General features: G+C 30.6%; 51 protein-coding genes and 1 pseudogene (1 of these 52 only partly in view). 46 read left to right on the top strand and 6 right to left on the bottom strand.

Annotation, left to right across the window (positions count from 1 at the left end):
* Both BN2746_RS00560 and BN2746_RS00565 read left to right on the top strand, forming a co-directional pair.
* Window positions 1-1703: the 3' portion of a DUF1430 domain-containing protein gene (locus BN2746_RS00560; RefSeq protein ID WP_055077922.1), read on the top strand. Its footprint begins 244 nt before the window's first position; the window shows 1703 of its 1947 coding nt (coding positions 245-1947); its start codon lies off the left edge, out of view; it ends in the stop codon at window positions 1701-1703.
* Entirely contained in the window at window positions 1700-2305 is a 606-nt protein-coding gene (locus tag BN2746_RS00565) for an ABC transporter ATP-binding protein (RefSeq protein ID WP_055077923.1), read from the top strand. Before BN2746_RS00560 ends, BN2746_RS00565 begins: the two co-directional genes overlap by 4 nt.
* Before the next feature lie 122 nt (window positions 2306-2427).
* Here BN2746_RS00565 and BN2746_RS00570 read toward each other — a convergent pair whose 3' ends face one another.
* Window positions 2428-3048 carry a TetR/AcrR family transcriptional regulator gene (locus tag BN2746_RS00570; protein WP_055077924.1) on the bottom strand — a complete coding sequence of 207 codons (621 nt, stop codon included), beginning with the start codon at window positions 3046-3048 and terminating at the stop codon, window positions 2428-2430.
* Window positions 3049-3339: 291 nt separating this feature from the next.
* On the opposite strand from BN2746_RS00570, the gene BN2746_RS00575 reads away from it, so the two are divergent.
* From BN2746_RS00575 to BN2746_RS09280, 19 genes and pseudogenes are all read left to right on the top strand, one after another.
* Window positions 3340-4308: an ABC transporter permease gene (locus BN2746_RS00575; protein ID WP_055077925.1), complete on the top strand. Its 969-nt coding sequence runs from the start codon at window positions 3340-3342 to the stop codon at window positions 4306-4308.
* A 1-nt stretch (window position 4309) separates the two neighbouring features.
* Complete coding sequence (locus tag BN2746_RS00580) at window positions 4310-5152, top strand: ABC transporter permease (RefSeq protein ID WP_231718296.1); 843 nt, start codon at window positions 4310-4312, stop codon at window positions 5150-5152.
* Entirely contained in the window at window positions 5152-6135 is a 984-nt protein-coding gene (locus tag BN2746_RS00585; RefSeq protein WP_055077927.1) for an ABC transporter ATP-binding protein, read from the top strand. Before BN2746_RS00580 ends, BN2746_RS00585 begins: the two co-directional genes overlap by 1 nt.
* Window positions 6125-7087 carry an oligopeptide/dipeptide ABC transporter ATP-binding protein gene (locus tag BN2746_RS00590; RefSeq protein WP_055077928.1) on the top strand — a complete coding sequence of 321 codons (963 nt, stop codon included), beginning with the start codon at window positions 6125-6127 and terminating at the stop codon, window positions 7085-7087. The genes BN2746_RS00585 and BN2746_RS00590 overlap by 11 nt, the downstream gene beginning before the upstream one ends.
* Window positions 7088-7100: 13 nt before the next feature.
* On the top strand, window positions 7101-8690 hold the full coding sequence (locus BN2746_RS00595) for an ABC transporter substrate-binding protein (RefSeq protein ID WP_055077929.1): 1590 nt from the start codon (window positions 7101-7103) through the stop codon (window positions 8688-8690).
* A complete protein-coding gene (locus tag BN2746_RS00600) occupies window positions 8690-10063 on the top strand; it encodes a M14 family zinc carboxypeptidase (RefSeq protein WP_055077930.1) in 1374 nt (457 codons plus the stop codon). The genes BN2746_RS00595 and BN2746_RS00600 overlap by 1 nt, the downstream gene beginning before the upstream one ends.
* A gap of 216 nt (window positions 10064-10279) precedes the next feature.
* The gene (locus BN2746_RS00605) at window positions 10280-10798 is read left to right on the top strand and encodes a hypothetical protein (protein WP_055077931.1); all 519 of its coding nucleotides are present in this window, start codon (window positions 10280-10282) and stop codon (window positions 10796-10798) included.
* A gap of 231 nt (window positions 10799-11029) precedes the next feature.
* Complete coding sequence (gene trmB, locus BN2746_RS00610; protein ID WP_055077932.1) at window positions 11030-11665, top strand: tRNA (guanosine(46)-N7)-methyltransferase TrmB; 636 nt, start codon at window positions 11030-11032, stop codon at window positions 11663-11665.
* A 152-nt stretch (window positions 11666-11817) separates the two neighbouring features.
* Window positions 11818-12864, top strand: coding sequence for a 1-aminocyclopropane-1-carboxylate deaminase/D-cysteine desulfhydrase (locus BN2746_RS00615; RefSeq protein WP_055077933.1), 1047 nt, complete (start codon window positions 11818-11820; stop codon window positions 12862-12864).
* Between the two features lie 123 nt (window positions 12865-12987).
* Window positions 12988-13407 carry a DUF4829 domain-containing protein gene (locus BN2746_RS00620; protein WP_055077934.1) on the top strand — a complete coding sequence of 140 codons (420 nt, stop codon included), beginning with the start codon at window positions 12988-12990 and terminating at the stop codon, window positions 13405-13407.
* Between the two features lie 108 nt (window positions 13408-13515).
* Entirely contained in the window at window positions 13516-16164 is a 2649-nt protein-coding gene (locus BN2746_RS00625) for a cell wall-binding repeat-containing protein (protein WP_055077935.1), read from the top strand.
* A gap of 119 nt (window positions 16165-16283) precedes the next feature.
* Window positions 16284-16907: a nitroreductase family protein gene (locus BN2746_RS00630; RefSeq protein ID WP_055077936.1), complete on the top strand. Its 624-nt coding sequence runs from the start codon at window positions 16284-16286 to the stop codon at window positions 16905-16907.
* A 166-nt stretch (window positions 16908-17073) separates the two neighbouring features.
* The gene (locus tag BN2746_RS00635; RefSeq protein WP_055077937.1) at window positions 17074-19839 is read left to right on the top strand and encodes a sigma factor-like helix-turn-helix DNA-binding protein; all 2766 of its coding nucleotides are present in this window, start codon (window positions 17074-17076) and stop codon (window positions 19837-19839) included.
* Window positions 19829-21184, top strand: coding sequence for a DEAD/DEAH box helicase family protein (locus BN2746_RS00640; RefSeq protein ID WP_055077938.1), 1356 nt, complete (start codon window positions 19829-19831; stop codon window positions 21182-21184). Before BN2746_RS00635 ends, BN2746_RS00640 begins: the two co-directional genes overlap by 11 nt.
* Window positions 21181-21369 (top strand): hypothetical protein, encoded by a 189-nt coding sequence (locus BN2746_RS00645; RefSeq protein WP_055077939.1) that lies wholly within the window; start codon window positions 21181-21183, stop codon window positions 21367-21369. The genes BN2746_RS00640 and BN2746_RS00645 overlap by 4 nt, the downstream gene beginning before the upstream one ends.
* Window positions 21359-23362, top strand: coding sequence for an AAA family ATPase (locus tag BN2746_RS00650; protein ID WP_055077940.1), 2004 nt, complete (start codon window positions 21359-21361; stop codon window positions 23360-23362). Before BN2746_RS00645 ends, BN2746_RS00650 begins: the two co-directional genes overlap by 11 nt.
* Window positions 23362-23811, top strand: a complete 450-nt coding sequence (locus BN2746_RS00655; RefSeq protein WP_055077941.1) for a hypothetical protein — start codon at window positions 23362-23364, stop codon at window positions 23809-23811. Before BN2746_RS00650 ends, BN2746_RS00655 begins: the two co-directional genes overlap by 1 nt.
* 75 nt (window positions 23812-23886) lie before the next feature.
* Complete coding sequence (locus BN2746_RS00660) at window positions 23887-24123, top strand: hypothetical protein (protein WP_055077942.1); 237 nt, start codon at window positions 23887-23889, stop codon at window positions 24121-24123.
* Window positions 24092-24476, top strand: a pseudogene (locus tag BN2746_RS09280) (transposase); the annotation flags it as partial. The gene BN2746_RS00660 and the pseudogene BN2746_RS09280, both read left to right, overlap by 32 nt.
* A gap of 260 nt (window positions 24477-24736) precedes the next feature.
* On the opposite strand, the gene BN2746_RS00665 reads toward BN2746_RS09280, so the two are convergent.
* From BN2746_RS00665 to ybaK, 3 genes are read right to left on the bottom strand one after another with little or no spacing between them, the layout of a single operon-like run.
* The gene (locus BN2746_RS00665; protein ID WP_055077943.1) at window positions 24737-26056 is read right to left on the bottom strand and encodes a glutathionylspermidine synthase family protein; all 1320 of its coding nucleotides are present in this window, start codon (window positions 26054-26056) and stop codon (window positions 24737-24739) included.
* Window positions 26057-27355: a glutamate-cysteine ligase family protein gene (locus BN2746_RS00670; RefSeq protein ID WP_055077944.1), complete on the bottom strand. Its 1299-nt coding sequence runs from the start codon at window positions 27353-27355 to the stop codon at window positions 26057-26059. It lies immediately after the preceding gene.
* 7 nt (window positions 27356-27362) lie between these two features.
* Window positions 27363-27857 carry a Cys-tRNA(Pro) deacylase gene (gene ybaK, locus BN2746_RS00675; RefSeq protein ID WP_231718298.1) on the bottom strand — a complete coding sequence of 165 codons (495 nt, stop codon included), beginning with the start codon at window positions 27855-27857 and terminating at the stop codon, window positions 27363-27365.
* Between the two features lie 94 nt (window positions 27858-27951).
* Here ybaK and BN2746_RS00680 point away from each other — a divergent pair, with 94 nt between their 5' ends.
* On the top strand, window positions 27952-28704 hold the full coding sequence (locus BN2746_RS00680; RefSeq protein WP_055077945.1) for an MBL fold metallo-hydrolase: 753 nt from the start codon (window positions 27952-27954) through the stop codon (window positions 28702-28704).
* A gap of 31 nt (window positions 28705-28735) precedes the next feature.
* Here the strand turns inward: BN2746_RS00680 and BN2746_RS00685 are convergent, their stop codons facing one another.
* The gene (locus BN2746_RS00685) at window positions 28736-28981 is read right to left on the bottom strand and encodes a hypothetical protein (RefSeq protein WP_055077946.1); all 246 of its coding nucleotides are present in this window, start codon (window positions 28979-28981) and stop codon (window positions 28736-28738) included.
* Window positions 28982-29065: 84 nt separating this feature from the next.
* Window positions 29066-29452 carry a YkvA family protein gene (locus BN2746_RS08755; RefSeq protein ID WP_077064895.1) on the bottom strand — a complete coding sequence of 129 codons (387 nt, stop codon included), beginning with the start codon at window positions 29450-29452 and terminating at the stop codon, window positions 29066-29068.
* Between the two features lie 100 nt (window positions 29453-29552).
* Here BN2746_RS08755 and BN2746_RS00695 point away from each other — a divergent pair, with 100 nt between their 5' ends.
* The 24 genes from BN2746_RS00695 (at window position 29553) to BN2746_RS00810 (ending at window position 57636) form a co-directional block, all read left to right on the top strand.
* The gene (locus BN2746_RS00695; protein ID WP_055077947.1) at window positions 29553-30728 is read left to right on the top strand and encodes a M20 metallopeptidase family protein; all 1176 of its coding nucleotides are present in this window, start codon (window positions 29553-29555) and stop codon (window positions 30726-30728) included.
* Entirely contained in the window at window positions 30725-31540 is an 816-nt protein-coding gene (locus tag BN2746_RS00700) for a CPBP family intramembrane glutamic endopeptidase (protein ID WP_055077948.1), read from the top strand. Before BN2746_RS00695 ends, BN2746_RS00700 begins: the two co-directional genes overlap by 4 nt.
* A 172-nt stretch (window positions 31541-31712) precedes the next feature.
* Window positions 31713-34442: a cation-translocating P-type ATPase gene (locus BN2746_RS00705; protein ID WP_055077949.1), complete on the top strand. Its 2730-nt coding sequence runs from the start codon at window positions 31713-31715 to the stop codon at window positions 34440-34442.
* 163 nt (window positions 34443-34605) lie between these two features.
* A complete protein-coding gene (gene yedE / locus BN2746_RS00710; RefSeq protein ID WP_055077950.1) occupies window positions 34606-35670 on the top strand; it encodes a YedE family putative selenium transporter in 1065 nt (354 codons plus the stop codon).
* The gene (locus BN2746_RS00715) at window positions 35670-35876 is read left to right on the top strand and encodes a sulfurtransferase TusA family protein (protein WP_055077951.1); all 207 of its coding nucleotides are present in this window, start codon (window positions 35670-35672) and stop codon (window positions 35874-35876) included. Before yedE ends, BN2746_RS00715 begins: the two co-directional genes overlap by 1 nt.
* Window positions 35876-36103, top strand: a complete 228-nt coding sequence (locus tag BN2746_RS00720) for a DUF3343 domain-containing protein (protein ID WP_055077952.1) — start codon at window positions 35876-35878, stop codon at window positions 36101-36103. Before BN2746_RS00715 ends, BN2746_RS00720 begins: the two co-directional genes overlap by 1 nt.
* 86 nt (window positions 36104-36189) lie before the next feature.
* The gene (locus BN2746_RS00725; protein WP_055077953.1) at window positions 36190-36447 is read left to right on the top strand and encodes a GlsB/YeaQ/YmgE family stress response membrane protein; all 258 of its coding nucleotides are present in this window, start codon (window positions 36190-36192) and stop codon (window positions 36445-36447) included.
* Between the two features lie 217 nt (window positions 36448-36664).
* Window positions 36665-41602 carry a cell wall-binding repeat-containing protein gene (locus BN2746_RS00730; protein WP_055077954.1) on the top strand — a complete coding sequence of 1646 codons (4938 nt, stop codon included), beginning with the start codon at window positions 36665-36667 and terminating at the stop codon, window positions 41600-41602.
* A 345-nt stretch (window positions 41603-41947) separates the two neighbouring features.
* Window positions 41948-43213 carry a serine hydroxymethyltransferase gene (locus tag BN2746_RS00735; protein WP_055077955.1) on the top strand — a complete coding sequence of 422 codons (1266 nt, stop codon included), beginning with the start codon at window positions 41948-41950 and terminating at the stop codon, window positions 43211-43213.
* Between the two features lie 17 nt (window positions 43214-43230).
* Window positions 43231-43989 (top strand): alpha/beta hydrolase, encoded by a 759-nt coding sequence (locus tag BN2746_RS00740; protein ID WP_055077956.1) that lies wholly within the window; start codon window positions 43231-43233, stop codon window positions 43987-43989.
* A 1-nt stretch (window position 43990) separates the two neighbouring features.
* A complete protein-coding gene (locus BN2746_RS00745) occupies window positions 43991-45439 on the top strand; it encodes an alanine/glycine:cation symporter family protein (protein WP_055077957.1) in 1449 nt (482 codons plus the stop codon).
* Between the two features lie 22 nt (window positions 45440-45461).
* Window positions 45462-46826, top strand: a complete 1365-nt coding sequence (locus tag BN2746_RS00750; RefSeq protein ID WP_055077958.1) for a histidine kinase — start codon at window positions 45462-45464, stop codon at window positions 46824-46826.
* Between the two features lie 2 nt (window positions 46827-46828).
* Complete coding sequence (locus tag BN2746_RS00755) at window positions 46829-47512, top strand: response regulator transcription factor (RefSeq protein WP_055077959.1); 684 nt, start codon at window positions 46829-46831, stop codon at window positions 47510-47512.
* Between the two features lie 356 nt (window positions 47513-47868).
* The gene (locus BN2746_RS00760; RefSeq protein WP_055077960.1) at window positions 47869-49212 is read left to right on the top strand and encodes an acyclic terpene utilization AtuA family protein; all 1344 of its coding nucleotides are present in this window, start codon (window positions 47869-47871) and stop codon (window positions 49210-49212) included.
* Window positions 49213-49512, top strand: a complete 300-nt coding sequence (locus tag BN2746_RS00765) for an AtuA-related protein (protein ID WP_055077961.1) — start codon at window positions 49213-49215, stop codon at window positions 49510-49512. It abuts the gene before it with no gap.
* Between the two features lie 103 nt (window positions 49513-49615).
* Complete coding sequence (locus tag BN2746_RS00770; RefSeq protein ID WP_055077962.1) at window positions 49616-50401, top strand: ABC transporter ATP-binding protein; 786 nt, start codon at window positions 49616-49618, stop codon at window positions 50399-50401.
* Window positions 50402-50444: 43 nt separating this feature from the next.
* Entirely contained in the window at window positions 50445-51575 is a 1131-nt protein-coding gene (locus BN2746_RS00775; RefSeq protein WP_055077963.1) for an ABC transporter substrate-binding protein, read from the top strand.
* A gap of 54 nt (window positions 51576-51629) precedes the next feature.
* Window positions 51630-52394: an ABC transporter permease gene (locus tag BN2746_RS00780; protein ID WP_055077964.1), complete on the top strand. Its 765-nt coding sequence runs from the start codon at window positions 51630-51632 to the stop codon at window positions 52392-52394.
* A gap of 162 nt (window positions 52395-52556) precedes the next feature.
* Window positions 52557-53360, top strand: coding sequence for an ABC transporter ATP-binding protein (locus BN2746_RS00785; protein WP_055077965.1), 804 nt, complete (start codon window positions 52557-52559; stop codon window positions 53358-53360).
* Complete coding sequence (locus BN2746_RS00790; protein ID WP_055077966.1) at window positions 53347-54474, top strand: ABC transporter substrate-binding protein; 1128 nt, start codon at window positions 53347-53349, stop codon at window positions 54472-54474. Before BN2746_RS00785 ends, BN2746_RS00790 begins: the two co-directional genes overlap by 14 nt.
* On the top strand, window positions 54467-55264 hold the full coding sequence (locus BN2746_RS00795) for an ABC transporter permease (RefSeq protein WP_077064914.1): 798 nt from the start codon (window positions 54467-54469) through the stop codon (window positions 55262-55264). The genes BN2746_RS00790 and BN2746_RS00795 overlap by 8 nt, the downstream gene beginning before the upstream one ends.
* A 95-nt stretch (window positions 55265-55359) precedes the next feature.
* Window positions 55360-56220 (top strand): transporter substrate-binding domain-containing protein, encoded by an 861-nt coding sequence (locus BN2746_RS00800; RefSeq protein WP_055077968.1) that lies wholly within the window; start codon window positions 55360-55362, stop codon window positions 56218-56220.
* Between the two features lie 4 nt (window positions 56221-56224).
* Entirely contained in the window at window positions 56225-56890 is a 666-nt protein-coding gene (locus tag BN2746_RS00805; protein WP_055077969.1) for an amino acid ABC transporter permease, read from the top strand.
* 8 nt (window positions 56891-56898) lie between these two features.
* Window positions 56899-57636: an amino acid ABC transporter ATP-binding protein gene (locus BN2746_RS00810; protein WP_055077970.1), complete on the top strand. Its 738-nt coding sequence runs from the start codon at window positions 56899-56901 to the stop codon at window positions 57634-57636.
* Window positions 57637-57671: the final 35 nt, after the last annotated feature.

Raw genomic sequence — 57671 nt, forward strand, 5'->3', positions numbered from 1 at the left:
ACATTTATGGCGATTCTGATGTGATTCGAAAATCGATTAAAGATGTGGCAAATGTTGAAGAGAAGGAGTACACATCATTAATTTCAGGAATTACAGATGTTAAATACCATGATTTGAAAGAGCTTGAACCAGAGTCCGTTAACTACGAGAACTTTATATGTTATATAGGAGATGATGATGCAGTTAACTCTACATATAAGGACTTAGAAGCAAAGTATAACTTAACTAGCCCACAATACTGGAATGCAACAGAAAAAGATATGATGATAATCGTATGGGTAATGATTAGTTTACTTATGATAATAATGAACTTGGTGGAGGTAATTAGAAGAAAGAAAGAGATAGCCGTAAGAGTTTTGTTTGGCGAAAGTGTAAGTTCAATTGTGTTTAAAACAGCAATTAGTAATTTAGTTTCTTCTATAGTGTTATTTATATTGGCAAAGCTATTGATGTTAAACTTTATATCGGGAGCATATGAAAATAAATTAATAATTTTAATTTACCTGGTAGGAGTAGTGCTTTCAACACTTCCATATTTTATTTTCTATTCTATGGATGTTAAAAAATTACTTTCAAATGCCACTGACTCAAAGGGTTCAATGTACTTATTGTATGCACTTAAACTAATTGCAGGAGCTCTAACTATCATAACGCTTATTACAAATATCAGTAGTATCAATGGCAATTTATTTGCTGACGGAAGTTTACTTAAATCATATTACAATGCAAACTACCTTAGAGTACAAACTGAAGGCTTTGACTACGAAAAGGAACAAAAATTTTGGGATGAGGTTTATGAAAAAGAGTATTCCGTAATGAATCCTTCCATATGTATAAATATTTCAAATGGCAAGAATGACGTTGTTTTTGTGAATAATACTGGAAAGGATATGCTACAGGGCTTTCAAGAGAGTGTGGAGAAAGAGTCTTTGGACGAAAATGACTTGATTATTTTTATCCCAAAGGGCAAGTCATTTGAAGAAAATAAAATGTTAGCATATGACAGATTGGATTTTTGTTTTAAATATCCAAAAGAAGATTTCAAAGACTGGAAAATTAAATACGTGGAGTACTCCGACTCTAAATATTTTTCCTATCTTGATAACAACTCAATAGACGGAGTCGAAAGGACAAAAAATCCTATACTAATTTATCAATTAAATAATGATTTGAAAATTGATGGTGAAAACCTTCAAGGCTACAAAGGAGAAGCTATATTATTTAATACGTCCAAAGAAAACTTGAAAGAGATTTGTAAAAAATACGAAGATATATTAGGTAATTACAATCAGGTAATAACAAATGTTGAAGATCAATATAATTACAATCATACTTTTTTAGTTAAACTGCTTGCGTTTTTAAGCTCACTTTGTGTGGTTATTATATTTTTAGACATTGCAATTATTTTGGCAGTAAGTCAATTGGAGTTTAGGCGAAATGCAATGAAAATTTCACTTATGAAAATTTTGGGATATGGAATATTTAATCGCCATAAGTCATTCCTTAGACTTATTATGATAGAAAATCTTGTGATATTTACAGGTTTTTTAATACTTTCCTTAATATCAAAACGAATTGATACAAGAATTACTATTTTAGTAAGTGCTTTAGTAATTCTGATTGAGTTCATAATAATTATCCTTAATGTAATAAGGATAGAAAGAACAAATGTACAAAAGGCACTTAAGGGAGGATGTCTATGATAAAAATAAATGAAATTTGTAAGAAGTATGATGAAAAAGTATTGTTTCAAAACTATAGCTTAGAAATTCCTGATGGAAGTTTTGTCATAATCAGAGGCGATAGCGGAAGTGGTAAAAGCACTTTACTAAATATGATTGGCGGCATAGAATATCCAGATAGCGGTTCGATTATTGTAAATGGATTTGATGTATCAAAAAAGAAAAAGCAAAAATACTTCTCGGAAGTTGTAGGATTTTTATTTCAAAACTTTGCCCTTTTAGAAAACAAGACCGTGTTAGAAAATTTAAATTTGATAAAGAAAACAGGAAGAACGGACATATCAATAGATGAAGCTTTAAAAAAAGTGGGCTTAGAAAAAGAGAAAAATAAAAAGGTTTATAAACTATCAGGAGGGGAGCAACAAAGAGTTGCGTTAGCTCGTCTTATGATAAAGAAGTGTTCTGTTTTATTGGCAGACGAACCAACAGGATCCCTGGATAAAAAGAACAGTGAAATTGTAATGAAGATTCTTCACGATTTAAATAGACAGGGGAAGACTGTGATAGTTGTAACCCATGACGACGATATAATTGAAAGGGAAGATATGGTTATATATTTATAAGTGAGATTTCTTTTCTTGTAGAATGATTAAGAACTCACTAACAAGCAAATAAAAGAGGTGTCGAAATTATTGGCACCTCTTTTTTTAATATAAATTCTTTATAACCCTTTTTTATTCACTGATTATTCACCAAAAACTTCTTCGTAATACTCTTTAGTGAAAATGCCCTTAAATACGATTTTTTCGAAATAAAGTTTTTTTAGTTTCACAAATTCATTTGAATCAAGAATTTTTTTCTTTCGTACATAGATAATGAAGTTATACATATAAGTCACATAAATGAATTTATACATATCTTTTTCTAAGCCCTTTGAAATTTTTCCCTCATCATAAAGAAGATCAAGTTCATCAAGAACTTTGTTGTTCAATTCATCTGCATAACCATCAAAATAAAATTTACTCAATATATAAGTTGGAACGGTTAGCCAAGTTTTGTTAAAGGCTATTTCCAAAGGAGTCAAAATTTTATTTAAATCTATATATGGATTGTTTGTAAATAGACTCTTGTTGTGCTTATATTCTTCATCGAGAATTTTTTTTTCAATTTCACACATATAATATAGATACATATCATCTTTGCTGTCAAAATATTTATAGAAAGACCCTACAGATATGTCACATTTCTTTGATAAATCTCTAATTGTTACGTCATCAAAATCCCTATCCACAAACATTTGCAGAACGTTATCTCTAATCATTTCTTTTTTTGAGTTATCTAAATTAATATAAGTTTTTTTTACCATCAAATACCTCATCTATTTTTGTATTTATCAATCATGAAAACAAACATAAATTCAATCAAATGATATAGCAATAAAAGATAATTGTCAAAGGTATTACATAAATTATTAGCTGATTAAGTTGAGTGTAAAATTTTAAAATTTTTTATCTTAGTTTTTAAAATAAATAAATTTTGTTAAAAGTTTTTTAGTTAAAAAGTCTTGACACTATAACGGGATAAAGTTATAATAATCTCAAGGTGAACGTGTTCACTTTGATGGTCGACTATAAAGTACATGAATAAGGAGGAATAAATGTCTAAGTACATGATTAAAAGAGTATTGTCAGCGCTCTTAACTGTGTTAGTAGTTTTTAGTTTGAACTTTGTAATTATTAACGCAGCTCCTGGAAGCCCAATAAAGACTATGATGGGTAAGGAAGTTGACAATATTGAGTTACAAAAAGCGTTGGAAAAGAAATATGGTTTCGATCAACCGCTTCACAAGCAATATTTAAAGTATTTAGAAAACGTTTCTAAAGGGGATCTTGGAATTTCTGTTATCTATAACAGACCAGTTAAAGATATGATTTTAGAAAAATTGGGTCCAACGATATTATTGGTTCTGTCATCTGCGATAATATCTTTAATTTTAGGAACGGCAATGGGAATAGCAGCTGCAAGGCGGGAAGGTTCTTTACTTGATGTCATATTTTCATCGGTAAATTACATACTTAATTCTATGCCATCTTTCTGGTTGGGGCTGATGTTGGTAATAATTTTTTCAACTAAACTCGACTTGTTGCCAACTTTTGGAATGACGGATCCAAGGGCTGACTATACTGGAATAAATTATTTTCTGGACGTGTTAAAACATTTAGTGTTGCCAGTTTTGACTATGGTTTTAATACAAATTCCGTTGTATTTCAGGATAGCTAAGTCATCTGTGCTACAAGTTGTTAACGAAGATTACATTCAAACTTTTAGAGCTTGTGGTATGAGTGAGGAAAAGATTTTCAACAAGTATATTTTTAAAAATGCAATTCTTCCTACAATTACAATTTTTGGAATTTCTATTGCATATTTAGTAACAGGAGTTGCTTTGGTAGAAATAATATTTGCTTGGCCAGGAACAGGAAGGCTTGTGCTAAATGCAATTAATCAAAGGGATTATCCTACACTAATGGGAATTTATTTGGTTATGAGTATATCAATTGCAGTTGTAATGATGATAGTTGACATTATTTATGCATTTGTAGATCCAAGAATAAGGTATGGTGATTAAAATGAAAACTGATTTTATGAAATTAATAAAAAGGGACAATCAACTCAAGGCTGGATTGATTGGACTTTTAATAATTCTTATAATAATTATTTTTTCACCATTGATTGCAAATTTTGACCCATATGAATTTGGAGATTTTCCATTGGCAAAAATATCTGAAGAAGGTCATATTCTTGGGACTAATCACTTGGGACAAGATGTATTTTCTATGATAGTTTATGGAACAAAAACTTCTGTAAAAGTTGCGGTTGTTTCAGCACTTATCTCAGGTGTCATAGGAATAATAATCGGTGGAATCGCAGGTTATTTTGGAGGAGTTGTAGACAGGGTTTTGTCAGAGGTCATAAATATATTTATGATGCTTCCAACATTTTTCTTAATACTTATGATTATTGCCCTTTTTGGAAGTTCTATAACAAATGTAATGATTGTTATTGGTCTTACTACATGGCCAAGTAATGCTAAGCTCATGAGAGCTCAAGCAATGAGTTTAAGAGAGAGAACTTTTGTAAAGTCAGCAATCTCCATGGGTGAAACAAAAAAACAAATTCTATTTAAATACATCATTCCTAATGGTATATATCCAGTTATTTCAAATACAACTGTGGGTATGGCAAACGCGATACTTACTGAAGCTGGACTTTCTTTCTTAGGTCTTGGAGACCCAAATACAATTAGCTGGGGGCAAATGATTTTTGAAGGAAAGCAATATATTACTAATGCATGGTGGATTTCAACTTTTGCAGGTATTGCAATTGTACTAACTGTAACTTGTTTTTATTTGCTTGGCGACGGATTGAATAGAGTTTTAAATCCTAAGAATTTAAGCAGAGGAGGAAAATAATGCAAGAAAATGAAACGATACTAAGAGTTGAAAACTTAAATATTTCCTATGTTAACAAAAACTCCTCTGTAAAAGCTGCTAAGAATGTAAATTTTTCATTAAGTGAATCTGATTCCTTAGGAATTGTAGGAGAATCTGGTTCAGGAAAATCAACTGTTGCAATGGGAATTATTAGGCTGTTGGATCCTGAGGAAACTAAAGTTACTGGAAAAGTTTATTTTTCTAATAAAGAATTATTATCCCTATCCGATCAGGAATTTAACAAGCTTAGGTGGAAAGAGATTGCTGTTGTTTTTCAAAAATCCATGAACTCTTTGAGCCCAGTGCATAGAATTTTTGAACAGGTTTATGACATTTATAGAGTTCATGAACCTAAAGCTACGAAGGAACAGGTTAAAGAAATTTTTGTAGAACTTTTGAAAAAAGTTAATCTCTCTGAAAGAGTTGTTAATTTATATCCCCACGAACTATCTGGAGGAATGCTTCAAAGAGTTTCTATAGCCATAGCACTTCTTTTTAACCCTAAGTTACTGATTTTGGATGAAGCTACAACGGCTTTAGATGTTGTTACACAGGGTCAAATTTTAGATGAAATTTTAAAACTTGAAAAGACGATGAATATGACAAGAATCATGATAACTCATGATATTTCTGTCGTAGCTCAAACTTGTAATAAAGTAGCGATATTTTATGCAGGGGAACTTATGGAATTTGGGTTTACTAAAGATGTTTTAAAGAATCCATATCATCCATATACTATAGGATTAATTGAGAGTTTTCCATCTATGAATGGAGAGACAGAAGAAATTAAATCAATACCAGGTTTTATGCCTGATCTTTCAAAAGAAAACACTGGTTGTATATTCAAAGATCGTTGTCCATATGCTTTAGATATATGTGGTAAAGAAAAACCAAAAGAAGTGGAAGTAGACAATCGAAGAGTATATTGTCACAATATTCAGGAGATTAGAAATGGAAAATAATATTATTGTAGAAAATGTAAAAAAATTTTATCCTGCTAATAAAAAACTCTTTAACAAATCTTATATTCAGGCTGTAGATGATGTTAGTTTTTCGATAAAAAGAGGAGAAATTTTAGGGCTTATAGGAGAAAGTGGATGCGGAAAGTCCACTTTGGGAAGAGTACTTGCAAGATTAGAAAAGCCTACTGAAGGAAAGATTTTCATAGGTGATGAATCAGTTGAAGAGATTTTAAAGAAAGATGAGAAATCATTTAGAAGGTATGTCCAAATGATATTTCAAAATCCATATGACTCATTCACACCTCGAGATAAAATAGGAAATATTCTTATGAGGCCTTTAAAAATTCATAACATAGGAGGTAGTGAACAAGAAAGATACGATACTTGCGTAAAGGCTTTAGAACAAGGGGGACTTAGACCTGCTAAGGAAATAATGGAAAGATATCCTCATCAACTTTCAGGTGGTCAGCTTCAGAGAATATCTATAATAAGAGCTACTCTATTAAAACCTAAATTTATCATTGCAGATGAGCCTGTAAGTATGCTCGACATTTCCGTTAGAGCTGACATTATCAATGCATTGTTAGATTTAGCAAAGCAGGGAACTTCTATTTTGTTTATAAGTCACGATATTGCACTTACAAGATTTATTGCAGATAAGATAATGGTTATGTATTTAGGAAAAACTGTGGAATATGGATATGCAAAAGATGTAATTCAAGAGCCAGCTCATCCTTATACTAAAGTGCTTATTTCAAATTGCGCTTCAATAGATCCAACAGAGCAGATGAATAGAATTGATATTAAAGGAGAACCACCAACACCAGTTGATTTAAAACCGGGTTGCTATTTTGCAAACAGATGTAGTTTTGCTACAGAGGAGTGTTGTAAAGATTATCCTAAAAAGGTAAATCTTGGAAACGAACATTATGCTTATTGCATAAAATTATAATAAGGAGGAACATATGAAAAAGAAATTAATGGCATTAATGCTTGTGGCCGCCATAATGATGGTTGGATGTAAGCAAGGTGGTAAGAATGTTGACAGTACTGGTTCAACAAATGTAGGAGAAGCTAAAACAGGTGGACAACTTATAGTAAGACATATTGGAGATCCTATGAGTTGGGACCCAGATAAGTTACCGGATGATAACGGATATCCAATTTTCCAAAATATTTTCAATAGACTTGTAAAATTGGATGCATCTAAAAAGATTGTACCTGATCTTGCAGCGTCTTGGGATGTTTCAGAGGATGCAAAGGAAATAACTTTCCACTTAAGAGAAAATGCTAAGTGGCATGATGGAGAAAAAGTTACCGCTGAAGATGTTAAGTATACTTTCGAAAAGATTAAATCAGATCAAGCATACTTAATGAACACAAAATTCCAAAATATAGAATCTTTTGATGTTGTTGATGACAACACCATAACATTCAAATTGAAAGAACCAGATATTTCACTAATTGCAGAATTAGGTTGGTATTCAACTTTTATATTACCTAAGCATGTGTTAGACAATGGTAAGCCTTGGGAAGAAAATGAAGCAATTACATCAAAACCTATTGGTAGTGGTCCTTTCAAATTAGAAAAATTTGTTCAAGGTGAATCTATAACCCTTGTTAAAAATGAAGACTATTGGGAAGGTGCTCCAAAGTTAGACAAAGTAGTTTATAGTATAATTCCTGATGACGCTACAGCCGTTCAAGCCTTGGTAAACGGTGAACTTGACTTCTTGGAAAATGTTCCATCTGCAAGTGCTGAACAATTACTTCAAGATGAAAACATAAGAATGGAACTTAATAGATACCCTTCACCTATGAGATTAATATTTAATATGGAAAATGAAAAAGTTAAAGATGTAGCCGTTAGAAAAGCAATATCATATGCCATAGACAAAGAAGAAATTTCAAAGAAAGTATTCCATGGTTTTCAAAAACCAGAATATTCAATGTACCCAAGTCTAATTGAAGAATTTGCAAATACTAAAGATGTAAGTCCAAAGTTTAGCATTGAAGATGCAGTGAAAACTCTTGAAGATGCTGGATACAAAAAAGATAAAGATGGATATTATATCAGAGGTTTAGAAATTGAAGTATTTGAAGGGGGAGGATATCCTGATGCAGCTAAACTAATGGAAGCCTCTTTGAAAAAAGCTGGTATAGAAATGAAGATTAATGTATCAGAATATAATGCATGGGCTGAAAAAGTAGGAACAAATCATGATTATATAATGGAACTTCAAGGTGGATTTATGGGACCAGACCCTTCAGCATTAAATGCAAGATATGGAACTGGAGCATCAAACAACTGGTCACAATATTCAAACCCTGAGTTTGACAAATTAGTTAAAGAAGCAAACACAGAACCTGATAATGCAAAAAGAGCAGATTTATACAAACAAGCACAAAAAATATTGGCAGAGGATGCAGTATTTGTACCTGTAATAGAATTTGCAAGTTATGATGCAAACTCAAAGAGATATGAAAACCTTCCAATTGACGGAGAAGGAAAATGGGGTTGGGCAGAATTTACATTTACGGAGATGGTAAAATAATGAGAGAATTAATAGATAGAGTAATAGACAGAGTCCCTGATTATAAAACATTTTTTACAGTAGATGAGCTTAATCAAATGAGTTATGATTTAGCTGAAAAACATAGTGATATAGTTGAAACTTTTGAGTTCGGAAATTCAAAAGAAGGAGAAAAAATTATTGGACTTAAGATAGGAAAAGGAAGCAAAAACGCATTAGTGTTTGGACTTCCTCATCCCAATGAACCAATAGGAACCATGACAATTGATCATTTAATAAACCAATTGGTGGAAGATGAAGAATTTAGAAACTCATTAGATTATACTTGGTATATTATAAAGGCATGGGACGTAGACGGCGCAAGAAAGAATGAAGGATGGTATAAAGGACCATATAACCTATACAACTATGCAAGAAATTTTTATAGACCTGCTGGATTCCTTCAAGTTGATTGGACTTTCCCGATAGAATATAAAAACTTGAAATTTGATAAACCTATACCAGAAACCAAAGCTATGATGGATCTCATCGACGAGATTAAACCTACGTTTATTTACTCACTACACAATGCGGGATTTGGAGGAGCTTACTGGTATATTAGCAAAGAAGTTAGAGAAGTATTTGATGATTTTATCAAAGCAGCTAATAAGCAAAACATTCCAGTTCACTATGGAGAGCCAGAAGCACCTTATTGTGAAGAATTTGCACCAGCCATCTATAAAGAATTAAAAATTTCAGATGAATATGATTATTTAGAAAAATATGGTAACGAACATCCAGAAAAAGAAATAGAAGTTGGAACATGTTCAGCCGATTATGCAGGAACAAGATATGATTCATGTACACTTGTTACAGAACTTCCATATTTTTACGATAAAAGAATTGACGATAAATCAGAGTCAGATATTACAAGAAAAGAAGCAATTAAAAATTCTATAGAATACTCTGAGAGTTTAGATAAATATCTTATAGAATCAATGAAAATATCAAAACCATATTTAGCAGAAAAAAATGTTTATAAATTGGCATTGGAAGCATTTACAGATTTAGAAGAAGTTCATTCAGCTACTCTAAAGATGATAGAAGAAGATGAAAAGTACAATAAGACTGCTACAGTTGCTGAAAAATTTGACAATTCATTAGTAACTAAGTTTTATAGCATGCTATCTTTAGGATTGATAGTAAGAATGAATGAAGAAGAAATGAAAAAACTTGATAAAAATTCTGAAGCTTATAAAATCTTAGAAGGAGAATTTAAAAAATCTGAGATAAAATTAAAAGAATTAAGCGAATATTTAGAAGAAAACATGGACTATAGCGTTGTACCAATAAAGAGATTGGTATCAGTGCAATTAGAATGTGGATTGGCATTAGCCTACTATTTAGATAAATAGATCAAATACTTACATTTAAAACATGTCAGTAAATTTTTTCTATGAATAAATTTATGTATCAACCTATATCCTAAAGCAGGGTATGGGTTGATACTATTTTTTTGCTATAAATAAAAAAACTAAAAGGTATATAGGATAGCCTCAGCTTTTAAAATTGATAAAAACTAAAAGTTCTTATATAATATAGACAATATTTTATTGCTATAGGGAGGAGTTATGAAAAAAGAAATTAAACTAAGAAATATTATATTCCCAATTTGGATGCTTTGGATGCTTCCACCAGTTTGGCTTGTGGTCATTCCAGCAAATATAATAATTGACTACTTGGTTTTAAATGGTACATTAGAATATCTTAAAGTGGAAAATAAAAAGCAAATACTCCATGGCGTGTTGGCAAAGACTGTAATATTTGGATTTTTAGCAGATATAATTGCGTCAATCCCACCTATTTTACTAAATATAGTTTTCTCTCCAGAATACAACACAGAGCTTGGGAAGTGGTGGCAAAAGAATATAGTCCCTATGAATTATAGACCCTACGAATCTATAATAGCAGTTATAATACTTTTAATATGTGTTGCCCTTGGAGGATTTTTAATATACTTTTTCAATAAAAAATTCATCTACAAGGACATGGACTTAACCAAATGTGAAAAGTATATTCTTGCAAGAAACATGGCACTAATTACGGCACCATATTTATTTTTAGTACCAACAGCATGGTTTGTTAAATAAATGTAATACCTGTTTCAGAAAAATTTTTTTATTATTTTGAAAAAATCTATATTCTATAACAACGCATAAGAATTAAAACTTAGGGATGAGACGAGAGTTTCATCTCTTTTTTTGTATTCAAATTGAGAATAGCCTTGTAAATTTAAATAAGATGAAGTTAAAGAGGAACAAATTTGGTTTCAATTAATTTTTTTAGTAAAATTAAATCAATAAGCTAAAAGAGGTAAAGATATGAGAATGAGAAAAAAACACTGGGCTATACCAAATTTAAACAAAAATCCATACATATATATGAAACCACAAGAATTTAAAGGCAAGTGGCAGAAAAATTTTGAAAAAGCCCAACCAATACATCTTGAAATAGGAACTGGAAGAGGGGACTTCATTGTTGAAAAGGCAAGGCAGAATCCAGATACAAACTATATAGCCATGGATAGAGAAGCAAATGCATTTGTAGAAGCTGGAGAGAAGATAAAAGAAGCAAAACTTTTAAACATTATTGGAATCCTTGGAGATGCTGATAATCTTTTAGAGATTTTTGGGAAATCTGAAGTTGAAAAAATATATATAAACTTTTGCAATCCATGGCCAAAGAACAGACATAAAAAAAGAAGACTAACACACCCCCTATTCTTAAATATGTATAAGGAGATATTAAAAGAAAATAGCGAAATAGAGTTTAAAACCGATAATGACGAACTATTTGAAGATAGCATAGACTACTTTGAAAGAGAAGGCTTTAAAATTGAAATAATAGATAGAGATTTGAAGGTAAAAGAAGACGAAGTCATATCCTATTACGAACAAAGATGGAGAGAACAAAATATCAAAATCAAATTTTTAAAAGTAAAATTTGTGAAATCTTAAATTGAGTTAATAGAAATAAACTTTTAGCGAATAGAAAAATATAAAGATAGGAAAATCATAATTGCAATAACATTGAAACAGGTGTTGACTTAGGGTATGATTTATTTAAATAACTTATATGAAAACATTATTCACGCACCAAAGGAGCAAAGATGATTACAAAAAAAGTAAACTCTATAAATTTAGGACTAAAACCTACGCCAATTCATAAACTTGAAAATATCTCTATGGAATATGGGTGTGAAATCTATATTAAAAGGGATGATTTAATTGGTGTTGGTCTTGGAGGAAATAAGGTAAGGAAGCTTGAATATCTTTTAAAAGACGCTAAGGACAGGGGAGCGAAGGTGGTTTATACAAATGGTGCACTACAGACGAACCATGGAATGTTAACTGCCACTTGTGCAAGCAAACTTGGAATGAAATGTTTGCTCTTTTTAAAGAAGGATGATAAAAAAGAAATTGAAAAGCTTAGTGGCAATCTACTTCTTGATGAATACATAGGCTGTGATGTATTTTTTATTGATGTATCTAATATTAGTGATAGTAATGAAGCAAACTTAAAATTTAATGAAGAGATTGAAAAGCATATTGAGGAATATAAAGAAAAACACTCCTTAAAAGACGAGGAAGTTTATAATATTCCTTTTGGTGGAAGCACTCCCCTTGGAATACTTGGCTACAGCGAATGTATTAAAGAGATAATGGAGCAAGACAAAGGCTTTGAATATATATTTTCTGGAAATGGATCTGGGGGAACCTATGGTGGTGTGTTTTTAGGTTGTAAACTCTATGCACCAAATGCAAAAGCCATCGGTGTAAATGTAATGCATATGCCACAAGATAAAAAGACTTTTATAAAGGGACTAATTGATGAAGCCCTAAACTATTACGATGTGAAAGTTGAAATAGATGAGAGTGAAATGAAACTTCTTTCGAATAGTATTAACGAAGGTTATGCAATTCCAGACCAGGAAACAATTAATTTTATAAAGAAGATGGCAAGGACTGAGGGTATATTTTTGGATCCTGTTTATTCTGGAAAGATATTTAATGGCGCTTTAAAATATATTGATGAAAACTTAAAGGATTCTGGCAAAAAGATTTTAATTATCCACTCTGGAGGACTTCCAGGGTTATTTAATGAACCAATGATTGATTTTTGTTCCAATAGATCTGATGTTTTAAAAAGTAAATAGGTTTTGAGGCAAGATGCTACCTTGTCTTTTTTTTATGGATAATCTTTGACATATTGTAGTAATTAACATCTATTAATAATTGAAATCCAGGTATATAATAAAACAAAGAGCAAGGAGGGTGCTATGAAAAAAATATTACTTACATTGTTGTCGCTGTTAATTATTCTTAATTTATCAGCATGTAACAAGGCAGAAGAATCAAAAATCGAAAGAAATATCGGCAAGTCTGAAAAGTTCTCTACTGAAGAGATAGATAAGGCTATGGTTTTAGTTGAACAGAACTTTGCATTTAAAGACGCAGAGCTTACAAAGATTTATTACGATGAAGAAAAATCAAATGAAGAAGTTGATGTATACAAGACATATGGAAGAGGGTCTATGAACGATATAACTCCAGATAACATAATAGTTATAAATACGGACTTCACTGTAAGTAGCGATATAAACGAAGGTCTAAGTGAAGGCGAATACAAAGCTTTTAATTGGATACTTATAAGAGAAGATAAAAATAGTGATTGGAAAGTAGAAGAGAAAGGATATTAAATGAAATGATGGCGAAAGTCATCATTTTTTTGATGAAATTTTAGTGGATTTGTTATATAATTAACTACAATGATTTGTAAATAAATCAAAAATATTGTGGAGGAAATTATGAAAAAAGTTGGAAAATTAGCGTTGGTGTTAGCGATTTCTTTAAGTATTTCTTCAACTTCTTTAGCCAGTGGAGTTGTAAAGAGATATTCGGGAAAGAACAGACAGGAAGTTGCTGTAAAGGTAGCAACAGATGAGTTTAGTGGTTCAAATTCATCTATACTTGTAAACTCCCATGCATTTGCAGATGCACTTAGTGCTTCAATTATCAGTCAAGGTAAGATGCCAATACTCTTTACTGGTGCTGATGACATGGACTCAAATACAAGGGAAAAACTTAAAGACTTTGAGCAAGTTATAATTCTTGGGGGAAAGAGTTCTGTTTCTGAAAAGGTAGAAAATAGTCTTACGAATAAAAAAGTTTTGAGGATTGCTGGCCGTGACAGATATGAAACCAATAGAAAGGTAATATTATCTACCTATAAAAATCTTGATGAAGTTGTATTAGCAACTGGTAAGGTTCACGCAGATGCACTTTATGGAATAAGTTATGCAAATAAGGTTAAATCACCAATACTTCTTGTTAGGGACAATGTAGAAGAATCAAAAGAAGTATTTAGTAAGCTTGGTGTAAAAAGATTCACTCTTATAGGTGGTTCAATGTATCTTCCTAAGTCTATTGAAGAAGGACTAAAAGCTATGGGTAGTGTAAAAAGAATTGCAGGTAAGGATAGATATGAAGGTTCACTTAAGGTACTAAAGGAAGTTTATGGGGAAAACTTAAAAGAAGTTTTAGTTGCAAGTGGTGAGAACTTTGCAGACCCTCTTGTAGCAGGACCTGTAAGCATAAAGAGAAACGCACCAATTGTACTTGTTAATAGTGGTGATAATGCTGTATTTAAAAATATTATTAAGAAATCAAACCCAAATATAATAATATTTGGAGGAAGTTCTTCTGTATCTAAATCCTTGGAAGAAAGTTTTTCAAAGATAGTAAATAAAGAAGATAATTCTGGAACTGTTATAGAAGCTGAAGAGATAAGACTTCAAAGAAAATTAAGTGAAGTATTAAAAAGAGCAAAAGATGAATTACAAGGTAAATACTCTAAAGAGTCTCTTGAAAATTTAAAAGAAACCATTGATGAAGTTACATCAAAAGTTGATAATAAAGATGTTTCAAGTCTTAACAAAGCTATTGATACATTAGAAAAGGCGATAAAAGAACTTGACAAAGCTGTTGAATTTGGAGACGAAAATGTAAAAGAATACTTACTTAAGCACTTTAAAGAATACGAAGGTAAAGATGTATTTGAAAGTGATATGGGAGAATTTGAATTTAGACTTTCCGACAAGTCATTTAGAAAAGATAAAGATTCAAATGAAATCTACGAAAGTGAAATGAAACTTTTAACAGATCTTAGAGTTGTAATATACGACGAAGATTATAATTGGATGGACATAAAGAGCACAAAGGGAATTGAAAAAGCTTCAAATCTTGAAACTTTAACAATTTCTTCTAATGGGGAAGACTCATCAGGGGGAATAACAAATATAGAAAATTTAAGAGAACTAAAAAAATTAAAGAGTCTAAGACTTGCACATAATGCTATAACAGACATATCTCCACTTGGAGATCTTCAAAATCTTGAGAAATTATTTATCTCTCACAATAAGATAGTGGATATAAGCGTATTAAAGAAACTACATGGGCTTAAAGTTTTAGACATTTCTGTAAATCAAATTGAAGATATATCAGCAGTATCAAATTTAACAAACTTAGAGGATTTAACTATTAGAAATAATCAAATAGATGATATAACTCCAGTTAAGAGCCTTAAAAATCTTACAAGATTAGATATACGACATAATAAATTCAAATCAATAAAAGGAATAGAAGTTTTAGAAAAGTTAAACATCTTTTATGCAGAAGACAATGAAATAAAAGATTTTAAACCAGTAGAAAATTTAATTAATTTAAAAGAATTAAATTTAAAAGACAATGAAGGTTTAGATATTGATGTTTCAAAGCTAACTAAGTTAAAAGATTTAAATCTTGAAAATAATCCTTTATTAAATATAAAAGGAGTTTCTAACTTAAGGGAATTAACTTCATTAAACTTGTCAAAAACAGGTTTTAAAGATATTAAAGAACTTTCAGAACTTACTGAATTAGAAAATCTAACTTTAGAAGATAATAATATTGAAGATATATCAGGACTTAAAAATCTTAAACAACTTTCAAGTTTAAAGATAGCTAACAATAAAATTAAAGATATAAGTTCATTAAAAGATTTAACAGAACTTAGCAGCATAAGATTTAACAACAATGAAGTTAATGATTTATCCCCACTAAAAGATAAACCAGATTTGTATAGTATAGAAAGTAATAATCAAGTTATTTCAGGATATACTTTAAACTTAGATAACAAAGAAATTTCTATAGACAGTCCATTTAAGGGCCTATCAGTTTATAAACCTGAAGAAGGAGAATTTACTGTAGACGTTGAAACAAATATTATGGGACTTAAGGCACATTATAATCCTGAAACTGATAAACTTACTTTTAAAGTAGAAGAAGATTTTGATAAAACAAATAAAGAAATTACTACAAGTCTTTTATTTAAATTTAAAAATGAAAAAGATTGGATGAATAAAGACTATCCAAACTATGTTTATGAAGTAAAAGACTTTAAAATTGTAATTAAATAGCAAAAGAGGATCGGATTAACCGGTCCTTTTTATATGAGTAGAAAAAGTATTTAGATATAAATAGATAGAGCGTTAACTAATCGGGTATAGATAAATTAGTTTGATTTGAGGGGGATAATATGAATAACGATTTTAAAGATATAGTTTTTAACAGACGTTCTGTGAGAGAGTTTGATGAAAACTACAAGATTCCAAGAGATGAAATGTTTCAAATAATCAAAGAATCAACAGAAGCACCTTCTTCAGTAAACTTGCAACCTTGGAGATTTGTAGTAGTGGAATCACAAGAGGGCAAAGACAAGCTACGTCCACTAATAAGATTCAATCAAATACAAAATGATACATCTTCAGCAATGATAATCATATTTGGAGATATGAAATGCTATGAAAAAACAGAAGAGATTTATAGCAGAGCTGTAGAAAAAGGCTTTATGCCAGAAGATGTGAAGGAACAAATGGTAGAAGCTATTTTACCAGCATACACCGGAGCATCAAAACAAAAGATGAATGACATAGTAAAGATTGACTCAAGTCTCGCAGCAATGCAGATGCTACTTGTGGCAAGAGCCCATGGATACGAAACCTGTGTAATAGGTGGGTTTGAAGAAGATGTCATCGCAGAAGAATTTGGACTTGATAAAGAAAGATATGTTCCAGTTACAATAGTTGCAATTGGAAAAGGCGAGTACGACACTTATGAAAGCGTAAGACTTGAACCAGAAGAAGTAACAAGATTTGAATAACTTGAATTGCATAAGAAGATATTTACTAATTGTTGAGTAGTAAGTATCTTCTTTTCTATTGACAAAACAAGAAGTATATTGTATAAAAATGATTAAAGCACGAAAAATGATGCGATGTTAGAAATAATATAATATTACTGAAAACGTTTATTGAAATGGAGTAGAAATGATTAGTGGGAATAAATTAGAAGAAGGATTATATCTTCCGTCAATTTTCGAGAGTCAAAAATTTAATAATATACAAAACTTAAAGATTGAAAAGCTGGATAATCAGTATTTTGTTGATATTGCACAATTTAGAAAATTATATCAAAATAATAAAATTTTATTTTTCAATACTGTTAAAGAAATGATTTTCAGGGGCGGATATTTTGAGCTATCCGATACAAATAAGGTAAACAACATAATAACAAATTATTTTTATGATGATGTGATACATCCAATTTATATTTTTGATGAGTTATTATCTGAAAAAGGTATTGATGATTTAGAAGTTTTTAAGGTTCAAATTCTATTAAAAAACATGGAAATAAACAATTTTAAGGACTTAAAAGGAATACCGTTAGAAGGATTTAAATATTTAGGATTAAAAGAAAGTGATATGCCTTTGCTTAAGAAAATATTTAAGGACAATGGTTGTGGATTAAAATCTTTTAATACAGAAACGAATGAAGAAATACATAGTGAAGGCGAAAAGCAGCTTTATATAAATATAAATGATGTTAAATTTAATAAAAATTGGGATAAAGAATTATTAGAAAAATACGAGATAGAGAACTTTTTAAATATAAAAATAGATTTAGGAGATCAAAAAATTTCTGTTAATAAATATCTTAAAAAATTAAGGGGATACTCAGAAATTATTACAAAGGATTTAAAACAATCTATATTTTTCGAGAAAATAATGAAAACTAAAGATCTTAATGAGTTTGTTGACGCTATAAATGTTAAATTAAAAGATAATAGAAAAGACATACTTAGATGGAGATGTGCAGGTAATACACTTCAAGACATAGCTAATATTTTAGGTGTAACAAGGGAGCGAGTAAGACAAATATCTAAAAAAAGTTTAGAAATAATAAGAGATAGACTTATAGAAATAGGGTTTTTTCAGTTTTTGGAAAATAGTAAATTGTATCTACATGAAAATACAGTACTTAAATATGTTCTTACAAACATAGAATGTGATGGTATTTTTTTTGATTCAGATTTAGAAATATTTTATAACAAGAACACGGAAAAAATGATGGATAGTTTAAAGAGTATTATAAATTATGTATCAAATAATCAAATTACATCTATAAGCTTGTTAAAGAAAGAAATATCAAATACTTTTCATTTAGATAATTTTAATATAAAAAAATATCTTGAGAACATGGATTTGAAGGTAAGAGAAAATTACATTATAAAATACCCATTAAAAAAGATTGAAGTGTATCGTTATGTTATTAAGAATTTTTATAAAGATACAGCTTTAGATCTTTCTAGCGAAGAGGGATATAATGATTTTAAAAATAAAGTTGAAAAAATTGATATAGATCCTGAAGAAATAGAGTTGAAAGAATATTCTAAAAAGGATATTAGGAGAATTACTGCAGGAATAGAACGATTAGGTTCAGAGATATTAAAACTGGGATCTGATAAATATATTCATTTTGAATTTTCTAGTTTGCCTATAGATGTACTATCTAAAATAGAGAAAGATTTAAGAACGGAGATTGATTTTAATGGATTCGTTTCTGTTAAGAAACTATATTACAAATACAAAAAAGAACTAGAACATTATTCAATACATGAAGATACATTGTATTATATTCTTCACTTATTACTGGATGGTGAATTCTATTTCTATGGGAAAAGTAGTACTTTTAGAATATTTGAAACGGAAGATTACTTTAAGAGTACAGAAGAATTAATTATAAGTATTTTAGAGCAAAATGATAATAGCATGAATATAGATGACCTAATAGATTTAATGGGAGTCGAAAGATATACTATTGACGCTGCCATCCAAAACAACTCTATGTTTTTGAAAAATAATGAGGTTATTTTATTTGAAGAAGATAAGAGTGATGAAATAAAAGAAGCTTTAAAAATTATTGAAGACAAATTTTATAAACTACTACAAGACGAAGAGTATGTTTCGATTTCTAATATGTATAATGAATTTCAACTTGACGAGGAGCTAAATAAAGCTTTAATAATTTTAAATTGTACTTCTTTAAAAATGTTTAGGAATTTTTTAAGTAGCGCAGTGGATTGTCATATTGGAAATAATAAAGTTGTTTTTAAAAATCCAAATAAATTTGGACTATTAGATTTGCTATTCAAAGAAAAAGGAAAAGGTAACGAGCTATATCGTAAAGATATAATTGATTATTTACATGAGATTACTTATAAAGAACCAACGATTTTCATGAGGCTTAGAGAATGGCTTGAAGAATTTAAGTTAGTACCTATAAATTATGATAGATATGCAAGAGAAGAAGGAATTGTTATTGATTGTAATTTAATTCATGAAATAAAAAAATTTCTTGAAAAGTATATAAATAAAGATTATGTTTCTGTATCAAAATTAAGCGAAAAATTCGCTGAACTTCCATACTCACCAGTTAGTATATGGAGTAACGATTTTTTTGCCTATATATTAAAAAGATATTTTAATTACAAACAAGTTGATGATTTTACTTTTAATTATGATGTGGATCCTTTCATTATGGTTAATGGAAATAGTGAAACTAATTATAGACAAATTATTCAAAACGAAATGAAAAATTTTAAAGATTACCCTAATGAAAAAAATGTATTAAAATATTTAAAATCTTTAGGACTTATACCTGAGTCAGCAAAGGTGATATATATAGAACTATACAATAAGAATATATTCACGAAAGATGAAATAGGGAAGGTTAGCACAAGCTATGACAGGTAATCAAGGGAATATAGAATTAAGGGATTATCAATTAGAAGCCATTGAATCTTTTAAAGATAAAGAAAAAGGGGTCTTAAAAATGGCTACTGGAACAGGAAAAACATTTACAGCCCTTTCTATTGCAAATGAAACATTTAATAATGATAATAAGCAATTTTTAGTGATAATGGTACCTACAAGAGATTTAATAATTCAATGGGTTAAAAACTTTAAGAAATTCAACATTAAGAACTATCTACAGGTTGATGGCAGCAATAGAAAATGGGAATATGAATTAAAAGATTCCATCTGGAATTATAATTATAATTTCACTAATAGAGTTATTGTTATAGGAACATATAACAGTATGGGCTTACCCAGATTCAATGATATATTAACTGAAAATATTGATAGGTCATTTTTATTAGCAGATGAATGTCACAATATTGGACTAAAAAAATTTGAAAATTGCAAATTAGTTAACTTCCAATACAGATTGGGCCTTTCAGCTACTCCAGAAAAATGGAGAGATTATCAAGGAAATATGATAATAGAAAAGTATTTTCCAAATTGTATTTTGGAATACTCGTTGGATAAAGCTATAGATCAAGATATGCTTGTAGAATACAACTATTATCCAATAGTGGTAGAGTTTACAGAAGATGAGTTAGAGACTTTTGAAAATTTAACTAACTTAATTAGATACTATATGTTAGATAAGGATGAAAACAAACAACAATTAGAAAGTTTGTTAAGGCGAAGAGCCATGATTGTTAAAAGAGCAGCTAACAAGAGAGAAGAATTTTTAAAAATCTTAAAAAACAAAAAAGTATTTGATCCTAGCATTGTTTTCTGTGCACCAGGAGAAGAGATAGAAATTACAAAAAGCATTTCAAATTTAGGAATTAAAGCAAATAGATTCACATCTAAAATAGACAGCAAGAATAGAGAAAAATCAATAGAACTATTGCTAAGTAGGGAGATAGACATGTTAGTTTCTATAAAATGCTTAGATGAGGGCGTTGATATTCCTATCATAAAGGATGCATATATCTTATCGAGCACATCAAATCCAAGAGAGTATATTCAAAGAAGGGGAAGGGTGCTTAGGAAAAGTGATGAAAAGCTATTTGCAAATATTTATGACTTTATAGTTTTAGATGAAAATCTTCAGGACAAAAATTTTGAATCGCTAGCAAATATAGAAATGCCAAGATTTGCTGAATTTTCAGATTTAGCAAGAAATAAATACGAAGCAAGAAGTAAAGTTAGATTTTTGTTAGAAAAAAGAAATTTATTAGATCTTATAGACAAAAAACCAGAGAATACATTTGAAGAAAGCGAAAAGGAGAATTTTATTTTATGAAAATACAAAGTGATATTAAAAATCTTATTGCCAAAGAGCTTAATGATGATGACTTGATAGAAATAGCTCTTAATTTTATAGAAAGAATAAAAGATAATAGAGTTAGCGATGAGAATGCAAGGATAGAATTATTACAAAATATTGAAAGATATAATATTTCAAGGGGAGATAGATATGCTGATTAAGGAGTTAGTTATAAATAATTTTCGTCAATTTTATGGAGAGCAAAAAATAGAATTTGCTTTAGGAGATAAAAATACAACTTTAATTCAAGGAAATAATGGGGCTGGTAAAACTAGTATTTACAGAGCTTTAATGTTTGTGCTATATGGAGACGAAAGCCTTAAACAAGACAATTCTATTAAAGATTTAAATCTTGTAAATTTAGATCTATTAGAAGAAAACTTAGGAAAACCAGTCAAGGCGTCTGTTAACTTGAAATTTGAGCAAGATAATATGGAGTACATTTTAGATAGAGAAATCACAGCGAATAAGTCTGAAGAAGGTAAAATAACCAAGAAGGTATTTGAACCTAAGTTACAGCACATTGAAAGTACTGGAGATCTTAGAGAGTCTTTTTCAAGTGCAGATCAAGTTCAAAGGTATATTAACTCAATAGTTGCTCCTGAAATAAGAGAGTTTTTCTTTTATGACGCAGAAGAGATGAATCTTTTAGACCCAGAAAGTACTGAAAAATCTATAGCTGAAGATATAAAAAAAGGTGTAATGAACATACTTCAAATAGAATATTTAGAAAAAAGTGTCGATCAAATTAAAATTGAAATTTCAAACTTGAATAAACAACTAAGAGATAAGAATAAAAATGATGAAGAATTGAATAATTTACAAGGAATGATAAAAGATTACGAAGAAAGAATTGAAAAGTATGATATAAAATTAAGCAAATTGTCTGAAGAACGCAAGCAAATGAAAGAAGAAAAAGAACATATAAATAATGTTTTAGGAGATAGTGAAGAAAAGAAATATCAGATAAGCATTATTGAAAAAAATGCAGAATTAATTTCAGAAAAAGAGAATTTAATTAAAGAAAAAAAGAAATCAATAACAAAACAAATTATAGACTGTTCTATACTATATGGAATGGATTTAGTTTATAAAAATAGAGCAAATTTTGAGAGCATTTTAGAAAAAAGCCCAGATATCATTCCAGTGCATATGCTACAAAAAGCGATAAGTGATGGAAAATGTTTAATGTGTAGCAATGAAATTAAAGAAAATTCGACAGAATATATTTATATAGGGAGGCTTATAAAAGAATATAAAAGTAGTGAAATGACAGGAATTGTAGATTCTATTTTAGAAACAGAATCTAAGTATGCTGATAAAGAAAAAATATTGAAGTCAATAAATGAAACTATATCTGATATTGTAAAAAGGAAAGAAGAAATAAAAGAAAAAAGATTAGAGAATGAGGCTATAAGGGAGAAATATCTTATAGATATCAATGATTCTGAGAAAATAAAAAAACTCACTGATTCTTTGAATAATATAGAAATAGATATAGAATCTAATGAAATTAATATTTCAAATGCTATAAGTGTTAAAGATAGAGATTTGGAGCAATTAGAAAAGTTTAAAAAGAAACTCTCAAAGTTAGAAGAGGAAAAATACAAAGATTTAGAAATTGCAAATACAAAGGAAAAACTAGAAGAAATTAAAAAGGCTATAGAAATAACTATTGATGAGTACTCTGAACTAATGGTTAATGATCTTTCAGAAGAAATAGGAAAAACTTTTAGAAAACTAATAGATGAAGAAAATCTTTACTTTGACAAAGTAGAAATTAGTGATAAATTTAGAATTTCTGTTAAAGATATAAATGGTGACAATATAATTCAAGATTTAAGTGCTGGTCAAAAACAACTTCTATCTTTATCTTTTGTTTTATCATTGGCTAAATTAGCTACAAAGGGTGTAGAAGGCATAGAATTTCCGCTTTTTATGGATACTCCATTTGCAAGACTTAGTAGCGAAAATAGAGAAAATGTAATCAAAAATATTCCAGAAATGGCAGATCAATGGATACTTCTTTTGACGGATACAGAGTATACTGCTAATGAAAAAAATATATTTAGTCATTTTGAAAAAGTAGGGAAGATGTATAGCTTAAATAAAGTAAGTGGGAAAACAGAAATTAGTGAAAGAGAGGTTTACTAATGGCTTTTTTATCAGAAGGATCAAGAAGAATAGTTCTTGATGAAAATTTCGACGATATTGTATCAGTTTTAAAGTCTACATTTGGAATTCACGAAGTTTTTTTTATTACGACTGTGTTAGGATATGTTGATGGCGGAGCTGTTCAAAAAAACACAAGTAAAGGTCCAGAGTTTAGACCTTCTTACTTAAACAAAGAACAACGCTCAATACTATATTCAATTTTATATGATATTTATGGTGATGAGTTTATAGAAGGTCTAAACGATAGAGAATTTCAAAAAAATTGTATTGAAACTTTAAAAGATTATGCTAACAGAGGATTAGAAATTCTTTATGAAGAAGTTTTTAAATATAATATAGAGAAAGGGGTTCTTTTGAAATCCCACAAAGATTATGATTTAGATTTACTAAAGTATTTTTATGAAAAAGTTAATGAAGTTCCATTTTAAAATGGGACAAAAGAAACTGTTGATGTATTGATATGTACCCTCTTTACTGGACAACCCAGTAAGGAGGGTATTTTTATGAAATATAGTTATGAATTAAAAAAGGAGTGCGTAGAGTCAGAGTCGTGCAGAGAAGGTAAATGGCCTTATACACCTGAAGAAGTTCATGGACCAGAAATTTTAAAACATGGAAATCATATCAATTGGACACCTGATGAGAAATTAGAAATTGTATCTAAAGTGATAGCTGGAAAATCAATAAAGTCTACTGCAATAGAAAACGAAATTAATGAGAGACTTAAAAACTGTATATAAGGCTTCTACAGAAGATTTAGCATTAAGTAATTTAGATATGTTTGAAGAGAATTGGGGTAAAAAAATACCCGATGTGCGTAAGTTCTTGGAAAAACAACTGGGCTGAATTATCAACATATTTCAAGTATCCAGAAGGAATAAGAAAGCTAATATACACAACAAATGCAATGGAAAACTTCAATAGACAACTAAGGGAAGTAACTTAAAATAAAACCATCTTTCCAAATGACTATGCTCTGCAAAAAAGCTTGTATTTAGCAATGGTGGATGCTTCAAGCAAGTGGACAAGTAGAATACGCGGTTGGGATCAAATCTTATCGCAATTATCAATATTTTTTGAGGGGAGGTTTTAGATAAGTTAAAAACATAGTTAAAAGCAGCTGCAAATTTCTACAAAAAAATTTGACAGTTTATTAAAGTCGTGTAAAATTAAGACAAGCTCCATTCCTATAGGAATGGATAGGTATTGATACATAAAAAAATGTATCAACCCTTACCCTTATACCAGGATTTAGGTTGATACACAAAATTATTTACAGAACCTTTAATTAATGTGTTCAGTTTTATGGGTACACATCATTATTCGTACACCCCAACAGTTTCTTCTGTTCTTTTATTTCCTCTTTACAAGCACATTTGGCACTGTATAATATTTTCTTGCGCCAGAGATTAGACTCTCTTTTCCTATTCTTGTATATGGTGCGACAAATTCTTCGTCATATATAAACATTCCAAGTACTACGCCGAACTCGCCAACATGAAGTTGTCCTTCGCTATCAAATTCTACAAATTTTAGTGGGTCCATGTCGTAATATTCTTGGTAGATATAGTTTTTTCCAAGAATTTCTCTTAATATTTTTCCGTACTCTTCTTTTGAATGTTCTCTACCTGTATATATTCCTTGGGAAGCATAGGAGTCCATTGGTTTTAATATATAGTCGTCTTTATTATTTAAAACTTCATTAAAGTCTTCTTCTGTTTCAAACTTCAATGTCTTAGGTATGGACTTTTCTAAAAATTCAATTTCATCCTTTTTTAAAAAGGCTTTTGTTTCGTCCATTAGAAGTATTTCAAAAATAGGTTTAATATGCATCAGTTGTGATCTAAAGGAGCCAAGCATCATAAATGCATTGTCCATGTAGGCATCTATAAATGGTTCTACTGTGTCAATCTTATTCATTATTTCAACGGTGACAGCTCTTCTGTACACCAAGTCAACCACATAGTCGCCTTTGCATAGTTTACCATTTTTATATTCAAGATCTCTTATATCTATGATTTCACAGTTAACTCCCGCTTCGATGTAGGCTTTTTTAAAGGCCTCAAATTCATAAGTTGTTCCAATGTCTAAAAAGTCTACAATTGCAACATTCGGTTTGCCCTCTTTGTTTCTATTATATATGTCTAATGACGCCTTAACCCAAGAGTTAATAAGGTCCACATTTACAAGTTCATACTCTTTTGAAAGTTTTTTCATTGCCAAGGTATCTAAAAGTATTTGACCGATTTCGTTGTCCTCGTTCATTGCAGAGGAACCATCTGTGTTAAACTCTACAAATTTAAATTTGTCCTTGGAGTTATAAAATATATCGTATCTACAAATTGGAACTGGAATGTCATAGCCAGGGTCGTGTAAAATTAATTCTTCAAGTTTTTTTGGAAAATTAAAAAGTTTTCTATATTCTTCGTCCTCTAAATAATGATTTGTAACACGCCTTGTAATTTGCATAAGTTTTGATGAGATGTCACTTAAGTTTTTTTTGGTGTCTTCATCATAAAAAAGTCCTTGATATGTTACAGGTATAGGTTCTCCGTGGTAAATTGCATTGGAATGATTTACTCTGTCAACCATATTTAGGTAGTCGTTGTAGTATTTATCTTTATATTTTTCAATTATTTCAAGGTATTTATCAAAATATTCTTGATTATACAATTAGTCCTCCAATCTTATTTTAAATCTGTCTATGGCTTTTAAAAGGCCCTCTTTCCTATAGATATTTTCAAAAATATCCCTTGGAGTCTTCTTATTTTCAACATATGGCTTTAGAGGTTTTAAATAAGGTTTATCCTCTTCATCAAGACCGTCCATGGCCATTTCGTAAAGTATATTTGAAAGTTCGCTTAGTGTCTTGCCAAGGTATTTTGCATCAAGGCCGCTTGATATAATATCTCTCTTTGCATTTATAGCTTCTTCATAGGTTGTACCTTTAGCAATTTCGTAAAGTTTTTTAAGATTTACATCTCTGTAGAAAAGTCCCTTTATTAATGCTGGCACTGTAAAGTTAAGAGGATATGGCGCGGCGTCAAACATTCTAACTTCGACATATTTTTTTACTCTGATGTCAGGAAATACTATTGATAGTGCGTGAAATATAAGTTCATCTGTAAGTTCTACACCTTCTTCAACAACTTCTCTTAAAGTCATATCTCCAGTAGAAACTGTCTTGCCATCTACATCTCTAAAGATGATTGGCGTATTATATATCTTTGTTGCATATTTTTCGTATGAAAAGTCTTCATCAAAACCTATTTTGAAAAGTCCAGACCTGTCTCTGTCTGTGTTTTCCCAAATCTTTTGTCTAATGGTGTGTAATTTAGTAGGGTTTGATTGAAAAATATATGCATTGTCATACATCGCATAGAACACAGGAGTGAAGACACTTAATAGAAAATATTTTAATTTAAAGTCTTCTTCGTCTTTATAATCTATGGCAGTTTGAACAGATGCAGTTCCCTTCATCATATTGTGGGCCATGTCCCCTTGCTTTTTAAAGTAGTTAAACATATGATCATATCTATGTTTAGGAAGAATTTTTATATCTTCAATCTTAGTAACTGGATGGTATCCAAGGGCTAATAGAGATTGATCCTTTTCATCCAAGTGCTTTAGTACATTAGGTATAAACTCCCTGTAAATTTTATCAAGCTCTCTTACAGTTTTTTGAGATTTTATGGCTATTTCAAATTGACTTCCAGGTTCTGTGCTAATATCTACAAGGGGAGAATCTAAAGTTAATATATAACCATCTTCCTCTCCAGCTTTAAAATCAAAATTATCCTTTAAATATTTAAGTGTTTCATTTACACCGCTTTCACCATAATAGCTAACGGAAGTTCCATCTTTATTGGAAACTGTAAAGTGTTCCATTTCAACGCCAACGGTGAAATCTTCTATTTTTTTCTCACCGGACTTTATGTAGTCGGTAATTTTTTGAATATTAACGTCTTTCATAACTCTCCTACTTTTTTATATCATCAAATTTTGCATTTATTAAACTTATTAAATCATCAGGTGCTATCTTTAATTGTACCCCTATTTTACCTCCCGAAACATATATGAAGTCCTTGTCCGATGCGGAAATATCAATAACCGTAGGGAATAGCTTCTTCATTCCAACAGGGGAACATCCACCTCTAATATAGCCTGTGGTCTTAAGCAGGTCCTTTAGATGAAGCATTTCAATCTTCTTTTCATCAACAGAAGTAGCTGCCTTTTTTAAATCAAGCTCTTTATTAACGGGAATAACGAAAACGTAATTTGAATTTTTCCCAGTTGTAACTAAAGTTTTAAATACAAGATTTTCATCTTCATTAAGTTTTTTAGCCACGGACACTCCATCAATGTCCTCACCCGGCTCATAGGTAAAGTATTCAAAATCTATATTTTTTGACTCTAACAATCTAATTGCATTTGTCTTTAACTTTTTAATAGTACCACCCTTTTCTATTAACACTATTAATTATTATATCACTAATGTATAAATTATGACTTAGAAAGGGCTTATTGGGTAGATATAAGTAAAGATGATATTTAAAGAGGAGGTTTCTATGAAAAATAAAATCAAAATTACATTTGTTCACCACAGCTGTTTTACAATCGAAACAGATAAATTCTTTTTCATTATCGACTACTTCAAAGGTGAATTGCCAAAGCCAAAAGAGGACAAGGAAACTATTTTTTTGGTGACACATAGCCATAGTGACCACTTTTCAAAGGAAATCTTTAACTATGGAGACTTTAAGAAAAATGTATATATACTTTCAGAAGATTTGAAAGAGTTACCTAAGGAGGACAAGGTAATATATTTAAAAAGTGACATAGAAGAAAAGAAGAAGATATTCTCCGAGCCAAATATATTTTTTATGAAGCCAGATGAAAAACTAAGCTATCACAACATCGACTTTTATACATTTGGTTCTACGGATAAGGGCGTATCATATTTAATAGAACTTCCATTTATGACGATCTTTCACGCTGGAGACTTAAACAACTGGGTATGGCCAGAGGACTCGCAAATTGAAAGAGAGAAGATGAAGAGAGATTTTGAAAGGGAAATAAATAAAATTCACACAGACATAGACCTGTCATTCTTTCCAGTGGACCCAAGACTAAAGGAGAACTACGACCTGGGAGTGTCTTACTTTTTAGAACAAATCGCACCAGACTATGTGTTACCAATGCATCTATGGAACGACTTTGAGTTTTCAAAAAAGTTTAAAGAGGATTACAAAGACTCTTACAGCAGTATTTTTGAAATTGAAAAAGACGGACAGAGTTTTGAAATATGTATAGAAGAATAAAAAATTGGCTTATCGAAAGATAGGCCAATTTTTATATAATACGCTTAATTAGTAAAAGTGCACAAAGTAAAAATAAGATTAAATTTCCAATGGGAAGTATAAGATTTGATTTTGATTTTGTCTTCCTATATTCTTGATAGTCTACAAAACCATTTATTATAAGCACAACTGCAAGTAGCCCCATAAATAAATTTTGACTAACTGGAACTTTTAAAAAGAATAGAACCAAGTAGGTTACAGTTACAACAACAAGTATTATATTAAGAATTTTTTTCATCACGCCCTCCTTTTTTTCATTATAATATATGTAATTTCTAAAATAAAGAAAAAAAGACTCATCCCATGGGACAAGTCTTAAAATTTATTCGCTTTTACTACCATCTTTCCAAGTACGATATTTATCAAGTTCTTGTCTTATCTTCTTTATCATATAAGTGAATACTGCCAAGTCATCTAAAAATCCGACTCCTAATAAAAAGTCTGGAACTAAATCCATTGGATTTAAAAGATATAGAAGTGAACCGATTATTAAAAGTAGAGAAGTCTTCGAAACTTTTTTGTAATTCCCATGTAGGTAGTCTCCTACTAAACTAAAAACTGTTCCCAAATCTGCCTTTATTTCATCAAATTCTCCAATACCTTCTGCCTTTGACATCGATCTTGTGAAAAGATTAAAAAATCTATGCTTATTATTTAAAATTCTATTTGATTTACCCATAAGACCGTCTAAAATTCTTTTTGCGTTCATTTTTGCCTCCTTATTGAATTAACTTAAGATTTGTTCTTACATTATATACCCGTTTTTAATAAGATGATACAATTATGTTAGGAAATGCTAAGGAGAAATTATGGAAAATAAAATTTTAAGCCTTGCAAAGGGCGTGGAAAAATATATTATTAAACACAGGAGACAGCTTCATAAAATTCCAGAACTTCATTTAGAACTACCAAAGACTTTAAAATATATTACAGATGAACTTGATAGACTTGAAATTAACTACGAAGTCTACGAAGAGATTTCTTCAGTAGTTGCAGTTATAGACGGAAGAGAAAAAGGAAAGACAATTGCAATAAGATGTGATATGGATGGACTTCCAATAAAAGAAGAGACTGACCTTCCCTTTTCATCTACAAACGAAAACATGCACGCCTGTGGACATGATGGACATATGGCGGTGGTACTTGGGACAGCGAAACTTTTGGAAGAGAGAAAAAATAATTTCAAGGGCAGGGTTAAACTTATTTTTCAAGCTGGAGAAGAATATCCTGGAGGGGCAAAACCTCTAATTGAAAATGATGTATTAAGAGATGTTGATGCTATCATAGGAATGCACGCAGGTAATTTGAACAAAGATCTTCCAAAGGGCTGTATCGGTTTTAAACCTGGGGCGCTTATGGCTTCAATGGATAGGTTTTTGATAAAGATCATTGGCAAAGGTGGTCATGGAGCAAGCCCTGAAAATGCAGTTGACTCTATAAATATAGCCTGTGAAATAGTACAGTCCCTTAACAAGATACCATCAAGGGAAGTTTCTTCAACAGAACCTGCAATACTTTCAGTTACAAGGATTAATGGTGGAGTAAATCAAAATGTATTGCCAGATGTAGTTGAAATTGAGGGAACTTGTCGAAGCACTTCAGAACAGGTTCGTCTGCTTATGTATAGACGAATTGGAGAAGTGTCAAATGCTATTGCAAATGTTTATGGAGCAAAAGTGGAGTATCAATATGACTTTAAATACCCTGCAGTTATAAATGATGAAGAGTTTACAGAATTTGCAATAGAAAAAACGAAGAAAGTTATAGATAAAGACAGGATAAAGATATTAAAAAAGCCAGTTATGTCTTCAGATGATATGGCATTTTATTTAAATGAGATACCTGGAACCTATTTCTTTTTATCGAATCCTAAGTGGGAAGAAAATCCGCACCCTCACCACAATAGCAAGTTTGATATTGATGAAGAGCTTTTATATCTACCAGTAGCAGTGTATCTAAATATTGTAAAGGAATTTTTAAAATGAAACTAACTAAGTCAAGAGCATTATTGCTTTCGTTCTTTGCAGTAACTTTTTATGATTTATTTTTTATGCTTTGTTTCAGCATAATCGAAATTGCAGGACCAATTTTTCAATATAACTACGAGAGCTTAGTCGACAGTCACTATATGCTATTAGATAGCCTTTGTTGCATTTTAATTTTACCTATATATGTCTATATCTACAAAAGAAGGGTAGAAAAAGATTATGTTAAGGGAAAAATTTCAATTTTAAAAGCGACTATTATATCAATTGGATGTGGAGGAATCTCAACAATATGGATGATGATACTCGGATATATGGCAGAGATAAATCCTAAGATAGACGATCTATTCAAAGATTTTGGTGAAAGTTGGGGTGAAGTTCTAAATACAAATTATATTTGGATACTATTGTCGGTGGTTATTCTTGGACCGATTATTGAAGAACTTATTTTTAGAGGAATTTTAATAAATATTTTAAAGAAACCATTTGGGAAAGTCACAGCTATCATATTACAGGCTATTTTCTTTGGACTATGGCACAGAGATCCTGTTCAGATGGTCTACACATGTATATTTGGAATATTTTTAGGAGTTATTTATCTTCGTACAAATAGACTTCGATATCCCATATACATGCACATTATAAATAACTTGACCAACTCTCTTCCAGAAGGACAAATTTTTGAAGATTTTTACTCTTTAATTACAATAATCTCCTTGATTTTAGTTTTGCCTGCAGTTATATTAGTGATTAAAAGGGGTAAGAATGAGTTGTATATAAAAGAAATAGAAGAATCGCAAAGTATAAATTGATTCAAAGTGTATGATAATATATAATAGTTGAAAAGGGGAGTAGCTTTAACGTTCAAGTCGTCAATACGGATTTATCCCGGCTGAACACCTACGAAGGTAGCAAGACCTTTGCTTTTAAAAAAAGGCAAGGGTCTATTTTTTTAGAAAAACTATTAATAATGGGAGGTAATAAATGAATTGGTATAATCAAAAACCGGATGAAATCGAAAATAAACTCGATACAAATAAACAAACCGGTTTAACATCCTCCAAAGCCCAAACACTTCTACAAGAGCATGGACCAAATGCTCTAAAGGAAGCAGAAAAAAAGGGACTTGGAGAAAAACTAAAAGAACAATTTTTGGATCCGATGATTATAATACTATTTATAGCGGCAATTCTTTCAGCAGTTGTGTCTGAATGGTCAGATGCAGTTATAATTATTGCAATCGTAATATTAAATGCTGCACTTAGTATTTATCAAGAAGGGAAGGCAGAAGAAGCCATAGCAGCTTTAAAGAAGATGGCATCGCCTACAGCAAAGGTCTATAGGGATGGGGAATTAAAACATATTTCATCAGAAGAACTTGTTCCTGGAGACTTAGTTGAACTTGAAACAGGAGACATAGTTCCTGCAGACCTTAGACTTGTAGATTCGGTAAATTTAAAAATTGAAGAAGCATCTTTAACAGGAGAGTCAGTTCCAGTTGAAAAGAATTCAAGTCTTACTTACGACCAAGACATGGGAATTGGAGACACTGCAAACATGGCTTATAGTTCCACAATAGTTTCTTATGGTAGAGGTAAGGGAATTGTAGTTGAAACTGGGGAACATACAGAAATAGGTAAAATTGCAACAAAACTTGCAACAACAGAAGATGAACAAACACCTTTACAAAGAAAACTTGCAGGACTATCGAAGGTACTTGGAATACTTACAGTTGGAGTCTGCGTTGTAGTATTAGTAGTTGGACTTATATATGGCCATGAATTTTTAAACATGGTTCTTACTTCAGTATCTCTTGCAGTTGCAGCCATACCAGAAGGTCTTCCTGCCATAGTTACAATAGTTCTATCCCTTGGTATGAGTAGAATGGCAGATAGACACGCCATAGTTAAAAAACTACTTGCTGTAGAAACCCTTGGTACTACAACATTTATTTGTTCAGACAAGACAGGTACCCTTACTCAAAACGAAATGACAGTAGTTAAGGCATTTGTGGACAACGAAGAGATAAATATAACCGGTACAGGATATGCTCCAGAAGGAGAATTTTTTGTAGAAGATAAGAAAATTGATGTTGAAAACGAAGGATCACTATATACCTTCCTAAACATCTGTGCACTTACAAATGACGCTAAACTTAAAAAGAATGCTGATGGTTATGAAATGATAGGTGATCCAACAGAGGGTTCCCTACTTACATTGGCAGGTAAACTTGGAATCACAAAGGAAATGGCAAACGAAGACTACGAGAGAATTGCAGAAATTCCATTTGATTCAGGAAGAAAGATGATGACAACTTTCCACAACAGGTTTATCTCTGAAAAAGTAGTTTCATTTACAAAAGGTGCACCAGACATTGTTATAGACAGATGTTCAAAGATTTTAATAAATGGTAAAATCGAAGAACTTACAGAAGATATGAAGAAGAAAATCTTGGATAAGAATACTGAATTTGCAAAGCAAGCTCTAAGAGTTCTTTCATTTGCATTTAGAATTCACGAAAGCCTTCCAAGTGATATAACTTCAGAAAATATTGAAAAAGATTTAATATTTGTAGGACTTGCGGGAATGATTGACCCTGCAAGACCAGAAGTAAAAGTAGCAATAAAAGAATGTAAATCAGCAGGTATAGTACCTGTAATGATTACAGGGGACTACCTTGAAACAGCCCTTGCAATTGCAAAAGAACTTGGCATTGCAGAAGATGACTCACAAGCCATCATGGGAAAAGAACTTAACAACATGAGCGAAGAAGAGATTAGAGAAATTGTTAAGACAAAGAGAGTCTTCGCAAGAGTTTCTCCTGAAAATAAAGTACAAATAGTAAGCGCTTTAAAACAAAATGGAGAGATAACAGCCATGACAGGAGACGGAGTTAACGACGCTCCTGCAATTAAAAAGGCGGATATCGGTGTAGCTATGGGTATTACAGGAACTGACGTAACAAAGAACACTGCAGAAGTAATCTTAACAGACGACAACTTTGCAACAATAGTTAATGCAGTTGAAGAAGGAAGAATCATCTACTCAAATATTAAAAAATTCGTTTCCTTCCTACTAAGTTGTAACGTAGGAGAAATACTTGTAATATTTTTAGCCATTATATTCAACTGGCCAGTACCACTTGTGCCAATCCAATTGCTATGGCTAAACCTTGTAACAGATTCATTCCCTGCACTTGCACTTGGAGTTGAACATGGTGAAAAGGACATTATGGAAAAAGCGCCACGTGATCCTAACGAACCGATTATTGACAAACACCTTACAGTTTCAATAGTCCTACAGTCAGTGGCCATTACAGTTGCAGTACTTGCATCCTATTTCCTTGCACTTAAGAACTATGCTCCAGCAGGATGGCAAGACCTTCATGCGGCAGGAACACTAAACCCTGTTGAACTTAGAGAGCCACGTTCCATAGCCTTTACAACACTTATACTATGCGAACTTCTACGTTCATTCTCAGTAAGATCAACAGACTACACACTATGGGAACTTGGGCCATTCTCAAACAAGAGACTTCTTCAAGGAGTTGGAGTATCACTACTTCTAACACTTGTAGTCGTATATGTTCCAGGACTTAACGACCTGTTTGAAACATTCCCACTTGAACTTAGAGACTGGATAATTATACTACCTTTCTCATTACTTCCATTCCTTATAGGGGAAGCTTGGAAAGTCATAAAACGAAAAAGATAAAAAATAGAGGATGTATCTTAAAACAAGAAGATACATTCTCTTTTTATATTAATAATACTAAAACAGTAGGCATATTTATTATTTTTCTTTTTTATTTCTATTTCATATGATACAATATAAACAAGGATTAATCATCTTTAAATAAAAAGAAAGGAGAGTAAAGATGAAAAAAGAAGACAGTAAAGTATTTATAGGTGGACTTCTTATAGGTGCAATAGGAATTGTATTAATGTACCTTGGAAACCCAGGAAACATGGGCTTTTGCATAGCATGCTTCTGGAGAGATATCGCTGGAGGGCTTGGCCTACATAGAGCAGAAGTGGTTCAATATTTAAGACCAGAAATAATTGGTCTAATACTTGGAGGAACACTTTCAAGCTTTATCTTTAAAGACTTTAGAGTAAGAGGCGGCTCAAACACACTTATAAGATTTTTATACGGAGTGTTTATGTCCATAGGAGCATTGGTATTTTTAGGATGTCCACTTAGAATGTTATTTAGATTAGGTGGAGGAGACCTAAATGCATTAGTTGGATTAGTAGGATTTTTAGTAGGAATTATAATAGGAATTCAATTCTTAAAAAATGGTTACTCACTTGGAAGAAATTACAGAGAATCAAAAGTAGCAGGATTAATTATGCCAGCATTTGCAGTAATGTTATTAATCTTCCTTATTATTAAACCAGCATTCATATTCTTCTCAGAAAAGGGACCTGGTTCAATGCATGCACCTATGATAGCATCATTAATAGGTGGACTTGTAGTTGGAGTTATATTACAAAGAACAAGACTTTGTACAGGTGGAGCGTTTAGAGACCTATTCCTAATCAAAGACAAACACTATCTATGGGGAATTATAGGAATATTTGTAGCAGCACTTATCGGTAACCTTATTCTTACAAAAGGTCAACTACACATAGGCTTTGCAGAACAACCAGTAGCTCACTCAGATGGACTTTGGAATTTCTTAGGAATGGTTATAGTTGGACTTGGAGCAGTACTTTTAGGAGGTTGTCCAATTAGACAAACTATACTTTCCTCAGAAGGAGACAGTGACGCAGCAGTTACAGTATTTGGTATCTTAGTAGGAGCTGCAGTATCACATAACTTTGGACTTGCATCAAGCCCAGAAGGAGCAACACCAAATGGAAAGATAGCTACAATTATAATAATAGTTATTATGCTTATAATGTCCGCAATGACAACAAAATTTGCAAAGGAGAAATAATGAAAAATATAGACGTTAGAGGACTTTCATGTCCAGAACCTGTTATCCAAACACAAAACGCAGTTAAAGCAGGGGAAAAATCCTTAGAGATTTTAGTTGACACAAATATAGCAAAGGAAAATATTAATAGATTTTTAGAATCAGAAGGCTTCAAGGTTCAAATCACAGAAGAAGGACCAGATATAAAAATAGTGGCAAATAAGTAATGAACCATATCGTAACTTTTCACACTATAAGTGAAGCGCTAAGATTCGAAAGAGAATTAAAAATAAAAAACTTAAAAGTAGAACTTAGACCTGTTCCAAGAAAACTTAGTAGCTCATGTGGTAACTGTGCGTTTATAGATTCAGATGAGTTGGAAGAAGTAAAATCCATAATACAGGAAAAAAATTTAGAGCATGATGAAATCTATTCAGAAAAGGAATGTTTATAAAAATATGTTTAAACTTCTAAGAATAGGATATCTATAATATAAGAGAAGTTTAATTCTCTCAAATATTAAAATTATGAGGAGGCATTATGGGATTTTTATCTTGGATTATAGTTGGCGCCCTTGCAGGATGGATTGCAAGTATGATAATGGGCAAGAACGAACAAATGGGCGGTTTTGCTAACGTAATAGTAGGTATTATCGGTGGTCTACTTGGTGGAGGAATTGCAAGTAAGTTCTTCAGCCTTGGAAAACCTGATGGTATTAATATCTATAGTATACTTATCTCAGTTGTAGGGGCAGTAATACTTTTAGCAATAATCAACGCAGTAAAAAAGAATAAATAAAGATGATTAATCAAAGAGGAAGGTTGAGGCCTTCCTTTTTTGTATGGAAATTTTTTAAAAAGTTAATTATAATACGACGAACAATATTATTTTCAATATTTTAAATTCTAAGCTACAAATAGACATTCACCACTAAAATTATATGAGACAATAAATTTACATGATAACAAATTAGTGGTAAAATATTGTTAACATAAATAAAAGAAAGGATGAGCATATGAAAAAATTACTTAGTGCATTTCTTGCTTTTGTAATGATATTTACAACTGTAGCTCCAGCTACAACTGCATTGGCAAAATCTTTGCCAACAGCTACAGCAAGTGAAATGCAAATGCCAACACCAAAAGATGGGGTAAGCAATTACCAAATAAATGTAGAAGAGCCAAAAGCAGACAAAGATGGAAATTATATTATGTCTTATCTTGGAGGAGCAATCAACATCAACTATCCTAAAGAGGGTGTAAGAAAAGAAGATGTTGTTGTTATGTTCTTTAAAGATGGAGAAGAGATTAACCCAGACTACAATATAGGAGTAAGCGAAGCGGGATCTTATGCAAAGGGTGCAGAGATAAAGTCTCAAATTCCTGAAAATAAAACAGGTAAAGAAATAATTTACAATATTTTTGTAAAGGAAAAATCTGATCCTGACTTTGATATCAAAAACTCAATTGAAATCAAAGTTAAACCACTTGGTGAGCCAGTAATTACTGGATTTACAAGTGATGAGTTTGAAAAAACTTATGATGATGCAAATAGAAATATAATTGCTGAATTAAAAGGATCAAGCTTAACAAAAGAAAATGTTTTATATGAAGTTTCAAGCGATTTAGGTAAACCTGAAGATTTAAAAGTAACATGTCAGCCATTTCCAGGTTCTATGTTTATAGCTGTAAATATTCCTAAGAATGAAACTAATAAAACTATAGAATATAAGATTAATTTCTTTACAGAAAACAACAAGGAAAGTAAACATGTTCTAACAATTAAATCACTTCCTAAAAATGGAGGATCCGAAGAGCCGGAAGAACCAACTTTAAATACTGTGATTAGTATGGTAAGAATTGATAAAGATACTTTAAATCCAGGAGAAACTTCCGTATCTGGAAAAATTTATGGTTCTGATTTAGATGCAAAAAATATTATTACAGAAGTCACTAAATCAGAAAATGCTAAAGACATTGAAGTTGTTTTAGGTGAAGTTAATGAAAAGAAGACAAATATTCCATATACAGTAAATGTACCAGATAATAAAACAGCAACTAATTGGGAATATGAAATCAAATTTAGCGCTAAAAACAATCCTACAGATATTAAAACTGTAAAACTTTCTGTTGTGGGAAGTAATGAAGTTGAAACAGGCAAAGAATTTGATGTAAAGGCAAGTACTGAAGAATTACCTTCCGAAGGTGGAGAGGTACTATTCTATATAACTGGAGATGGATTTGATATTTCAACATTAAAATCAGTTATAAAAATAGAAGGTCAACGCACTCCGCATAAGGTTATTTTTAGTGAAGATAGTACTGGAAAAGCAAGGTTTATAGGTAAACTTACATTACCACAAAACAGAACAGAAACAGATGAAATCTATGATATTAGTATTAATAAAGTTGATATGAGTGCAGATAATCCATTTGTACAAAAACCATTTAAAGTAACAGTTCTTGCTAAAAGTAGCACACCTGTAGAAAAGTCAGCTACTCTAAAGGTATATAACAACGAGATTGAAGCAAAGGGTGGCAATGCTGTTATCTATATTGACTCAAAGGATTATAATTTAAATGAATTTAAGGCAGAAGTTAAATTAAATGGCACTACTTTAGATAATCCAAATGGAGAATTTAAAGAAAGTGACAAGGCTGACTACAAATTTATGTATAGTCTACCTATAGCTGAAAATAAAACTGAATTTCCTAAGGCTTATGAAATAACTATTTTAGATAATGAAAATAAATTTATTGGAACTGAAAAATTTACTCAAAAAGCAGCTGAAAAAGAAGTAAATTCAACAGTTTTCTTACAAGAATACTCTAAAGAAGTCGAATCATCTGTAGGGAGTGTTTCCTTTGATTTATTTACAACTCCAAAGGCTGACAATGAAAAAGTTAAATTACAAATTACTAAAGATGGGGAAGTTCAAAATTTAAATTATACTGTTTCAGGAGTAAAGGCGAAAAAGACAATAGAAATAGAAGTTCCGGAAAACAAAACAGGCTCAAATGAAGTATATACTATTAAATTTAATGCCAATGGTTCAGAAACTAAGTTCCAAGATACTCCTATATTTACACTAACTGTAAAACCTGCTCCACAGGAAAAGAAGGCAGTTGTAGAAGATGTATATGTGTTATATCCAAATCTTCCTTTAAAATCAACTGATGATTCTAAATTAGAACAATCTCTTACCATTAAGGGAACTGATTTAAATCTTTTAAATGAAAAATCATATGAAATATATGAAAAGGTAAATGGAGAATATGTAAAATATTCTACAGAAAAACCTGCTCTTCAAGGAACAGATACCACTTTATCAGTGAGAATTCCAATTAAAGAAGCAGAGGAGTCAAAGGAATTTAAGATTGTTGTTAAGTTAGACAATGTAGAAAAGGAAGTTTTCTTTAAACAAAGTGAAACTGGAAGTATGAGTGGACTTCAAAATATCATTCCTGAAGAAGCTTTTACTAAGGGAGAGGATACTTTAGTTATCAATTTCTTTTCAAAAATTGAAGAAGCAGCTCCTTCTAAGTTAAAGGAAGCTATAACTATAATGGCTGGTAGCAAGGCTATAAAACTTACAGAAGAAGATAGTGTTGAAATTAAAGATTCACAAGTGATAATTAAATTTAAGGAACCTGTGTTTAAAGATAAGAATTTAAATTATGCTTTAAATATAGCTGAAAGATCATATTCTAATGGACATGCTTTAAACAAAACACTTAAAAACTATGCAATAACTAAAAATTCATGTTCTGTTGACTCCTTTAAATTTATAGAAGGATACCAATTAGATAGTAATGGAGGAAAAGTAGAAATTAAAATTACAGGGCATAACCTGTTAAACGAAACTACAAATGAATCTAATTTAAAACTTAAAATTCAAGAAAATTCTAAGGAAAAGAAAAGTTTTTATGATTCAAATAGAGAAGATAATATTATAAATGATTTAGAGATTACAGGTACAGATACTGAACAGACAATTACATTTACTGCACCTGCAAACACTGGAGATAAGGTTAAGACCTATACAATTTTAGTTTCAAGAGACGGAGGAAAGTTATACACAGCTTCACTTCCAGCAACACTTCAAGAGAGATTTACTAAATCAGTTATAGCTGTATTACCTGAGGGAGCAAATCCTAATGAAAAGATGATAGACTTTATCCAAATCCAATCATATGGTACACAAGGTGGTGGAGATGAAGCTGACATAACCCATACAGACCTACCTACAGGACAAGGCTCTAAGAAAACTTTGGTTTGGATTTATGGAACAAACTTAGATGCTTCAAAGGCAAGAGTAAGGCTAAAAGACGTTAATGGAGTATATTGGTCACCAATTCATGATGCAGTTTATGACTCATCAGACAGAGTTATGATGACTATGATGGATGCCATTAAAGATGGCAAGACCTTTGGAATGTCTGGTAAGGGCAATAATATGCTTATGGAAGTAATCCTTCCTAATGGATATAAACCTGATGGACAAGAAGGATTCCCTGAAGGAGTTACTTTCGAATATGAAGTGGCACCAGATGGAGTAAATTTTAATAAAGATACTAAAGTTACAGGAACAGTTCTTTATGATGGAACTCCAAAATCATTGGATTTAAAAGAAAAAGTAATTGATATAACTGTTAGACATATCAACGAAGACGGTAAGGACCTTGTTGAACCGTTAAAGACAAAGGCATATAAACACCTTCCTCCAAACACACTATTCTACGGATTGCCACTTGTAGACGAAAATGGAGAATTCAAAGATAGCTTTTTGGGTTATAAAGTTAAAGATACCGAAGAACTTGTAAAAGGAAGAGATTCCTTTGGACATAATAAGTTTTACTATGACGGAAAAACTATTCCAGAATTATTAAACTCAAAAGGAGAATTGGTTCTTGTATATAAAGGAAAAACAACAACACCAACTGAGCCTACTACTCCTACAGAACCTACAGAACCTACAACACCAACAGAACCAAGCGAAACAACACCAACAGAACCAGAACAAAAAGATAACGAAATAAAAAACACCGATACCTTCAAAGAAGTATTTGAAAAAATAAACTCCACAAGGATATCAGGAAAGAATCGACAAATAACAGCAGTAGAAGTAAGCAAGAGACTATACAAACAAGCAGACACTATAGTATTAACATCAAGTAGCGAAATGATAGACTCACTTACCTCATCACCATTTGGAATAGCAGTAAACGCACCAACCCTATTTGTAGAAAAAGACACAATCATACAAGAAGTACTTGGCGAAATAAAGAGACTACAACCAAAGAAAATAATAATCGCAGGAGGAGACTCAGTAATTTCAGAAAAAGTACAAAAACAAATAGAACAAATGGGAATAGAAATAGAAAGAACTGCAGGAAAAGACAGATTCCAAACAGCAGTAAAACTTGGAGAAGAAATTAGGAGAAACTCAAACAACAAAACAGACATCATCCTTGCAAATGGCTACAACTTCATAGACGCATTAACAGCAGGAAGCTTAGCAGCAAAGATGAACATCCCAATTCTATTAACAAAAGAAGATTCATTAAATAGCATTACAGAAAAAGCCATCAAAGAATGGGGAATAAAAAATGTTATCGTAGTAGGAGGAAATAGCCAAGTATCAGAAGGAATAATCTCAAAACTACAAAACGATGGACTAAACGTAAATAGAATAGCAGGAAGAACAAGAGTAGAAACAGCACTAAAATTAGCAGAATACGTAAACAAAAACCCAGAAAAAGTAATCTTTGCAAACGGAAGAACTTATGCAGATGCACTAATAGCATCATACCTATCAAAGAAAGAAAACGCACCAATAATCTTGATAGAAAAAGAAGAAGTACCAGTAACCGTAAAAGAATACCTAAGAGAAAAGAAGATAAAAGACTCTATAATCTTAGGTGGGGACAGTAGTATTGCTAATGTGAAGTAAATTAGTGTAAGAAGGGCAATGTGAGAAATCGCATTGCCTTTTTGGGTCTTTAAATAATTTTGTGAGACTGTGTAAAATTTAGGAACAAAAGAAACTGTTGGGGTTATGAATAATCATTGATGTGTATAGTTTTATGGGTACACATCAAACCTCAACAGTTTTTTATTTCTGACTAATTGTATATAAAAAGTTATACAATAAAGAAGGTATTAAAAATGTAATTTAGTAAAATCACAAACTAATTAACGATTTGTTCAAAATATAATAAAAAGTTTCATAAAATTGACATAAAAGTTAATAGGAATACTGGTGAAAACGTTATATCATTAAATCAGGAGGTATTATATGTTAAGATATACAAAAAAATCAGATACTGAACTTTATAAATTATTAGAGAAAGAAGTAATTAGGCAAGAAACAAGTTTGGAGATGATAGCATCAGAGAGTATTGTTCCTATAGAAATAATGGAACTTAGTGGAAGTATTTTTACTAATAAGACGTTGGAAGGTTATCCAGGAAAGAGATTTCAAACAGGAGCTGAAATTGCGGATTTAATGGAAAATCTTGCAATAGAAAGAGGAAAAGAATTATTTGGAGCTGAATTTTTAAATATTCAACCTTACTCAGGTTCAATTGCAAACTACTGTGTTTATAAAACTATATTGGATAAGGGAGATAAGATATTATCTATGAGACTGGACCAGGGTGGTCATCTGAGTCATGGAAGTAAAGCAAACTTTATTTCTCAACTATATAACTTTTCATTTTATGGTATTAATGAAAAGAACGGTGAAATAGATTATGATGAACTTGAAAAAAAGGCAAAAGAAATAAATCCTAAATTAATTATTGCAGGAGGAAGTGCTTACCCAAGAATAGTTGATTATGAAAGAGTTAGAACGATAGCAGATAAAGTAAATGCTTACTTTATGTATGACATGGCGCATATTTCAGGGTTAGTAGCTGCTAAAGTTATTCCAAGTCCTGTACCATATGCTGACTTTGTTACTTCATCAACTACAAAAACTATATCTGGACCAAGATCTGGATTAATTATTTGCAAAGAAGAGTATTCAAAGCAATTAAACAAGGCTGTTTTTCCTGGTGTGATGGGATCAATGCATTTAAATACTATGGCAGCAAAAGCTTGGCTTTTTAAACATTGTCAAACTACAGAATTTAGGAATATGATGGAACAAGTCTTAAAGAATGCTAAAGAATTAGCCAAATGTCTACAAGAAAAAGAATTTAATTTAGTTACAAATGGTACGGATACTCATTTGATTTTAATTGATTTATGTAATAAGAATTTAACAGGTAAAGAGTTTGAAGAAAGATTACAAAAGGTAGGCATAAATACGAATAAAAATCAAATACCTAATGATAAACTGTCTCCATTCATAACCGGTGGAATAAGAATAGGTTTAACTTCTGCAACAGAGCGAGGTCTTATGGAAAAAGATATGAATATAATAGCAGAAATATTTGATGCTATGTCAAAAGAGGAAATATCTGAAAAAACTGTTGAGGAAAATAAAGAGAAGTTAACTAAATTGATAGAAAACAATGAAATTTACAATGATGACATAATAGAATATATATTAAATTAGATAAAGGAGGATACTAAATGATAGAAGTATTGTTAACAGAAACGAGAGGACACTCAGCGGTTAGTATACTACAAACTCCATCAGAGGGAAATAATGATTGTCTTATAATATTTTGTCATGGATTTGTTGGTCACAAAATAACTCCTCATAGAATGTTTCCAGAGCTATGCATAAAATTGAATAAACTTGGATTTTCAACTCTTAGAACTGATTGTGTAGGTTCGGGCGATAGCGAAGGAGAAAAAGAATTTATGACAATACCAGGTCAGGTTGAAGATTATATAAATGTGTATAACAAATGGATAAAAGACAGAAATTATAAAAAAATAATTTTGTTAGGCTATAGCATGGGAGGAACAACAGCAAGTTTACTCTCAAAAGAAGTAAAAAATGATGGGATGGTGCTTTGGTCACCAGTGTTTGATCCATATTGGAACTTTTGTCACCTTTTAGGATCAGAAAAATTCAAAAAGGGTTTAGATGGATTTGATGTTGATATAGACGGAGATTATGTCAGCAAAGAATTTTTTAAAGATATTGAAAAGATTAAAGTCATACCTATTATTAAAGATTATTCTAAGCCTATACGAGTAATACATGGAAGCTTAGATGAAGATGTTTTACCAATTAATGGATGGTCATATACTCATTTTGCAAAAAATGGAAAAATTTCATTTGTTGAAGGGGCTGATCACACTTATGCTGATATAAAATTTAAAGAAGAATTGTTTGATAATACTATTAAGTATCTAAAAGAAATTATTAAGGAGGTTTAATATGGTAGAATTGTTAAATAAAATAGCAGGTGCTATATGGAGTATGCCGTTAATATTTCTAATATTATTAGTTAGTTTATATTTTTCCATAAGAATGGGATTTCCACAGTTGACTCATTTTAAAGAAATGACAAGGCTATTAAAAGAAAAAGGAGCAGCTGAAGAAGGATTATCTCCTTTGCAATCGTTTATTTTTACAGCTGCAAGAACGATAGGGGTAGGAAATATAGCAGGCATGGCTACAGGTATTTACTTTGGTGGACCTGGAGCAATATTCTGGTTATGGGTTTTGGCGATATTTGGATCAAGTATTGCAATTATTGAAGGTACCCTTGCTCAAACATATAAAGAAGTAATTAACAATGAATTCAAAGGTGGTCCAGCAAACTACATGGAACATGGTATGAAAAACAAAAAGTTAGGTAAAGGCTTAGCTGTACTATATTCATTTATTACTTTCATTTCATTAACTTTTTTGATGTCAGGAGTGCAATCATTTTATATTGTACAGGGATTGAATGAGGCATTTGGATTTAAAAAAATAATTTTAGGGATAGTTATAACAGCTTGTCTTGGAGTAGTTATTTTTGGCGGAATAAAGAGAATGGGTAAAGCTGCTCAAAGAATATCACCTATAGTTGGAACAATATATGTGTTTATGTCAATAATAGTTATAGTTCTAAACATAACTAAACTTCCATCAACATTTGCATTGATATTCAAATCTGCTTTTGGAAAAGATGCTATCTTTGGAGCTATCTTTGGTAGCGCTTTACAATGGGGTATAAGAAGAGGAGTACATGCTAACGAAGTAGGTATAGGAACTTCAGCCGTTACTTCAGCAACTGGAACAGTAAAACATCCAGTTCAACAAGGACTATTAAGTGGACTTAGTGTATATATAGGAACATTATTCGTATGTACTACAACAACACTTATGATTTTGATGACAAATAGTTATAATGTTATTGATACAAAAACAAATAAATTAGTCTATGAAGGGGCAAAAGGACTGGAATATGGAAATCCATTTGTAAGTAATGCAATACAAAAAGTTATTCCAATACCAAATTTTGGTAATATTTTTATAGCATTAGCTATTTTATTCTTTGCGTTTATTGCTCTTACAGCGTTTTATTTATATGCAGAGAGTAATTTAGCATATATTATTGGAGATAAAAAGATAGGATTTTTCTTATTAAAAATAGGATTTTTAGTTTCGGTATTTGTTGGTACATTAGTTGCTTCTGATACTATTTGGGCAATGGCAGATATAGGAAATGGATTAATGGCTTGGATAAATGTAATAGCTTTAGTGTTAGTAGGTAATACCGGAATAAAAGTATATAAGGATTATAAAAAGCAAAAAGATTCTGGTATAACAACTCCTATTTTTAAACCTGAAGAACTTGGTATGACAGATGTAGGTAAAACTTGGTACAATAAATAAAAATATTGATTATGGAGGAAATATGTCTATTCAACAGTTTGAGTGGGGATGGGTAGAGTGGTTTGAAGAAAGTATAGATACATTAAATATAGGAATATCTCATGTGAATCCAGGGGTCTGTCAAAGACCCCATGTTCACTATGAAAATGAACAATGGATATATGTTTTAGAGGGAAAAGGGAAACATCGTATAAATGACGAAGAAAGGTTAATTAGTAATGGAGATAATATTTATTTGCCATTTAATTGTATACATGCGACCTGTAATTTATTAGAAACTCCATTAGTTGAACTTGTAATTTCCTCTCCAAGAAAAAATAAAAATTTCAAGATAAAAGAATTTTCGGTGAATAGATATGCAGAATATAAGAAATCTTTAAACGCTGCAGTAGATGCGTTAAATTTAGAAGAAGAATCTCCAGAGTATATTCCATTTTTTATAAAAGACATAGATAACAATCTTATATTTAAGTCTAAAATATTAAGAAATCTTGAGTATGACACAAATAAAATTGATGTAAAAAATGGAAACATGATAGTAATTCCATTGACTGAGGATGAAAAATTATTAGGGAAATTATATTGTGATTTAAATATTTTAAATGAAAGAAGATATACTAAAATTTCAGAATCATCAATTAATTCTATAAAATCCTTTTTGAAAGATTTAAGTTCAAGTATCAATTCTTTTTGTAAGTTTAATAACCTTCAGAAGAACTTGATAAAGCATAAGAGTATACTAAATGAAAAAAACTCAAATGAGGACATTATATTATCAGATAATCACAAGTCAATTTCAAACAATCTAAAAATTAATTTTCACTTTTTGTTTAATACTTTAAACTATATGGCAAGTCTTGCATTTGAGCAAGAGAATGAAGAACTATATAAATCAATAATTGTTTTAAGTCGTTTATTTAGGTATATATCTGATAATTCAGGAAAAATGATTTCAGTACAGGATGAGATAGGATATTTAGAAAATTATATTTATTTACAAAAAATAAGATATAAAGATAATCTTGATGTCCAATATAATATAGATGATTCTACGAAAAATTCTAAAATACCTATAAATTGTTTACAACCAATCATAGAAAATGCTTTTTCACATGGATTTATGAAATATGATGGTAAAAAAACGATAGAGATAATTATTACAAAACAAAAAAATGGACGAATTCAGATACTTATAAAAAACAATGGTAGAATAATGGACATGAGCAGTATAAAAAAGACGAAAGAGTCTTTATCAAACGCAGAAAATCATGGATTGATGCTTGTATATGAAAAACTAAAATTAAATTATGGAGATGATTTTGACTTGAATATTTATATAGAAAACAACAAGACAGTATTTGAAATTAATATACCTTACAAGGAATAATTATGTTGAGATGTGCAATAATTGACGATGAAAAATCAGTCCATAAAATAATTAACAATATTATAGAAAAAGATGGTCTGCCATTAATTATATCTAATTCTGCATATGATGGTATAGAAGGGAAGAGTCTAATAAAGAAAAATAACTTCGATATAATATTTATAGACATTCAAATGCCGTATTTAGATGGATTTGATCTTATTTCAAAATATCCAAATAATAATTACATTGTAGTAACTGCATTTGATTACTTTGATTATGCTCAAAAAGCGTTAAGATTAGGAGTAAAAGATATACTATTAAAACCAATAGATAGAGAGCAGCTTGCCGAAGCAGTTAATAGAGCAATAGGGTTTAAATTAACAAAGAACAAAGTAATAGATGAGGTATTGTTATATATTCATAGTAATTATTCGAGAGAAATATCTGTAGGTGATTTAGCAGAACAAAACTATATGAATTCCAGCAATTTTTCAAGACTATTTAAAAATTGTGTTGGGGTAAGTATAATAGATTATTTGAGAAAAATAAGAATAAACAAAGCTAAAGATTTATTAGATTCCTCATATAAATCAATTTCTGAAATAGCATTAGAAGTAGGCTATAAAAGTGAAAATTTATTTTATAAAGACTTTAAGAGGATTGAAAATATAACGCCATCAAAATATAGAGAAAAAGGCATTTAGTAAAGTAAGAATATAGATATAGGAGAAATTTTGTCTCAAATAAATATAGAACATGAGAATTATTGTCAAATCAACACTATAATATAATTTCTTTATATGTGCAAAAGGTTTTTATTTCAAAAATCCTTAAAAATCCACTTTTAATTTAAAATACCAATATGTTGACATGAAAAGAAATAACCTCTACAATTAGAATGTGCAAAAATAAGCAATTATTCACAAAGATATTTTAATTAATAGTTATTATTTACTTAATTAAAAATTTAAAAGTTGGGATGTATATGTATCAAACATTATGTCAATAAATAAACAATGTGAAATAATTCAATGCAAATTTAAATGAAAGGAGATTAATTATGCGTATAGCTGCAGCAACCGGAGGTTGTAATTATGATATGATAGCTCCTATAATGGATTTAATCGAAAAGGGTAATTTGGATTATATCATTTTCGAAATGCTTTCAGAAAGAACAATGTCAGAAGCTTATAGAGCAAAGTTATCTGATTCTAACAAGGGTTATAGCCCTATGCTTGAGGATATATTTGAAGCTATTCTTCCTAAATGTATAGAGAAAAATATTAAAATTGTTTCTAATATGGGAGCGACAAACACAGAATCCGCAGTTAAAAAAGTTGCAGAAATAGCAAAAAGAAAAAACTTAAAATGTAAAATAGCTTATGTTATTGGAGATCAAATAGAATTATCTTCTGGTCAATTTGATGACTATGAGTTATTAGATAAAGGTTGTACGGTTAGAGAGTTGGAAGGAAAGATAGGCGCAAATGCATATTTGTCAAATAGACAAATTGATAATGCACTAAGAGAGGGTGCGAATATAGTACTTACTGGAAGAGTTGCTGATGAAGCAATCTTTACTGGACCAATAATGAAAGAATTCAACTTATATAATGAACGTGATCCAGAACTTATAGGACAAGCTATAGTTGCAGGACATTTACTTGAATGTTCTTCTCAAGTGTCAGGAGGATATTTTGCAAATCCTGGGTATCAGGGTGTAAAGAATTTGGAAAATCTTGGAAAGCCTATTGCTGAATTCATGAAAGATGGAAGTTTCACTATCTCTATACCTGAAGGTTCGGGTGGACTTGTGGACATAAGAACCTGTACTCAACAATTATTTTATGAAATAACAGATCCAAATAACTATTATACTCCAGATGGGATAGCAGATTTTACTAAAGTAGAGTTTGAAGAAATAGGAGATAATCAAGTTAGAGTTAGTGGCGGATTATATAAGGGTATGCCAGAAAATTACAAAGTAAATATATTTTATAGTGACGGATATACGGGATTTGGAGAAATAAGTTATGGTGGTTTTAACGCTTTGAAAAGAGCAGAATTAGCGGCAGAAACAATTATTAAAAGATGGCAGCTTAATGATGTAATGCCTTTTGACTATCATGTATCTTTTATTGGATATGATTCTATGTTTGGACGAGAAATTACAAAAACACTTATAGATTATGAGCCTTTAGAAGTAAGAATGAGAATCGAGATAAAAACAAAGTCAGAGGAACATTGTAAGAAATGTTTAAACTTTTTTAAAGCTATGTATATTAACGGACCAGCAGGCTCAAGTGGTATATTCACCCATTTTAATAAGCAAATTTCTGTAGACAATTTTCTTGTTCCTATAGACAAGATAAAAGATGATTTCAAGATTGTTGAGGTAAATTAAATGAAGTTATACAAAATGGCACATGTTAGAACAGGGGATAAAAGCGATTCGAATAATATAACAGTTATAGCTAATTCGGATGAAGATTATGTGTATATTAAAGATAAGTTGACTGAAGAAAAAATGAAATGCTGGTTAAGTTCGCTTATTAAAGGGGAAGTAAAAAGATATGAAGTTGATAATTTACACACTTTAAATTTTGAAATAACTAAAAGTTTAGATGGTGGCGTAACAAGAAGTTTGAGAGTTGATAAACATGGTAAATCATTAGGACATATGATTCTTTTAAGAGAATTATAATATCGTATTTCATTAAAAGTATAAAGGGATATCATAAAAATCAGGTTAAATATTTTATTAATATTTTAAAGCGTTATTAGTTGATAGATAAAATGAGGGAACTATGAGTAATATAGATATAGAAAATTTATCTTTTGCCTATGAAAATGGAAACGATCTAATACTTAAAGATATAAGCACTCATATAGACTCTGGAGAGTTTGTTTGTATTCTGGGACAATCTGGATGCGGAAAAAGTACAATGTTACGTCTTTTAGCTGGATTAGAAAATCCAACTGAAGGAGCTATTTTCATTGATGGAAAAGAAATTAATGGGACAAGTCTTTCGAGAGGTGTAGTTTTTCAAGACTATGGTCTATATCCATGGATGACAGCAGGAGAAAATATAATGCTTGCGCTTACACAATGTTTTCCAAAAAAGTCAAAAATTGAGCTTAAGGAAGTTGCGGTTGACATGATAGAGTCTGTAGGTCTAAAGAAGGAAGTTTATGATAAGTTTCCTAAAGAATTATCAGGGGGGATGCAACAAAGATGTGCTATAGCTCAATCATTAAGCACGAATCCTCCAATAATGCTAATGGATGAACCATTTGGAGCTCTTGATGCAGTAACTAGAGCAAGATTACAAGATTTAATTAAATCACTATGGGCAAAAGATGAAAATAAAAAGACAATATTTTTTGTAACACATGACGTTGATGAGGCTATTTTATTAGGAAATAGAATATTAGTTCTCGGACAGTCACCAAGTCATATAATATTTGATTACAAAGCAAAAAAAGATAAAGTATTAAGTAGAGATAATCAATTTGACGATGTGGATGCATTGAAACTTAGAAATGAGTTAATTAAGCAGATTAACAAAGATGTTAATAACAAAATAAAATAGAACAAACTATCCGATGTTTGTTTTAATATTTTAGGAGGTTTAAATGAAAAAATTAAAAAAAGTAATGGCAATGTTCCTGTGTTTTACAATGTTAATTTCATTTGCGGGTTGTAATAAAGATAGCGGAACAAAAGAAACAGCAAAAGGTGAAGTTGAAAGCACTGTAAGTGGAGGAGAAAAAGTAGAAGATACTGTAGAGATTGAAAAGCCAGAAGTATCTAAAGTAAAATGGAACAGTGGAACCAGTGGCAACGTACTTGTAACTATTGCAGAAGAAAAAGGTTACTTTAAAGAAGTTGGACTTGAAATTGAAAATGTTCCCGCAGAAGCTAATGCAGGTGCTATGACTATGTTATCAACAGGTAAGGTTGATGTAGTTTCAAATGCTGGAACTTCAAATCCATTGCAACAAATATCTTCTGGTGTAGATTTAACTGTATTCGGAGGACATATGGTTCAAGGAGCTATGCCAGTTATTGCTAAAAAAGGTACGAAATGGAATGGTATTACAGACTTAGTAGGTAAAAAATTTGCTTGTAATCCAAGCTATTTTGCATTCCCAGGTGCCCTTATGGATGCAGGAGTAGAAGATCCTTTAAATGAAGTAGAATGGTTGACATATACTAATTATAATGATGCATTAGCAGCTGTGACCAGAGGGGAAGTCGATTATGCTTTGCTTGGTACAGGACTTACTCATACTGCTAAAAATAAAGATGATATAGAAATTGTTACTTGGCATGGGGATGTAATGCCTAACTATTCATGCTGTAGAATGGTTGCTCAAAGTTCATTTGTAAAAGATAATCCTAAGACAATAAAAAATATACTTATAGCTTTAATAAGAGCTCAAGATTTTTATGAATCTAATAAAGATGAAGCATTAAAAATGCATGCTAAGAAGATTAATGCCAGTGAAGATTATGTTGCAGCATATATGTTGGATGAACACTATAAAGTAAGCGTTGATCCATTAAGAAAATCAGTTGAAAGAGCATGGGGAATTCTTGATAAAACAGAATTTTTAGATGAAAAAGCAAAAGATATAAATATTGATGATCATATAAATACTGATATTTACTTAGAAGCTCTTTCAGAAGCGAAAGAAAAATACGGCAAAGATTCTCCAGAATTTTATGAAAATTTGGAAAATTTCTATAAAGAAAATAACTAAAATTTAAATACAGCCGGTTGTACCGGCTGTCATACTTAAAGGGGGATTATAGATGTGGGAAAAAGAATAAAAAAATTCTTTGCCAAGTATTGGGCAACAGCACTAATATATTTAGCACTAATATTTTTGTATGTTTTTATGACTTCATCAGGAAAAGCTAATTCTTATCTATTTCCAGAAGCTGGTCAAATTTGGAAAGCATTTACAGAAAATAGGGAACTAATGCTTATAAATATGTTATCATCATTTAAACTTATGATACCATCAGTTACGTTATCTCTAATTATTGCTATTTCACTTGGAACATTGATGGGAATGAATGATAGAATTAGAGATGCTCTCCATCCTGTGATTTATACATTTAGTGTAATTCCTTCTATTTTGTTATCACCTTTTGCTCTTTTGTTAGCATCAAGTTTTTGGACCGCTTCATTATTTTTGATAGTTTATGGTACGTTATGGTCAACATTATTTGCAACCATAACTGGTATTATGACTATTGATAAGAGGTATTTGGATAAAGCAAGGACACTTCAACTTACAGGATTAAAGAAACTAACAAAAGTTATATTACCTGCAGCAATTCCATCTATAATAGCTGGATTTATAAATTCATTACGAAGTACATTTGTAATGCTTGTTTATGCTGAAATGTATGGATCAAAATATGGCATGGGATTTTTTGTGAAGAAATATGCTGATTTTGGGCTTTATGATTATACATGGGCAGGTTTTATATTTATGGTAATAGTTTTAGTTATAGTTATGCAGTTGTTTGAAGCTTTAAAAAAGTATTTGTTAAGATGGACTGTAGATTGATATTTTAGATATGTGATTAAGAGTTAATGAAAAAATTACTAACAAGAAAAGTTATAATTTTATTATTATTGAAGTTTGAATTATGAAAAAATATTTCTCATATTAAACCATCATTATATGGTGATTTTATTTTTATAGTTAGTTATTTAATAAGAGGTTGATATGAAAATTGATATAAAAAATTTAACTTTTAAATATAGTGATATTGAAATATTTAAAAATTTTAATCTATCAATTAGTGAAGGGGAATTTGTTTGCTTATTAGGACAATCAGGTAGTGGTAAAAGTACATTGCTTAGAATAATAGCTGGACTTGAAGTACCAGAAAGAGGAAAAATACTTGTAAATGAAAAAGATATAAAGTCTCAAAAAGAAAATATAAGTATGGTTTTCCAAGATTATACTTTATTTCCGTGGTTTACAGTTGGGAAAAATATATTTTTATCATTAAAAGAGAAGTATCCAGAAAAATCTAAAAAAGATATTGAAGATATTATTCTATACTATCTTGATAAAGTAGGATTAAGTAAAGATGTATTTCAAAAATATCCATTTGAACTATCAGGAGGGATGAAGCAAAGATGTGCTATATGTCAAGCCTTTGCATTGGGAACAGAAATTATGTTGTTAGACGAACCTTTTGGTGCATTAGATGCAGTTAATAGGTTTAGATTGCAAAATCTTATAACTGAATTATGGTTAGAAGATAAAAACAATAAAAGAACTATCGTTTTTGTAACTCATGATGTAGATGAAGCATTATTGCTTTCAACTAATTTATATGTGCTTGGAAAAAGACCGTGTAATATTATTCATTCTTTAGAAAAAGAAAAGCAAGAACTTTATGACAGAGATGAATTTTACGCTGATCCTTATTTTACTGAAGAACGAGATAAAATATTGAAAAAGCTATATTTAGATGTAGAAAAAAGAATAACGGAGGAAGAAACAAATGAAAAAAGGTAAAAGAATATTATTTAGAATCATATCTTTATTTTTAGTGCTTTCGGTTATTGGGGGATGTGCACAAAAATTGAATAACGATACGAAAAAAACTGAAGAAACAGCTAATAAAATCGAAAGTGAAAATAAGAATAATACTGCAAAAAAGGATTTAAGTAAAGAACTTAAAACTGTAAATATGGGATATAATCCAAATACGGGAAATATCTTAGGATTTATTGCAATAGATTCAGGAATAGCAGAAGAAGAAGGAATTGATCTGGAATTAATTTCATTTACAAATTCAACGGATGCTTTAAATGCTCTGCAAGCTAAAAAGATTGATGTTGGAGTTTCTTTCGGAACAATTGCGCCTTTGACATTTGTGTCTCAAGGAGCAGATTTTTCTATTTTTGGTGGATATGTATCAGGGGGGATGCCAGTTTATGCTAAACCTGATATAGAATATAAAGGAATGGAAACTTTTTTAGGTAAAAAAATAGCTGTTGCAAGAATGTATACACCAGATGTTGTTTGGAGAGGGGCTATGTATAGAGCAGGATATGATCCTGAAAAAGATTGTGAAATTATTGAATTCAAAAAGCCAACAGATGTTTTAGCAGCAGTAACATCAGGAAAAGCTGATATAGGAATTGGTACTAACTCAACATATTTACAAGCTGTTGAAGCGGGATTAAAAATATTGACATGGACAAATGACTTAGACCCTATGCATGTATGTTGTAGACCAGTAGCTAATAACTCATGGCTAAATGAAGATAAGGATAGAGCAAAAAATTTGTTGAGAGCATGGATTAGAGCAGAAGATATTCTTTTAAAAGATCCTGAATATTGTGTAAAACTAAATGAAAAGTATATGGGACTTACTGAAGAAGAATCAAGAAAAATGCTTTTAGAAACAAACCAAGTTTTCGAATCAGATCCAAAAACAAAAGGTATAGAATATATGTGGGATATGATGGGAAAACTAAATTATGCAGATACTTCAGGTGTTGATTTAAGTAAACATATGAATAAAGAACTATATAAAGAAGCATTAGATGAGTTAATTAAAGAATATCCAGATAATGAAAATTTCAAAAAATTTGAAGAAAGATTCAAAGAATACAATGACTAATCAACAGAAACCAGAAGGTATAATAAAGAAAAAAACAAACCATAAAGTAACATTTATTATAATCTTAATAACTATCATTATATATGAGATCTTAACAGATGTTTTAGGGATCTTGGATAATGTTTTATTTCCAGGATTCTCTAAAATAATACCGAAATTTAAAGAGTCTTTACCAATGTTGTTAAAGAGTTTATTAAGTTCAAGCTTATTATTATTTCCAAGTTATTTTATAGCATTGTTTATTGGAATATTTTTAGGGATTATAGTTGGGACAAGAAAGCAATTATATGAGAGTTTAAAACCAATTATATTTGCTTTAAATCCTGTGCCTCCATCAATGCTAACACCATACTTGATTGCTATTATGCCAACATTTTTTATTTCATCAAGTAGTGTGATATTCTTGGGAGCTTTTTGGCCAATTTTTATTTCTACTATAAATGGAATAAGAATGGTGGACAGAAGATATTTGGATAGTGCTGATATGTTGGGATATGATAAATACAAAACTTTATTTTATGTTGTTATTCCAGCTGCATCACCAATGATATTATCTGGCATGGGGACGGCTTTAAACTTTTCATTTATATTACTATCAATAGCTGAATTATTTGCAACAACATCCGGATTAGGATATTTTATACAATATTATGCAGACTTTTCAGATTATGCAAGAGTTATTTCTGGATTAATATTCACAATGATATTTATTGTTATCATTATGCTTATGTTTGATAGATTTAAGAAAAAGATTTTATTTTGGACTTTCAGTAAAAAAGAAGTTGATTAGGAGATAAAAAACAAACTCACAACTTTAATACTAAAACAAAAAAGTCTTGATGAACCGTACTTAGTAAATGAAGTATAAAAACAAGGAGGAAATATATGAAAAAGAAATTATTATTAATGTGTTGTATACTATTTTTGTCTATAGGAATTATGGTTGGATGTAAGAATAATAATACACAACAAAAAGAAACTGTTAAGGAAACGGATTCTATTAATGAAAGCAATGTTAGTGAAGAAAGTAGTAAATACAAAGGTAAAAAGTTTAAAGTTGGTATAACAGCAGATTATGAACCTTGGTGTTATAAGGAAGGAGAAGAAATAAAGGGTATTGATACTGATGTTTTACAAGAAGTTGCCAAAAGAATGGGCTTTGATGGAGTTGAATTTGAGATAACTTCATTTGATGGCTTGTTTGGTCTATTGGATGCTAAAAAGGTAGATACTGTTGCAAAACAAATTTCTATAACTCCTAAGAGATTGGAAAAGTATACTTTCTCTGATCCTTATGCATATAATCCTTATAAAGTTTTAGTTCACGAAAATAATAATGATATACATTCAATTAATGATTTATTTGGACACTCTCTTGTAACAAAATATAATAATTCTGGATATGAATATATAACAAAGTTCAAAGAAGAGAATGATCCTGAGGATAAGATAGAAGTTGTTATTACTGAAGAACAAATTCAAGGATTTGTAGCTGCTGAGAAAGCTGATGCATGTTTTTATTCTGAACCAACTTACAACTTTAAACAAAAACAAGCAAAATTACCAATAAAGTTAGTTGGAGAACCTCTATTTACAGAAACTAATGGATTTCCTTTTTCAAAAGATGCTGATTCTGAGTTGATAGAGGATTTTAATGAAAAACTAAATGAAATGAGAGAAGATGGAACTTTAGCAGAAATATTTAATTTATATTTAGGACAAGATCTATCAAAAGATATTAAATAGAATTATGATATTCAGATGGAATGAATTTTTTGATATATTTGTAAAACTTCTACCCTATATAAAAAATACGGTTATCTTAGCTATAGCAATATTTTTCTTGTCATTTGTGTTAGCATGTTTGATCACTCTGGTCTTTGTATATGACATACCAGTTTTGAGGAGATTTTTTAAAATATATTCTTCATTTTTTAGAAGTACACCTTTAGTTGCACAACTTTTCTTTTTTTATTTTGCGATTACGTCAAATATTTCAATTATGAAAAATATGTCAAATACTATTGCATTAGTTGTAACGATGACTTTAAATGAATCAGCTTTTATAGCGGAGACTTTGAGAGGAGCGCTATCATCTGTTGATTCAGGGCAAAAAGAAGCGGCTTTATCTTTAGGCATGACAGATTTTCAAGCTATGAAAAGAATTGTATTTCCACAAGCATTTAGGGTTGCGGTTCCGTCTTTATCAAATACTTTTATAGCTATTGTAAAAGGAACTTCTGTAGGTTTTACTATTGGCGTTATAGAACTTATGTCACAAGCAAAACTTCTTTCTGCAATTGCCTTTAGAGTTATGGAAGGATATTTGGCGGTACTTTTAATTTATTGGTTTATAATAGTGATATTATCAAGAGCTCAAATATTGTTAGAAAAAAAGATAAATAAAGCATATTAGGAGAGTTAATGTTAGAGGTTAAACACTTATCAAAAAAATTTGGAGATTTAGAGGTACTTAAAGATATTTCATTTTCTTTATCACAATCTGAAATTTTAACTATAATTGGTCCATCAGGAACTGGTAAATCAACATTGTTACGATGTATAAACTATCTTGAAAAGCCAGAAGAGGGCACAATAGAGATTAACAACCTGAAATTTGATTTTACAGATATGGATAGAAATAAAATTTTAGACTTAAGAAAACAGACCAGCATGGTTTTTCAAAATTATAATTTATTCAAAAACAAAAATGTTATTGAAAATGTAATGGAGGCTTTGTTAGTTGTAAAAAAGAAAAGCAAGAAGGAAGCCTATGATATTGCTATGAAAAATCTTGCGTTAGTTGGACTTTTGGATAAAAAAGATGAATATCCCTCAAGGCTTTCTGGAGGTCAACAACAGAGAGTAGGAATAGCGAGAGCTATGGCTGTGGAACCAAAAATTATTTTGTTTGATGAACCTACTTCATCATTAGATCCTTTTCTTGTTAATGAAGTTTTAGATACTATAAAAGAGCTTGCAAAAACAAAGGTGAGTATGATAATAGTCACTCATGAAATGGAATTTGCAAGACAGGTTTCGGATAAAGTAATTTTTTTAAATGACGGAATTATTTGTGAAGAAGGTACTCCTGATAAAATTTTCAATAATCCAGATAAGGAGTTAACTAAAAAATTTATTAGTTCGGCAATGAGAAAATAACTCTACAAACCATTCACACCATAAAACCACAATTT

The organism is Lagierella massiliensis (assembly GCF_001407835.1).
Lineage (GTDB): Bacteria > Bacillota > Clostridia > Tissierellales > Peptoniphilaceae > Mediannikoviicoccus > Mediannikoviicoccus massiliensis.

Coding starts and splice junctions, on each gene's coding strand:
- BN2746_RS00565 (WP_055077923.1), top strand. CDS start 1,700: ATGATAAAAATAAATGAAATTTGTAAGAAGTATGATGAAAAAGTATTG.
- BN2746_RS00570 (WP_055077924.1), bottom strand. CDS start 3,048: ATGGTAAAAAAAACTTATATTAATTTAGATAACTCAAAAAAAGAAATG.
- BN2746_RS00575 (WP_055077925.1), top strand. CDS start 3,340: ATGTCTAAGTACATGATTAAAAGAGTATTGTCAGCGCTCTTAACTGTG.
- BN2746_RS00580 (WP_231718296.1), top strand. CDS start 4,310: ATGAAAACTGATTTTATGAAATTAATAAAAAGGGACAATCAACTCAAG.
- BN2746_RS00585 (WP_055077927.1), top strand. CDS start 5,152: ATGCAAGAAAATGAAACGATACTAAGAGTTGAAAACTTAAATATTTCC.
- BN2746_RS00590 (WP_055077928.1), top strand. CDS start 6,125: ATGGAAAATAATATTATTGTAGAAAATGTAAAAAAATTTTATCCTGCT.
- BN2746_RS00595 (WP_055077929.1), top strand. CDS start 7,101: ATGAAAAAGAAATTAATGGCATTAATGCTTGTGGCCGCCATAATGATG.
- BN2746_RS00600 (WP_055077930.1), top strand. CDS start 8,690: ATGAGAGAATTAATAGATAGAGTAATAGACAGAGTCCCTGATTATAAA.
- BN2746_RS00605 (WP_055077931.1), top strand. CDS start 10,280: ATGAAAAAAGAAATTAAACTAAGAAATATTATATTCCCAATTTGGATG.
- trmB (WP_055077932.1), top strand. CDS start 11,030: ATGAGAATGAGAAAAAAACACTGGGCTATACCAAATTTAAACAAAAAT.
- BN2746_RS00615 (WP_055077933.1), top strand. CDS start 11,818: ATGATTACAAAAAAAGTAAACTCTATAAATTTAGGACTAAAACCTACG.
- BN2746_RS00620 (WP_055077934.1), top strand. CDS start 12,988: ATGAAAAAAATATTACTTACATTGTTGTCGCTGTTAATTATTCTTAAT.
- BN2746_RS00625 (WP_055077935.1), top strand. CDS start 13,516: ATGAAAAAAGTTGGAAAATTAGCGTTGGTGTTAGCGATTTCTTTAAGT.
- BN2746_RS00630 (WP_055077936.1), top strand. CDS start 16,284: ATGAATAACGATTTTAAAGATATAGTTTTTAACAGACGTTCTGTGAGA.
- BN2746_RS00635 (WP_055077937.1), top strand. CDS start 17,074: ATGATTAGTGGGAATAAATTAGAAGAAGGATTATATCTTCCGTCAATT.
- BN2746_RS00640 (WP_055077938.1), top strand. CDS start 19,829: ATGACAGGTAATCAAGGGAATATAGAATTAAGGGATTATCAATTAGAA.
- BN2746_RS00645 (WP_055077939.1), top strand. CDS start 21,181: ATGAAAATACAAAGTGATATTAAAAATCTTATTGCCAAAGAGCTTAAT.
- BN2746_RS00650 (WP_055077940.1), top strand. CDS start 21,359: ATGCTGATTAAGGAGTTAGTTATAAATAATTTTCGTCAATTTTATGGA.
- BN2746_RS00655 (WP_055077941.1), top strand. CDS start 23,362: ATGGCTTTTTTATCAGAAGGATCAAGAAGAATAGTTCTTGATGAAAAT.
- BN2746_RS00660 (WP_055077942.1), top strand. CDS start 23,887: ATGAAATATAGTTATGAATTAAAAAAGGAGTGCGTAGAGTCAGAGTCG.
- BN2746_RS00670 (WP_055077944.1), bottom strand. CDS start 27,355: ATGAAAGACGTTAATATTCAAAAAATTACCGACTACATAAAGTCCGGT.
- BN2746_RS00680 (WP_055077945.1), top strand. CDS start 27,952: ATGAAAAATAAAATCAAAATTACATTTGTTCACCACAGCTGTTTTACA.
- BN2746_RS00685 (WP_055077946.1), bottom strand. CDS start 28,981: ATGAAAAAAATTCTTAATATAATACTTGTTGTTGTAACTGTAACCTAC.
- BN2746_RS08755 (WP_077064895.1), bottom strand. CDS start 29,452: ATGAACGCAAAAAGAATTTTAGACGGTCTTATGGGTAAATCAAATAGA.
- BN2746_RS00695 (WP_055077947.1), top strand. CDS start 29,553: ATGGAAAATAAAATTTTAAGCCTTGCAAAGGGCGTGGAAAAATATATT.
- BN2746_RS00700 (WP_055077948.1), top strand. CDS start 30,725: ATGAAACTAACTAAGTCAAGAGCATTATTGCTTTCGTTCTTTGCAGTA.
- BN2746_RS00705 (WP_055077949.1), top strand. CDS start 31,713: ATGAATTGGTATAATCAAAAACCGGATGAAATCGAAAATAAACTCGAT.
- yedE (WP_055077950.1), top strand. CDS start 34,606: ATGAAAAAAGAAGACAGTAAAGTATTTATAGGTGGACTTCTTATAGGT.
- BN2746_RS00715 (WP_055077951.1), top strand. CDS start 35,670: ATGAAAAATATAGACGTTAGAGGACTTTCATGTCCAGAACCTGTTATC.
- BN2746_RS00720 (WP_055077952.1), top strand. CDS start 35,876: ATGAACCATATCGTAACTTTTCACACTATAAGTGAAGCGCTAAGATTC.
- BN2746_RS00725 (WP_055077953.1), top strand. CDS start 36,190: ATGGGATTTTTATCTTGGATTATAGTTGGCGCCCTTGCAGGATGGATT.
- BN2746_RS00730 (WP_055077954.1), top strand. CDS start 36,665: ATGAAAAAATTACTTAGTGCATTTCTTGCTTTTGTAATGATATTTACA.
- BN2746_RS00735 (WP_055077955.1), top strand. CDS start 41,948: ATGTTAAGATATACAAAAAAATCAGATACTGAACTTTATAAATTATTA.
- BN2746_RS00740 (WP_055077956.1), top strand. CDS start 43,231: ATGATAGAAGTATTGTTAACAGAAACGAGAGGACACTCAGCGGTTAGT.
- BN2746_RS00745 (WP_055077957.1), top strand. CDS start 43,991: ATGGTAGAATTGTTAAATAAAATAGCAGGTGCTATATGGAGTATGCCG.
- BN2746_RS00750 (WP_055077958.1), top strand. CDS start 45,462: ATGTCTATTCAACAGTTTGAGTGGGGATGGGTAGAGTGGTTTGAAGAA.
- BN2746_RS00755 (WP_055077959.1), top strand. CDS start 46,829: ATGTTGAGATGTGCAATAATTGACGATGAAAAATCAGTCCATAAAATA.
- BN2746_RS00760 (WP_055077960.1), top strand. CDS start 47,869: ATGCGTATAGCTGCAGCAACCGGAGGTTGTAATTATGATATGATAGCT.
- BN2746_RS00765 (WP_055077961.1), top strand. CDS start 49,213: ATGAAGTTATACAAAATGGCACATGTTAGAACAGGGGATAAAAGCGAT.
- BN2746_RS00770 (WP_055077962.1), top strand. CDS start 49,616: ATGAGTAATATAGATATAGAAAATTTATCTTTTGCCTATGAAAATGGA.
- BN2746_RS00775 (WP_055077963.1), top strand. CDS start 50,445: ATGAAAAAATTAAAAAAAGTAATGGCAATGTTCCTGTGTTTTACAATG.
- BN2746_RS00785 (WP_055077965.1), top strand. CDS start 52,557: ATGAAAATTGATATAAAAAATTTAACTTTTAAATATAGTGATATTGAA.
- BN2746_RS00790 (WP_055077966.1), top strand. CDS start 53,347: ATGAAAAAAGGTAAAAGAATATTATTTAGAATCATATCTTTATTTTTA.
- BN2746_RS00795 (WP_077064914.1), top strand. CDS start 54,467: ATGACTAATCAACAGAAACCAGAAGGTATAATAAAGAAAAAAACAAAC.
- BN2746_RS00800 (WP_055077968.1), top strand. CDS start 55,360: ATGAAAAAGAAATTATTATTAATGTGTTGTATACTATTTTTGTCTATA.
- BN2746_RS00805 (WP_055077969.1), top strand. CDS start 56,225: ATGATATTCAGATGGAATGAATTTTTTGATATATTTGTAAAACTTCTA.
- BN2746_RS00810 (WP_055077970.1), top strand. CDS start 56,899: ATGTTAGAGGTTAAACACTTATCAAAAAAATTTGGAGATTTAGAGGTA.